39 protein-coding genes and 1 other RNA gene are annotated in these 42,760 nt (G+C 50.0%); 26 read left to right on the top strand and 14 right to left on the bottom strand.

Annotated elements, in window-relative coordinates:
• The 4 genes from rpiA to AC6R1O_RS04035 all read right to left on the bottom strand — a co-directional run.
• Window positions 1–446 (bottom strand): ribose-5-phosphate isomerase RpiA (gene rpiA / locus AC6R1O_RS04050; protein ID WP_500656520.1); only part of this gene is annotated, 446 nt, incomplete at its 3' end.
• A gap of 64 nt (window positions 447–510) precedes the next feature.
• Complete coding sequence (locus tag AC6R1O_RS04045) at window positions 511–1,098, bottom strand: 5-formyltetrahydrofolate cyclo-ligase (RefSeq protein ID WP_500633014.1); 588 nt, start codon at window positions 1,096–1,098, stop codon at window positions 511–513.
• A 49-nt stretch (window positions 1,099–1,147) separates the two neighbouring features.
• Window positions 1,148–1,329: non-coding RNA, 6S RNA (gene ssrS, locus AC6R1O_RS04040), on the bottom strand.
• A 7-nt stretch (window positions 1,330–1,336) separates the two neighbouring features.
• The gene (locus tag AC6R1O_RS04035) at window positions 1,337–1,642 is read right to left on the bottom strand and encodes a cell division protein ZapA (protein ID WP_334554159.1); all 306 of its coding nucleotides are present in this window, start codon (window positions 1,640–1,642) and stop codon (window positions 1,337–1,339) included.
• A gap of 237 nt (window positions 1,643–1,879) precedes the next feature.
• On the opposite strand from AC6R1O_RS04035, the gene AC6R1O_RS04030 reads away from it, so the two are divergent.
• Genes AC6R1O_RS04030 through AC6R1O_RS04020 form a run of 3 tightly spaced genes read left to right on the top strand, consistent with a single transcriptional unit; the run spans window position 1,880 to window position 4,919 of the window.
• Window positions 1,880–2,458, top strand: coding sequence for a YecA/YgfB family protein (locus tag AC6R1O_RS04030; protein ID WP_487901387.1), 579 nt, complete (start codon window positions 1,880–1,882; stop codon window positions 2,456–2,458).
• A 20-nt stretch (window positions 2,459–2,478) separates the two neighbouring features.
• A complete protein-coding gene (ubiH, locus tag AC6R1O_RS04025; protein WP_500656519.1) occupies window positions 2,479–3,657 on the top strand; it encodes a 2-octaprenyl-6-methoxyphenyl hydroxylase in 1,179 nt (392 codons plus the stop codon).
• 35 nt (window positions 3,658–3,692) lie between these two features.
• Window positions 3,693–4,919 carry an FAD-dependent 2-octaprenylphenol hydroxylase gene (locus AC6R1O_RS04020; protein ID WP_500656518.1) on the top strand — a complete coding sequence of 409 codons (1,227 nt, stop codon included), beginning with the start codon at window positions 3,693–3,695 and terminating at the stop codon, window positions 4,917–4,919.
• Between the two features lie 167 nt (window positions 4,920–5,086).
• Here AC6R1O_RS04020 and AC6R1O_RS04015 read toward each other — a convergent pair whose 3' ends face one another.
• From AC6R1O_RS04015 to ygfZ, 3 genes are all read right to left on the bottom strand, one after another.
• Entirely contained in the window at window positions 5,087–5,293 is a 207-nt protein-coding gene (locus tag AC6R1O_RS04015; RefSeq protein WP_334554167.1) for a DUF1107 domain-containing protein, read from the bottom strand.
• A gap of 598 nt (window positions 5,294–5,891) precedes the next feature.
• On the bottom strand, window positions 5,892–6,374 hold the full coding sequence (locus tag AC6R1O_RS04010; RefSeq protein ID WP_500656517.1) for an aminoacyl-tRNA deacylase: 483 nt from the start codon (window positions 6,372–6,374) through the stop codon (window positions 5,892–5,894).
• Complete coding sequence (ygfZ, locus tag AC6R1O_RS04005) at window positions 6,361–7,326, bottom strand: tRNA-modifying protein YgfZ (protein ID WP_500631816.1); 966 nt, start codon at window positions 7,324–7,326, stop codon at window positions 6,361–6,363. Before ygfZ ends, AC6R1O_RS04010 begins: the two co-directional genes overlap by 14 nt.
• A 180-nt stretch (window positions 7,327–7,506) precedes the next feature.
• Here ygfZ and AC6R1O_RS04000 point away from each other — a divergent pair, with 180 nt between their 5' ends.
• Both AC6R1O_RS04000 and AC6R1O_RS03995 read left to right on the top strand, forming a co-directional pair.
• Window positions 7,507–7,767: an FAD assembly factor SdhE gene (locus tag AC6R1O_RS04000; protein WP_334554172.1), complete on the top strand. Its 261-nt coding sequence runs from the start codon at window positions 7,507–7,509 to the stop codon at window positions 7,765–7,767.
• Window positions 7,736–8,185 (top strand): protein YgfX, encoded by a 450-nt coding sequence (locus AC6R1O_RS03995; protein WP_500656516.1) that lies wholly within the window; start codon window positions 7,736–7,738, stop codon window positions 8,183–8,185. The genes AC6R1O_RS04000 and AC6R1O_RS03995 overlap by 32 nt, the downstream gene beginning before the upstream one ends.
• Window positions 8,186–8,187: 2 nt before the next feature.
• On the opposite strand, the gene nadB is transcribed toward AC6R1O_RS03995, so the two are convergent.
• Window positions 8,188–9,816: an L-aspartate oxidase gene (gene nadB / locus AC6R1O_RS03990; RefSeq protein WP_334554174.1), complete on the bottom strand. Its 1,629-nt coding sequence runs from the start codon at window positions 9,814–9,816 to the stop codon at window positions 8,188–8,190.
• Between the two features lie 361 nt (window positions 9,817–10,177).
• Here nadB and rpoE point away from each other — a divergent pair, with 361 nt between their 5' ends.
• The 11 genes from rpoE (at window position 10,178) to acpS (ending at window position 19,457) form a co-directional block, all read left to right on the top strand.
• Window positions 10,178–10,759 (top strand): RNA polymerase sigma factor RpoE, encoded by a 582-nt coding sequence (gene rpoE, locus AC6R1O_RS03985; protein ID WP_334554176.1) that lies wholly within the window; start codon window positions 10,178–10,180, stop codon window positions 10,757–10,759.
• Between the two features lie 52 nt (window positions 10,760–10,811).
• Window positions 10,812–11,441, top strand: a complete 630-nt coding sequence (locus AC6R1O_RS03980) for an RseA family anti-sigma factor (RefSeq protein ID WP_487901381.1) — start codon at window positions 10,812–10,814, stop codon at window positions 11,439–11,441.
• The gene (gene rseB / locus AC6R1O_RS03975; RefSeq protein WP_487901380.1) at window positions 11,438–12,400 is read left to right on the top strand and encodes a sigma-E factor regulatory protein RseB; all 963 of its coding nucleotides are present in this window, start codon (window positions 11,438–11,440) and stop codon (window positions 12,398–12,400) included. The genes AC6R1O_RS03980 and rseB overlap by 4 nt, the downstream gene beginning before the upstream one ends.
• Complete coding sequence (locus AC6R1O_RS03970; protein WP_500656515.1) at window positions 12,397–12,867, top strand: SoxR reducing system RseC family protein; 471 nt, start codon at window positions 12,397–12,399, stop codon at window positions 12,865–12,867. The genes rseB and AC6R1O_RS03970 overlap by 4 nt, the downstream gene beginning before the upstream one ends.
• A gap of 167 nt (window positions 12,868–13,034) precedes the next feature.
• A complete protein-coding gene (gene lepA / locus AC6R1O_RS03965) occupies window positions 13,035–14,828 on the top strand; it encodes a translation elongation factor 4 (RefSeq protein ID WP_500656514.1) in 1,794 nt (597 codons plus the stop codon).
• Between the two features lie 123 nt (window positions 14,829–14,951).
• A complete protein-coding gene (gene lepB / locus AC6R1O_RS03960; RefSeq protein ID WP_500656513.1) occupies window positions 14,952–15,848 on the top strand; it encodes a signal peptidase I in 897 nt (298 codons plus the stop codon).
• A 30-nt stretch (window positions 15,849–15,878) separates the two neighbouring features.
• Complete coding sequence (gene rnc / locus AC6R1O_RS03955; RefSeq protein ID WP_334554189.1) at window positions 15,879–16,556, top strand: ribonuclease III; 678 nt, start codon at window positions 15,879–15,881, stop codon at window positions 16,554–16,556.
• Window positions 16,549–17,523, top strand: a complete 975-nt coding sequence (gene era, locus AC6R1O_RS03950; protein WP_500656512.1) for a GTPase Era — start codon at window positions 16,549–16,551, stop codon at window positions 17,521–17,523. Before rnc ends, era begins: the two co-directional genes overlap by 8 nt.
• A 91-nt stretch (window positions 17,524–17,614) precedes the next feature.
• Window positions 17,615–18,337, top strand: coding sequence for a DNA repair protein RecO (gene recO / locus AC6R1O_RS03945; protein ID WP_487901376.1), 723 nt, complete (start codon window positions 17,615–17,617; stop codon window positions 18,335–18,337).
• A complete protein-coding gene (gene pdxJ / locus AC6R1O_RS03940; RefSeq protein ID WP_500656511.1) occupies window positions 18,337–19,068 on the top strand; it encodes a pyridoxine 5'-phosphate synthase in 732 nt (243 codons plus the stop codon). Before recO ends, pdxJ begins: the two co-directional genes overlap by 1 nt.
• Window positions 19,069–19,073: 5 nt before the next feature.
• Entirely contained in the window at window positions 19,074–19,457 is a 384-nt protein-coding gene (gene acpS, locus AC6R1O_RS03935) for a holo-ACP synthase (protein WP_500626462.1), read from the top strand.
• Between the two features lie 14 nt (window positions 19,458–19,471).
• On the opposite strand, the gene barA is transcribed toward acpS, so the two are convergent.
• A complete protein-coding gene (gene barA / locus AC6R1O_RS03930; protein WP_500656510.1) occupies window positions 19,472–22,264 on the bottom strand; it encodes a two-component sensor histidine kinase BarA in 2,793 nt (930 codons plus the stop codon).
• 175 nt (window positions 22,265–22,439) lie between these two features.
• On the opposite strand from barA, the gene rlmD reads away from it, so the two are divergent.
• The 6 genes from rlmD to AC6R1O_RS03900 all read left to right on the top strand — a co-directional run bounded on the left by rlmD (window position 22,440) and on the right by AC6R1O_RS03900 (window position 31,901).
• The gene (gene rlmD, locus AC6R1O_RS03925) at window positions 22,440–23,759 is read left to right on the top strand and encodes a 23S rRNA (uracil(1939)-C(5))-methyltransferase RlmD (protein WP_500656509.1); all 1,320 of its coding nucleotides are present in this window, start codon (window positions 22,440–22,442) and stop codon (window positions 23,757–23,759) included.
• A gap of 50 nt (window positions 23,760–23,809) precedes the next feature.
• Window positions 23,810–26,029, top strand: coding sequence for a GTP diphosphokinase (gene relA / locus AC6R1O_RS03920; RefSeq protein WP_500628645.1), 2,220 nt, complete (start codon window positions 23,810–23,812; stop codon window positions 26,027–26,029).
• 101 nt (window positions 26,030–26,130) lie between these two features.
• Window positions 26,131–26,940: a nucleoside triphosphate pyrophosphohydrolase gene (gene mazG, locus AC6R1O_RS03915; protein WP_500656508.1), complete on the top strand. Its 810-nt coding sequence runs from the start codon at window positions 26,131–26,133 to the stop codon at window positions 26,938–26,940.
• A gap of 172 nt (window positions 26,941–27,112) precedes the next feature.
• Window positions 27,113–28,753 (top strand): CTP synthase, encoded by a 1,641-nt coding sequence (gene pyrG / locus AC6R1O_RS03910; RefSeq protein WP_334554207.1) that lies wholly within the window; start codon window positions 27,113–27,115, stop codon window positions 28,751–28,753.
• An 82-nt stretch (window positions 28,754–28,835) separates the two neighbouring features.
• Window positions 28,836–30,137, top strand: coding sequence for a phosphopyruvate hydratase (eno, locus tag AC6R1O_RS03905; RefSeq protein ID WP_500633446.1), 1,302 nt, complete (start codon window positions 28,836–28,838; stop codon window positions 30,135–30,137).
• 390 nt (window positions 30,138–30,527) lie between these two features.
• Complete coding sequence (locus AC6R1O_RS03900; protein WP_500631808.1) at window positions 30,528–31,901, top strand: L-cystine transporter; 1,374 nt, start codon at window positions 30,528–30,530, stop codon at window positions 31,899–31,901.
• A gap of 82 nt (window positions 31,902–31,983) precedes the next feature.
• Here the strand turns inward: AC6R1O_RS03900 and AC6R1O_RS03895 are convergent, their stop codons facing one another.
• Complete coding sequence (locus tag AC6R1O_RS03895; protein WP_500633447.1) at window positions 31,984–33,231, bottom strand: multifunctional CCA addition/repair protein; 1,248 nt, start codon at window positions 33,229–33,231, stop codon at window positions 31,984–31,986.
• 116 nt (window positions 33,232–33,347) lie between these two features.
• On the opposite strand from AC6R1O_RS03895, the gene AC6R1O_RS03890 reads away from it, so the two are divergent.
• Window positions 33,348–35,003, top strand: a complete 1,656-nt coding sequence (locus AC6R1O_RS03890; protein ID WP_500633448.1) for an ExeA family protein — start codon at window positions 33,348–33,350, stop codon at window positions 35,001–35,003.
• On the top strand, window positions 35,003–35,770 hold the full coding sequence (locus AC6R1O_RS03885; protein ID WP_500633449.1) for a general secretion pathway protein GspB: 768 nt from the start codon (window positions 35,003–35,005) through the stop codon (window positions 35,768–35,770). Before AC6R1O_RS03890 ends, AC6R1O_RS03885 begins: the two co-directional genes overlap by 1 nt.
• 84 nt (window positions 35,771–35,854) lie before the next feature.
• Here AC6R1O_RS03885 and AC6R1O_RS03880 read toward each other — a convergent pair whose 3' ends face one another.
• The 3 genes from AC6R1O_RS03880 to AC6R1O_RS03870 all read right to left on the bottom strand — a co-directional run bounded on the left by AC6R1O_RS03880 (window position 35,855) and on the right by AC6R1O_RS03870 (window position 38,725).
• Window positions 35,855–36,466 carry a TIGR04211 family SH3 domain-containing protein gene (locus tag AC6R1O_RS03880; protein ID WP_334554218.1) on the bottom strand — a complete coding sequence of 204 codons (612 nt, stop codon included), beginning with the start codon at window positions 36,464–36,466 and terminating at the stop codon, window positions 35,855–35,857.
• A 191-nt stretch (window positions 36,467–36,657) separates the two neighbouring features.
• Window positions 36,658–37,917 carry an inorganic phosphate transporter gene (locus AC6R1O_RS03875; protein ID WP_500626469.1) on the bottom strand — a complete coding sequence of 420 codons (1,260 nt, stop codon included), beginning with the start codon at window positions 37,915–37,917 and terminating at the stop codon, window positions 36,658–36,660.
• A gap of 127 nt (window positions 37,918–38,044) precedes the next feature.
• Window positions 38,045–38,725: a TIGR00153 family protein gene (locus AC6R1O_RS03870; protein ID WP_334554222.1), complete on the bottom strand. Its 681-nt coding sequence runs from the start codon at window positions 38,723–38,725 to the stop codon at window positions 38,045–38,047.
• Between the two features lie 207 nt (window positions 38,726–38,932).
• On the opposite strand from AC6R1O_RS03870, the gene AC6R1O_RS03865 reads away from it, so the two are divergent.
• Window positions 38,933–40,450, top strand: coding sequence for a CYTH and CHAD domain-containing protein (locus AC6R1O_RS03865; protein WP_500631804.1), 1,518 nt, complete (start codon window positions 38,933–38,935; stop codon window positions 40,448–40,450).
• Window positions 40,451–40,478: 28 nt separating this feature from the next.
• Here AC6R1O_RS03865 and AC6R1O_RS03860 read toward each other — a convergent pair whose 3' ends face one another.
• Window positions 40,479–41,261: a potassium channel family protein gene (locus tag AC6R1O_RS03860; protein WP_500631803.1), complete on the bottom strand. Its 783-nt coding sequence runs from the start codon at window positions 41,259–41,261 to the stop codon at window positions 40,479–40,481.
• Between the two features lie 122 nt (window positions 41,262–41,383).
• On the opposite strand from AC6R1O_RS03860, the gene AC6R1O_RS03855 reads away from it, so the two are divergent.
• Window positions 41,384–42,640, top strand: a complete 1,257-nt coding sequence (locus AC6R1O_RS03855) for a methyl-accepting chemotaxis protein (protein ID WP_487901363.1) — start codon at window positions 41,384–41,386, stop codon at window positions 42,638–42,640.
• Window positions 42,641–42,760: the final 120 nt, after the last annotated feature.

Below are 42,760 nucleotides of genomic sequence, written 5' to 3'. Positions count from 1 at the left end.
TTAACCAGCTCACGTGCAACGTAAGCGCGAGCCATAGGGATGACTTCAACAGGCAATGGGAATTGACCAAGAACGTCAACGGCTTTGGTGTTGTCGACAATACAGATGAACTTGTCGGAAATCGCCGCGACGATCTTTTCACGAGTCAGTGCCGCGCCGCCACCTTTGATCATTTCACGTGCTGGGTTGATCTCATCCGCGCCATCGACGTAAACATCCAGTTTGGTCACGTCATTGCAATCAAACACTTCGATACCGAGTCCTTTGAGTTTCTCGGTGGAAGCTTCAGAGCTGGATACGGCACCTTTGATGTCGTCTTTCATTGTGCCCAATGCATCGATGAAGTGATTCACAGTGGAGCCTGTACCCACACCGACAATGCTGCCTTTTTCGACATATTGTAGTGCAGCCCAGCCGGCTTCTTTTTTCATTTCATCTTGAGTCATGCCCATCTCCTAAATGCGGTGTAAATATCGGTGAATTGCGCGCGATTATAGCCGCAAATGGCGTCTATTCCCAATCCCATATCCGGCTTGGGGTCACTATTTTTGGAAGTGGCACGTCCCATTGCTCAGCAGGTAGGACATCAACGTGTTGGCAATCATGGGCTAAGCCAATTGGCTTTGCGCCTTGCGAGCAGGCAAACCATTTGGCTAAGGTACGATCGTAGTAGCCGCCGCCCATGCCAAGGCGTTGGCCACTGGAGTCAAACCCGACCAAAGGTGTGCAGATTAAATCCAGTTTTTCTACCGGGATGACTTGAGTTTGGTCAAGCTTGGGCTCTGGAATGTAGAAGCGGTTTTCCACTAACGGCGTGTTGGCGTGATAGTGCAAAAACAGCAGGTGGCCTTTGGAAAAAGGATGCAGCACAGGGAGATAGGTTTTTTTACCTTGTTGCCATAGCCATTCGATTAACGGCATGGTGTCAATTTCGCCGTCCGTTGAGAGATAAAGTGCGATGTGCTCGGCAGAGGTGAGCTCTGGAAGTGATGAAAACTGATGCACGAGATCAAGCGCGGCGAGGTGCTGCACATCACTGGCAAGTTGCTGTCGTTTTTGGCGGATGGTTTGACGAAATTGTTGTCGAGACTCAGACATGCTGCGTTACCCCTATCAAAGGGTAAATCCAACGCATGTTGCGCAAGGAGGATACCCCAGAGTGCCGTTGGAGATGTTGACCCTTGAACCAGCTGGTTCAAGGCGGATCAGCAATGATAACCGTAGGCTTCTCGGTGCATGCCGAGCTTGCTCAATAGCTATCAAGTACCGACCCTTGGGTATTGCTTATCGGCTCAGGGACTAATCCCCTCACGCACACTCCAGGGTAAATTCTTGATTATTGCTGTCCTGGCTTTACTTTATTCAATGCATCGTCAATCGATGCGGTGAGCAATTCCATGCGCTCACACATGTGATTCTGTTGCTCTTCCACAGTATCACGGGTTTCGAGTTCATGACAGAAGTTCAGCGCGACGAAGGTCAGCAATTGCACTTCATTGGTCATTTTAGTTTTTGCGGTCATCTCTTTTAGGCTTTCATCAAGGCGCTTTGCAGCTCGACGTAGTGAGTCTTCTTGTCCCGCAGGGCAATTCACTCTCGTCAGCTTTCCTAAAATTTCGACATCTACCGCTTGATTACTCATATCAATTCAAATATTCCGATTAAGATGACAATCCAGCGCCCTACGCAATGTCACCGAGGAGGAAACTATAGGAAAAGCCTAGATAAGATTCAAGCTTTTCACGACCGACTCGGGTGTAAAAAGACACGAAATGGACAATTTGCGTAAAAGCTATTCACTATTGTCGATTCGCGCGTTTTCGCCAGGTGTGGTAAGTGTTAGGATTAGCCCCATTCCTGTAAAATTTGGGTCATTTCTATGAGCAATAAATCCCTACCAGATTACCTCTCTCTCGCTAGCGAACTGCAAAGTGCCGGATTAGCTGTAAACCCTTCTGAGCTACACGGCTTATTGACGGGCATGCTCAGCGGTGGCTTGAGTCTGACTGATAAAAGCTGGCAGCCGATGCTGTTTGACTACACCAACGAAGGCATGGGATGGCCAACCAGTGCGTTAGCACACGCGCAAAAGACGTTGGATGTGACGGTTGCAGATATGACCAGCGCCAGCTTAGAGATGGCCTTGCTATTGCCCGATGAGGAGGCCAGTGCTTCGTTGTTTGATGTGGCTGATGGTGTGGCCGATTGGGTAAACCATTTTATTTCTGGGCTTGGCTTGGTCGGCACCAATTTGAAAAAAGCGTCTCAAGAGTGCAAAGAAGCCCTAGCGGATCTTGAGGAGATCTCGAAATTGGGTATCGACGAAGATGATGATCTGCAAGAGCAGGCCGATCTACTTCTGCAAGTGATCGAGCACATCAAAGCGTGCGTACTGACGATTCATGCCGAGTTCGGTCAAAAACCGAGTACGCCCGAGCGCGCACCTACGATCCATTAATTCGTCAGTAAGGAATCAGGATGAAGCAGTATGATGTGGTGATATCAGGGGGAGCCATGGCGGGAATGACGCTGGCTCTCGCGCTGGATACTCTGTGTCATGGTGAGTTGTCGATTGCGGTTGTGGAGTCTTTCGAGTCCGATCACAGTCGACACCCTGGCTTTGATTCGCGTTCGATCGCGCTCTCTTATGGCAGTGCGAAGCAGTTGAAGCAGTGGGGGCTGTGGGCAGCCATCGCGCCAGTGGCAACGAGCATCAATCATATCCATGTCTCTGATCGCGGCCATGCAGGCATGACGTCGATCAGAAGAGAAGAGATCGGTGATCAAGCGTTGGGCTACGTTGTCGAATTGGCCGATGTTGGGCGTATTTATCACCAACTGGTCAGTGAGCGCCCCGCGATTACGCTCTACTGCCCAGACTCCGTGCTACAACTTGAGAGAAGTGCTCAGCACGTTGAGATCGCCCTCTCTAGTGGCGAGCATATTCGAAGTCGATTGCTGGTTGCGGCAGACGGTGCGTTATCACCGAGCTGCGATCAAGTGGGGCTGACCCTCGATGAGCATGACTTTGAGCAAGTGGCGATCATTGCCAATATTCGTGCTCAGCAGCCTCATCATGGACAGGCATTTGAGCGCTTTACTGAAAGCGGCCCTTTGGCGCTGTTACCTATGTCTCAAGAGCGGTTGTCTTTGGTGTGGTGCGTCAAACCTGATCGCGCTAGCGAGTTGCTTTCCCTCTCTGACAGCGTGTTTTTAGCTCAGCTACAAACGGCGTTTGGTTGGCGACTTGGCCAGTTGCAACAGGCTGGCCAACGCGCCAGCTATCCACTGATTTTGCGTACTCGTCGACAAACGATCGCCCATCGTATCGCGGTGGTGGGCAACGCAGCGCAAACCTTGCACCCTATCGCAGGGCAAGGGTTTAACCTAGGTATCCGAGATGTGGCGACGCTGGCTGAGCTGATTGCGGGCGCACCCAACGATCCTGGGCACTATGATCTTTTGTCCAAATATCGCCAGCGTCGAGAAACGGATCGTGAGCAGACCATTGCGTTGACCGCCGGTCTGGTTCATACCTTCTCGAACGATTACTTAGCCATGCGAATTGGTCGAAACGTCGGACTGGCGGCAATGGAGTGGGCGCCGCCAGTGAAAAAGCCACTTTTACAACGCACATTGGGTTTGGTGGCACGTTAACCGGCCATCACATCGTAGAAAAGAAAGGACAGTTCATGCAAAGTGTTGATATTGCTATCGTTGGTGGCGGAATGGTTGGTCTAGCGTTGGCCGCAGCGCTCAAAGAGACCGATTTGCGGATTGCCGTGATTGAAAGTCAGCAACCCGAGCCTGAGCTAGGAGCATTGCCGGACGTGCGCGTCTCTGCGCTCAGTCGTTCCAGTGAACTTCTATTGCGCAATATTGGCGCTTGGGATGGCATTATTTCAAGACGTGCAGCGCCTTATCAAGCGATGGAAGTGTGGGAGCAAGACAGCTTTGCACGTATCGAGTTTGATGCCACGCAGCTCGCCCAGCCCGATCTCGGCCATATTGTTGAAAACCGAGTCATACAGCTCGCGTTGCTTGAGAAAGTGAGGCAGCAAGCCAATGTATCAATGTTTATGCCGGCCAAGTGTCAAACCCTTGCGGTCGGTGAAAGCGAAGCGTGGTTGACGTTGGATGATGGTCAAGCATTGACGGCCAAGCTGGTGGTTGGCGCAGATGGCGCGAACTCTTGGGTTCGACAGCAGCAAGATATTCCATTGACCCATTGGGATTATGGCCATAGTGCGGTGGTGGCGAGTGTCGTCACAGAAGATGAGCATCAAAGAGTCGCTCGGCAGATTTTTACTGCGCAAGGGCCGCTTGCGTTTCTTCCGCTTAATGATAGTAAGATGAGCTCGATTGTCTGGTCCACCGATCCGAACCGAGCTCAGCGCTTAGTCGAGATGAGTGACACCGAGTTCAACAAGCAGTTGATGGTTGAGTTTGACGGGCGGCTAGGGCTATGTGAAGTGCAAGGTGAACGCTTCGCCTTTCCTCTTAAAATGCGTTACGCACGAGACTTTGTTGCTGAGCGTATCGCCTTAGTGGGCGATGCCGCGCACACCATTCACCCATTAGCCGGTCAAGGCGTGAACTTGGGCTTGCTGGATGCGGCTAGCCTAGCGCAAGAGATCGTCGAGATTTGGCAATGCGGTGAAGATATTGGCCGCAAGCGCAATTTGCGTGCTTATGAACGCTGGCGTAAAGCGGAAGCGGCGAAAATGATTGCCGCCATGCAAGGATTTAAAGATCTGTTTGCCGGCGATAACCCTGCGAAGAAACTGGTGCGAGGGATTGGTATGTCTTTGTTGGGGCAACTACCGGGCGCAAAAGATGAAGTGATGAAGCGCGCCCTTGGGCTTAAAGGCAATCTCCCTGAGTTGGCCAAACGGGCTCGAACACTCCAACCCGATTAAGCTCACTCCGCGCGTTTATCAAGCGCCTATAGGCGGGATACTCTTATCCACAAAAACCTTAGTCGTAAACCATAGCCGCGAAAAGAATAAAGGGTTGGCCACTAGCCAACCCTTTTACTTTACCTCTTTGAGTGTTCCACCCGCGCTCATTGGCGGTATGGTAACGCTCAAGCGTACGCGCAACGGAGCTTCATAATTTCTTGATTCACTTCCTTCACCGCTTTGAAGTGTTTGCTTTCTGCTTTTGCGGGTAGGATGAGCTTGCCATTATCAAACTCAAAACCTCCGACTCCGTAGATGTAGATTCTTCCCTTAAATAGCCGACTCACGTGTTTAGCAATCATACTTGGTGTATAGCGCTTAAACAGTCTCATACGTTGTTCCTTTTCTTTAGCAAGCACTGCGAATCATACTAAATTCCCCAATTAGAATGTGTGATTGTTATGGGGGAATATGCAGTTAAAGTCTTTCTATTTGGATATTTGTGTTGCTGTAGGCAAATTTACGGATAAATATCCAAATTGGTGTGATTGTTACCTCATTTATGTTCTGTCGATTCTGTTCGGTTTGGGGTTTCTCAACGCCGGCAATTAAGCCAGAGCAATATGACAGAAATAAGAATAGCCCAAACTAATAGGAAGGTGTTAGAAAATTGTTAATTGCCAGAAAAAATGCCCGCACAAGGCGGGCGAATAGTCACAGATGCATTACACAAAAAGTGGATGTCCTGAAACAATCAGTGGATTCACTTTTTTGTTGGAGAAGGATTACACTACGCGCTTTACACTAGGTGAATAAAATCGCAGTGCCAAGCAATACATCTTAATTCGCTCGATTCTTAAACCAACGCGAGCAGGATACTGTATTTTATTTCTGGTGACTATATATGCTTTAAAAATGAATAAAAATTTTTAATTAGTGATTGCTAATTGCGATCTTTATCACACAATTTCTGAAAGTGAGAGCTGTGTATCATGTATGAATGATAGCTGATACCAAGGGTTGGCAAAGCTTAAGCAGGTCGTCGCACTGAAGAGCGATACCCGCAAAGGGAGAACCACTACTAATGGTGACAATGGGTTCATTAAGAATGTGAGCATCGAACAGGATCGGCATTTCTTGAGCGAGTAGTAAAGGCACAACAGCTCCGATAGGGTAGCCGGTGATAGTGGGGACTTCGTCTATCGGAACGCAAGTCATGCGGCGCCAATTGAGCTGCGCTCTCACTTTTTTCGGGTCAACGCGGCAGTGCCCAGGGGCACACGCCAAGGCGTAGCGATCGCTCATATCACGCAGCAAAATAGACTTAACCATTTGGGCTGGGCGCACGCCACGTTGCCGTGCTGCCTCTTCAATTGTGATCGCTTCGCTCTCGTGAGGCAGCAAGCGATAGGGCACCTGCTGCTGCTCTAGAAATTGCGTGACTTGAGTACGGATACGCTTACGCCTCGTCAAGTGAGTATGGCAACGGTGCAAACGTCAGACGAGAGTGCTCAAGGTGCTTGAAACGAAAGGGCGTATCTGCATCTAGATTATTTGGCAGCACCGCTAACGCGAGGCACACGCCATCGGTGTATTGGTAGCTCGCCAATACATGGCCCGCACTGCGCCAGTTGTCACCGACCGCACGCTCAAGTTCCGCGTTTTCTTCCAGCACTGCATCGCACTGGCCTTTTAAAATAAACAGGGCTCGCTTGTTGATGCCACGGTATTTCGCTCGTGCTACGGTTTCTTGTCCGGTGTAGCAGCCTTTTGTGAAACTAATCCCGCCGAGCGCTTGAAGGTTCAGCGCTTGAGGAATGTGCTCATTTTGCTGTGTTTGAGTAAGGCTAGGGCTGGCTGACTGAATGTCGTACAGGCGCCACAGTGACTCATCGCTCTTTTGCCCTTCAAAGGCATCGACGATTTGAAATACCGTCTCTTCATTGGTGATCACAACCCAGCGCTGCTGACCGATACGTACCGCGCTGCCTTCGCGTAGCGAACGCACATCACCGCGCTCTTGAGTCAAAGTATCAATAAATGCATCGGCTGCACTGCCCATCACGCCGAGGAGTGTTAGCGGACTTTCACTGAATTCCACTTTGGAAAAAATGGCGTATTTTTTTAGCTCGGCGATCTCTTTCTCAACTAAAGCCTTAGGCTGAAACATCCCATAACCTTGTTGGTGATGAAAGAGATGAAACGCACTCCATACCTTACCTTTCGCATCGCAATGGGCGCCGAGGCGAACTTCATCTTGCGCCAGAGTCACGACGTCACAGGTCAACTGCCCTTGCAGGTAAGACTTACTGTCTTGGCCGGTTGCCTGAATCAGCGCCCAAGACTCCAGTGGGGCTATGGCAAGCGAAGGAAGAGCGTCTTGCGAAGAGAGTGGGAGTGGCGAAAATGTCGTGTTCCAGTCCATAGTTGACTACCTAATAAGTAATGAAGGTGACTTAATTGGGCTATCATAATGCCCCTCTGCGCCCTGAAACAACCTTTGTCTTCAACAGCAAGCGTTCGGACTGTGACTGAGTTAGTAGTTGCAAAGAGCTTTGCTTGTTACACTCGGCGAAAACAACCGACAAGGTGAGGAATAAATAGAATGTACACCGCGGAAGAGAAAGCGCGTATCAAATGGGGATGTCGCCGAGGAATGTTGGAGCTGGATGTGGTCATCATGCCGTTTTTCGAAGAGTGCTTTGATAGCCTGCAAGAAAACGAACAGCGCGATTTTGTGTCACTGCTGGAGTGTGATGATCCAGACTTGTTCACCTGGATAATGGGGCACGGTCGCAGTGAAAACCTAGGTCATGCAGCAATGGTGGACAAAATTGTCGCCCACAACCTCAGTAAGGTACGTTAACTCCCCTTCATCCATGAGCGTTTACGCTCATCCTTCTTTTATGGCCGCTCAAGTCAATGTCATTGTATCGATGTTGACTTGCAGCCTGCTCATCACAAGCGCCTTACCTTTAGTTGTGACGCCTATTGTGTTGTTGCCTCTGTTTCGATGGGCTAACTCAGACGGGATGCTCCAGGAGTCTCTAAAGGGGGCTATCACATTTGATGCTGATTTTTGCTATCACTACCAAGGTCGACAGTTTGGGATCAAAGCGGTCTCCACCGCTTTGTCTGCGTGGGCGCTGTGTTTGACGCGTAGTGACGGTAAGCGTGTGTTGTTGTGGCGAGACAGTCTGCCCGATGAGCACTATCGACATTTGCTGGTGGCGTTGCGTCAAACCAAGTTGCAACAAACAAAAAGGGAGCAGCGCGCTCCCTAGTGTTAATTTTTGATCGACTGACGTCTATCTGGCACGAGAATGGTCGGGCCGCTGTCTTTGGCCAGTTCAGGGTAGTCGAGGGTGTAATGCAAGCCGCGACTCTCTTTACGTTGCATGGCACAGCGCACCATTAACTCAGCCACTTGGAGTAGATTTCGCAATTCCAACAGGTTATTCGAGACTTTAAAGTTGCTGTAGTACTCATGTGTCTCTTGCTGAAGCAGTTGGATACGGCGCATGGCGCGCTCTAAGCGTTTGTCGGTACGGACAATGCCCATGTAATCCCACATGAACAGGCGCAGTTCATGCCAGTTATGTTGGATCACCACCTCTTCGTCTGAGCAGCTGACTTGGCTTTCATCCCAAGCCGGTAAGTTCGAGGCCAGTGTCGCCGATGGCAGTTTCTCAATGATGTCTTGTGAGGCAGACCATGCATACACCACACACTCGAGCAGAGAGTTCGAGGCCATGCGGTTGGCACCATGCAAGCCGGTGTAACTCACTTCACCGATCGCATAAAGCTGCGCCAAATCGGTTTGACCATTGAAGTCGACCATCACGCCACCACAAGTGTAGTGAGCAGCCGGAACGACAGGAATCGGCTCTTTGGTCATATCAATACCAAGATCGAGCAAACGCATGTTGATGGTTGGGAAATGCTTCTCGATAAAGTCTGCCGGTTTGTGGCTAATGTCGAGATACATGCAATCGGCACCTAGGCGTTTCATCTCGAAGTCGATAGCGCGAGCCACCACATCTCGAGGGGCCAGCTCTTCTCTCTCATCGAAATCGGGCATAAAGCGAGAACCATCGGGGCGGCGTAAGTACGCACCTTCACCACGCAGTGCTTCAGTGAGCAAGAAGTTTCGCGCCTCTGGATGATAGAGACAGGTTGGGTGGAATTGGTTGAACTCTAAGTTCGCCACTCGGCAGCCTGCACGCCACGCCATCGCGATACCGTCACCGGATGAGACGTCAGGGTTTGAGGTGTATTGGTAGACTTTGGAGGCGCCGCCGGTGGCTAATACCACAAACTTTGCACGCACGGTTTCGACGTGTTCTTGGTTACGGTTCCAAATATAGGCGCCGATGACTTTGTCCTTATCACCGCCTATTTTATCTTCTGTGATGAGGTCGAGCGCGTTATGGCGTTCGAGCACCGTGATGTTTGGGTGGTTGTGAGCGTTGTCTTGCAGCGACGTTTGCATCGCCATGCCCGTTGCATCGGCCGCGTGCAAAATACGTCGGTGGCTGTGGCCGCCTTCACGCGTGAGATGGTAGCGAGGCGATTCGCCATTGCCGTCATCATCTTCTTTGTCGAAGGGTACACCACCATCAATCAACCACTGCACGCATTTTTTTGCATTTTCGGCGATAAATTTGACGCTTTCCTCTTCGCACAATCCCGCACCAGCAATGAGGGTGTCTTGGACATGGGATTCAATACTGTCTGATTCGTCGAAAACGGCGGCAATGCCTCCTTGTGCATAGTAAGTCGCGCCTTCGCTACGCGGCCCTTTGCTCAATACAATGACCTTGCCATGCTCCGCCACTCTAAGCGCCAATGAAAGACCCGCAGCGCCGCTGCCCACCACTAACACATCACATTGATGTTCACGGTTTGTGTTCATAAAACTGTTACGTTCCCGAGTTAATTTGTACCCGACAAAATCCATCCGCCACGGTCAGCTGTCGCGTACGGGTAGCCATGAATTGCAATAAAAGCTTGCTCTGGCTTGCTATCATAGCACCGCCAGTGGTGCAATTCTTCGTAAATTACATTGCTTTTCCCCTTGGCACTGCGCACAATCAAATCGTCTTCGTGGCAAGGGCATCACTTCTCAAAAAATAGTGAAATTTGTTTTGAACTTTATTTTTATTACTAGGTCACAATAGTGCTCAAGTAAGCAGTGGTGTCAATACTACATTTTGCATAATTAATGCTCATATCTGAGAGGATAAGAGTCGATAACAATAGGAGTACCCGCTCGAATGAACGAGCAGCTGACCGATCAAGTATTAATTGAGCGAGTTCAGAATGGAGATAAGCAAGCGTTCAACCTGTTGGTGATTCGCTATCAAAACAAAGTCTGTAACCTTATCTCCCGCTACATCAATAACCCAGGGGATGTCCCGGATGTAGCACAAGAAGCATTTATTAAGGCGTATCGAGCCATCCCAAGTTTTCGAGGCGAGAGCGCGTTTTACACTTGGTTGTATCGAATAGCCGTTAATACTGCGAAAAACCATATTGTTGCCCAAGGTCGCAGACCACCCGCGCAAGATGTGGATACTGAAGAAGCTGAATATTACGAAAACGGTAGTGCGCTGAAAGAAATATCGAACCCTGAGAATTTAACGTTGTCCAATGAATTGAAACACGTTGTTTTCAGTGCGATTGAAGCACTGCCTGATGATTTAAAAACCGCGATGACGTTGCGTGAGCTCGATGGCTTGAGCTATGAAGAGATTGCTGCGGTTATGGATTGCCCAGTAGGAACCGTACGTTCGAGAATATTCCGTGCTCGAGAGGCGGTGGAGAAGAAAATCCAACCGCTAATGCAACGTCAATGATAGGTAAATGACAACCCTAATGCCTGATAGATAGGATTAATGGTGAATGATAATGGCTGACAAAGAGAAACTTTCAGCGCTCATGGATGGAGAGTTGGTGGACAAAGGTCTGATTGCAGAGCTCGAGCAAGATGCGTCCAGCCAACAAGCTTGGAAGCATTACCATCTCATTGGTGATGTCATGCGTGGCGATGCGCCGCAAAAGCCTGAATGGAATATCGCAGACAGCGTCGCTTTGGCTTTGGAGTCTGAGCCTGCGCATTCGACTCTGCAAGATACGTCAGTGCGAGAGATCAACGAGACTGCGGTAGAGTCGCAGCCGACGCCTGCTCAAGCCCGTCGTCAGTTGCCTGCATGGCTCAATCAGTTTGGCCAAGTCGCGGTCGCGGCTTGCGTATCGCTGGCCGTTATTTTAGGCGTTCAGCAATACGGTGGGTCTGACGCCGCTGCGCCAGAATCAGACCAGTTACCTGTTTTGCAAACCATTCCGTTTGCGGGCAGTGCAGAGCCGGTCAGCTTGACGCGTTCGTCGGTTGAGCCGCAATCCAGTACGGCGAGTCAAGTCGATGTGCAAGAGCAACGCCGTCGCATAAACGCTATGTTGCAAGATTATGAACTTCAGTTGCGTCTGAACAGTAAAACAGAGCAGATGAATGACCACCCAGAAATGGTAGTTGAATGAGAAAAATCCTGATCAGTGCGCTGGCACTGTTCAGTTTGAATACACCAATCGCCTTTGCAGCCGATGACGCTGCGAAGGCGTTGTTGGATCAAATGAACGATGCCAGCCAGCACCTCAATTACGAGCTTTCTTACATCCTGATCAAGAAAAACAGTATTGAGCCTTTGCTGTACCGTCACGCGCGAGCGGACGACCAACAACTTGCCCACCTTGTCTATCTCAGTGGGCCTATCCGTGAAGTGATTCGCCGTGGCAATGAAGTCAGCTACATTGAGCCTGGTGTCGAACCGTTTACGATTGAGTCGGGTGAAATTGTCGCCCCCACCATCCCTTTGCTTAATGCCGACGTTGACGAATTAAGCCAGTACTACGACTTCGTCCAAGTGGGCCGAGCTCGCGAGGCTGGTACGGCGTGCCAAGTGCTGCGTGTGGTACCCAAAGACGGATTGCGTTACTCCTACGTGCTGTGGGTCGATGAGAAAACGCATTTGCCTCTAAGAGCGGATCTGGTGGATCGTGATGGCGAAGTGTTAGAGCAATATCGCACCATTTCCTATAGCGTCAACGACCATATCGGCACGATTTTAAGTGGTTTGAATGAGGTGAAATTGCCAGAGGTCCTCTCACTGCCCAAAGGCAGTTTAGACAATCCTAATTGGCATGCAGACTGGATTCCAAACGGCTTTGAGCCCAAAGAGCTCAACCGTTATCGTATGGCGAACACTGAGCGCATGGTGGAGAGTCAAATGTACAGCGACGGTCTGTTCAGTTTCTCGATTTATGTCTCCGACAGTGACAACTTGTCACTAAAAGGGCAACTTGTTCGTCAAGGTCGAAGAACGTTGCACAGCTTTGTTAGTGGTTCAGCGGAAATCTCTGTGATTGGCGATATTCCTCCTGCGACGGCAAAACGCATCGCTCAGTCCGTCACGATTGATGCTTCAAGGCACAACCAATGATGACGGCATTGGCGACCGTCTCCTCGGTCAAGGCGCACCATGGCGGATTTCACGTGGAGCTGAGCTGTGAGCAGCAGACCAGTTGCAGCAGTTGCTCGTCGCAAAAAAACTGCGGCACGGGGATTGTGTCGAAAGCGGTTGGCAATAAATCACTCTACTGGCACTTAGAGACCAAACAAGCGGTACGTGAAGGGCAGGTGGTGGAAATTGGCCTGCCTGAGAAACGCGTGTTGCAGTCGGCCGCGCTGGTCTATCTGTTGCCATTGTTTGGTTTGATCCTGGGGGCTTGGCTTGGCTCCGCTCTCATCGCGCCTTGGTTTGACCTTGGCGAGGGCGTCGTCATTTTGTGCTCCGCACTGGCAACGGCAGCGGGTATCCTCTTTGCCAAGACGTTCGCCTCTCATCTTGAGCGACAGTCGTCGCAACAAGTCACTTTGATACGGATTCTGGGTGAGCCAATTAGCTAGTGCGTAGCGCTTAGAAATTGGGTAGAATCTGCCAACTTGTTTGAAATGCCGTCATATGACGGCTTTCTCATACCAATCTGGATAACTCTCTGAACTGAACTGCTCAGCAGAGGGTTATTTCGATTGGTATTTCGTCCCTATTTGAAAGAGTTTAGTCACACCAAATCATGAAGCACATTCGTAACTTTTCGATCATTGCCCATATCGACCACGGTAAGTCGACCCTATCAGACCGTTTAATCCAAGTTTGTGGTGGTTTAAGCGACCGTGAAATGGCCGCTCAGGTTCTCGACTCAATGGATCTGGAGCGTGAGCGTGGTATCACCATCAAATCGCAGAGTGTGACACTGAACTACACCGCTAAAGACGGTGAAACTTATCAGCTCAACTTTATCGACACTCCAGGGCACGTTGACTTTGCCTACGAGGTGTCGCGTTCTTTGGCGGCTTGTGAAGGTGCGCTGTTGGTGGTGGATGCCGGTCAAGGCGTTGAAGCACAAACCCTAGCGAACTGCTACACCGCGATCGAAATGGATCTGGAAGTCGTGCCTATTCTGAACAAGATTGACTTGCCTGCCGCTGATCCTGAGCGCGTTGCCGAAGAGATCGAAGAGATCGTCGGGATTGATGCTATGGAGGCTACTCGCTGCTCAGCGAAGACGGGTCTAGGTGTCGAAGATGTGCTGGAAAACATCGTTGCTGCGATTCCAGCGCCAGAAGGCGATCCCGATGCACCTCTGCAAGCGTTGATCATCGACTCTTGGTTTGACAACTACTTAGGTGTCGTCTCTTTGGTGCGCATCAAGAACGGTCAATTGAAAAAGAACGACAAGATCAAAGTGATGAGCACAGGTCAAACATGGGGGGTGGATCGTTTAGGTATTTTCACGCCAAAACAAATCGATACCGACATTCTTCGCACTGGCGAAGTCGGTTGGGTTGTGTGTGGTATCAAAGACATCTTGGGCGCGCCTGTTGGTGATACGCTGACGTTGGCGAAAAACGGCAGTGAAAAACCACTACCGGGCTTTAAGAAAGTCAAACCTCAGGTGTATGCGGGTCTCTTCCCTGTCTCCTCAGACGATTACGAAAACTTCCGTGACGCGCTAGGTAAACTGAGTTTGAACGATGCCTCTTTGTTCTACGAGCCAGAAAACTCGGCGGCACTGGGCTTTGGCTTCCGTTGTGGTTTCCTTGGCATGCTGCACATGGAGATCATTCAAGAGCGTCTAGAGCGTGAATACGATCTTGATCTTATCACCACTGCGCCAACCGTAGTGTACGAAGTGGAAAAGACCGACGACACGCTGATCTATGTGGATAGCCCAGCAAAACTGCCGGCGATCAACGATATCGAAGAGATTCGTGAGCCAATTGCACGTTGTAATATTTTGGTGCCTTCTGATTACTTAGGTAACGTGATTACCTTGTGTGTTGAAAAGCGCGGCGTTCAAGTGGATATGGTGTACCACGGCAACCAAGTGGCGGTGACTTACGATATCCCGATGGCAGAGGTGGTGCTTGATTTCTTCGACCGCTTGAAGTCTACCTCACGTGGTTACGCTTCTCTGGATTACAACTTCCAACGCTTTGAAGCGTCTAACATGGTACGCGTGGATGTACTGCTCAACGGTGATAAAGTCGACGCGCTGGCGCTAATCACGCACAAAGAACAATCGCAAACTCGCGGCCGTCAGCTGGTGGAAAAAATGAAAGAGTTCATTCCACGTCAGATGTTTGATATTGCGATTCAAGCGGCGATCGGTAACCACATCATCGCTCGTTCTACGGTGAAGCAGTTGCGTAAAAACGTTATCGCTAAATGTTACGGTGGTGACGTGAGTCGTAAGAAGAAACTACTGAAGAAGCAAAAAGAGGGTAAGAAGCGTATGAAGCAGATCGGTAACGTCGAGCTGCCACAAGAAGCGTTCCTTGCTATTTTGCACGTAGGCAAAGATTAAGTTTGCCCATCGGTAAAGATTGAGCGCGATAGTGGGTCGGCGATGTTGACTGGCTTTAGCGCCAACGTTTTGAGTGAAAGGGGTTACCCTTTCACTTTCGTATTTTTGAGATAAGGGAAGTCAATGGCGAACACATTTTCACTCATCCTAGTCATCGTCACTTTGGTGACTGGTATTGTTTGGCTACTGGAGAAGCTGGTTTTTGCTAAGCAGCGTCAACGCCAAGTGATGGATATCGAAGCACAAACCACAGGTTTGGATGACGCGACGTTAGCCAAAGTGAAAAAGCAGCCTTGGTGGATCGAGAACAGTGTCTCCATCTTCCCCGTGATTGCGATTGTGTTGGTGCTGCGCTCGTTCATTTATGAGCCGTTTCAGATTCCATCAGGCTCCATGATGCCAACGCTATTAGTCGGCGACTTTATCCTGGTTGAGAAATACGCTTATGGACTCAAAGATCCCGTTTGGCGTACGCAACTGGTGGAAACAGGCAAACCGGAGCGCGGTGATACGGTCGTCTTTAAGTATCCACCACAACCGAGCATCGATTACATCAAACGCGTGGTCGGCCTTCCGGGTGATACCGTGCGTTACAGCAGCAAAAAAGAGATCTGCATTCAGCCACAAGGTGAGAGCACTTGCCGCCAAGTGGGATTATCGAATGTGGTAGAGAGTCCGTTTATTCAAGACGGCGTACCACTTATCCAACTGAATGAAGAGTTGGGTGAAGTGGAGCATCAAATTTTGGTTAACCCACTTCGCCGTGATCGCGTGTCGGCGTATCAGCCACGCAGTGGTGTGAACGAGTGGGTTGTACCGCAAGGGCACTATTTTGTCATGGGTGATAACCGTGACAACAGTGCTGACAGCCGCTACTGGGGCTTTGTTCCAGAGGCCAACCTCGTTGGCAAGGCCGTTGCAATTTGGATCAGTTTTGAGTTTGATCGTGATACAGACAGTGTCTTGCCGACTTGGATTCCAACTGGTGTGCGTTTTAACCGCATTGGTGGCATTAACTAGCTTGTTTAAAGCACAAACTATCGAGAGAGCATGAATTCTCCAATCACTAATCTAGAAAACAGACTCGGCTATCCGTTCAACGATGCCGAGTTACTCCAACTTGCGCTGACACACCGCAGCGCAAATGGAAAACACAATGAGCGTCTTGAGTTTCTGGGCGATTCAATTTTAAGTTTTGTCATTGCTGACGATCTTTATCACCGCTTCCCTAAAGTGAACGAAGGGGACATGAGCCGTATGCGTGCGACCTTAGTGCGTGGCAATACGCTAGCGGAATTGGGTCGAGAATTCGAACTCGGAGATCACTTAAAATTAGGTCCAGGTGAGTTAAAAAGTGGCGGTTTCCGTCGTGATTCCATTCTTGCCGATGCCGTAGAGGCGATCATTGGGGCGATATACTTGGATAGCGATATTGAAGTGGTCCGTAGGATTATACTCAGCTGGTACCAGAGTCGTTTGGATGCCATTAAGCCGGGGGTATCGCAAAAAGATCCCAAGACGCGTTTGCAAGAATTTCTGCAAGGGCGAAGAAAACCGCTTCCTGTCTATACAGTGACTACTATTAAAGGTGAAGCACACAACCAGCAATTTACGGTTTCGTGTGAAGTGGCAGGCATCGGAGATCCTGTCATTGGCAAAGGCACCAGCCGCCGCAAGGCAGAACAAGCGGCTGCGGAATTAGCGCTAGAGCAACTTAACAATGACTGACTCAACCGACAACAACGAATTTGATATCGATGCGTTCTTTTCATCAAGTGGTGAAACCGCGTCGCCAGAGAGCCAACACTGTGGTTTTATTGCCATTGTTGGCCGACCGAATGTTGGCAAATCGACACTGCTGAATCGCATTCTAGGTCAAAAAATTTCGATAACTTCACGTAAACCTCAGACCACGCGCCACCGTATCATGGGTGTGGATACAGAAGGGGATTACCAAGCGATTTATGTCGATACCCCAGGGCTACACATTGAAGAGAAACGCGCCATCAACCGTTTGATGAACCGCGCGGCCAACTCTTCATTGAGTGATGTCAATCTGGTGTTTTTCCTCGTTGATGGTACCCACTGGACCAAAGACGATGAGATGGTGCTCACCAAGTTGCAGAAGTCGAACTTCCCTGTTGTGCTTTGTGTCAACAAAGTCGACAACGTTCAAGATCGCAACGAAGTGATGCTGTACATGATGGATCTGTCGAAGAAGATGGAATTCGTCGATGTGGTACCGATTTCGGCCAAACACGGTAAAAACATTGATGTGCTGCGCAAGCATGTCCGTGAACACTTACCTAAAGCGGCCCATCACTTCCCTGAAGAGTATGTGACTGACCGCTCTCAGCGCTTTATGGCGTCTGAAATTGTGCGTGAAAAGTTGATGCGCTTTACTGGCGAAGAGTTGCCTTATTCGGTGACGGTGGAAATCGAGCGTTTCGATTACAATCCAGACACCGACGGTTTCCACATCAACGCACTGATCTTGGTGGAGCGCAGTGGCCAGAAAAAAATGGTCATCGGCAAAGGCGGCGAGAAAATCAAGACGATTGGTCGCGAAGCGCGCCTTGATATGGAAGAACTGTTTGGCCGTAAGGTCTACTTAGAAACGTGGGTCAAAGTGAAATCGGGTTGGGCGGATGACGAGCGTGCACTACGCTCTCTCGGTTACATCGACGATCTTTAATCGTTGGCTCTCTTAGCGCCTCGCTAAGAGAGCATTCTCCTCACTGGGTTGACGAAGGATCGCAACCTCGTGTCTGTTGTGGTCAAAGGCTATGTCATCAGAAGGTTTACAACGCTGCTTTGTACTTCATCGCCGACCCTATAGTGAATCGAGCCTGATTCTTGACGTCTTCAGTGAAGAGTATGGCCGCATCACCTTGATGGCAAAAGGCGCGCGCAGCAAACGTTCTAACCTCAAAGGGGCGCTGCAACCCTTCACACCACTGCTATTGAAATGGTCAGGCAAAGGTTCAATGAAAACACTGCGCCAAGCCGAGCCGATCAGTTTAGGTCTCCCTCTCTTTGGTATTCATCTCTATTCCGCTATGTACGTCAATGAGTTGATCGGCCGAGTGTTGATGGCCGAAGTGGCGATGCCCGCCCTGTTTCATGACTACCTGCATGCGTTGACGGAGTTGGCGCAAAGCGAGAATCCAGAGCCTGCCTTGCGCCGCTTTGAGTTGGCGCTGCTGTCGGCGATGGGGTATGGCGTGGATTTTTTACACTGTGCGGGCAGTGGCGAGCCAGTCTCACCGGAGATGACCTATCGCTATCGCGAGCAGAAGGGATTCATTGCCTCAGTGCGAAACGACAACCTGACGTTTTTAGGCAATGAACTGATCGCGATCAGCGAGCGTCGCTTCACCACAAAAGAACAACTCAAAGCGGCAAAACGCTTTACACGACTGGCCTTAAAGCCGTATCTTGGCGGCAAACCTTTAAAAAGCAGGGAACTTTTCATCGCAAGGGTTCCCAGAGCACGGAGTATGGAATAATGAGCTCAATCTACCTTGGCGTGAACATCGATCACATCGCAACTCTACGTAACGCACGCGGGACAAAATACCCAGACCCTGTCCATGCCGCAGAAGTGGCTGAGCGCGCCGGTGCAGATGGGATCACCATCCACCTACGCGAAGATCGCCGTCACATCAACGATCGTGATGTTCGTATCTTACGTGAAACGATTCAAACGCGAATGAATCTGGAAATGGCCGTTACCGATGAAATGGTCGAGATTGCGCTGCAAACCCAGCCAGAGTATGTCTGCTTGGTGCCAGAGAAACGCGAAGAGCTGACCACAGAAGGTGGTCTGGATGTGGTGGGGCAACTTGAGAAAATCAAAGCGGCGACCCAAAAACTCACCGATGCCGGCATTAAAGTCTCTCTGTTCATTGATGCCGATCGCCAGCAAATCGACGCCGCAAAAGCGTGTGGTGCACCCTACATTGAACTGCACACCGGCCACTATGCAGATGCAACCAATGATGCAGACCAACAAGACGAACTGAAAAAGATCGCCGCAGGCGCCAGCTACGCCGCCGATCTCGGCATTACCGTGAATGCCGGGCATGGTCTCACCTATCACAACGTGGCTCCGATTGCGGCCATTCGAGAAATGTACGAGTTGAACATCGGTCACTCTATTATCGGCCGCGCGGCCTTTGACGGTTTGGCAAAAGCCGTGGCTGACATGAAGGCCATTATGGTCGAAGCTAGAAAGTAGTCACTATGGCGATCGTAGGATTAGGCACAGACATTGCGGAAATCGAGCGAGTGGAAAAAGCCCTCGCTCGCAGTGGTGATGCGTTTGCCCAGCGAATCTTAACGCCGCCTGAGCTCGATACGTTTCATGCCATTAAACAGAAGGCGCGTTTTCTCGCCAAACGCTTCGCTGCGAAAGAAGCCGCGTCAAAAGCATTGGGAACGGGAATCGCGCTCGGCGTGACCTTTCAAGACTTTACCATCAGCAATGACGAACTCGGTGCGCCTGTCCTAACGCTGGCCAATAAAGCTTTAGCATTGGCGAATCAAAAGCAGGTGGCGCATGTCCACCTGTCGATCTCTGATGAGCGCCACTATGCGATGGCGACGGTGATTTACGAATCGGCCTGATGTCAGGCCGAGACCTAATTAAGTGCTAGGTAGTGGGCCGACGCCTCGGTCACTTTTTCCATCTCATCTTGCAACTCAAACAGCTCCGGCTCCACCTCTTCAATACTCGCGTCTGAGCGCAGCGCTTTCTCTAGTGTCGCGCAAATCGACTTAAGACGTGGTACACCGCAATATGAACTGCTGCCATGCAGTTTGTGGACATGATGAATCAGATTCTCTCGACCTTCTTCATCCCCATCCCCCGTGAGCGCCTGTTCGACAACCGAATTGACCTCGGGAATGTAGTCGACCAGCATTTGCAACATCTCTTTGGCAAGCGAGGCTTTGTTGGCGGATTGCTTCAGCGCGGCGGGCCAGTCAATGACGATTTGGCTATCACTCGTGGACGGTGTGCTCTGCACATCCGGTGTTGTGTGGACTGAAAGATCGAGCTTTTCCAACTCTTGCACAGTGGCATTGGGGTTCCAGTGCATCAACACCTGCTGCAATACATGCTCTTCTATTGGTTTGGTGAGGTAGTCATCCATGCCGGCTTTGAGTAGGCGGTCGCGCTCGCCTAGCATGGCATGAGCGGTGACAGCGATCACCGGAGTCTGCTCATTGAGCGGCAGTTTTTTAATCGCTTTGGAGGCGGTAACCCCATCCATTTTCGGCATTTGAATGTCCATAAGGATCATATCAAAATGCTGATGTTCCGCCTGCGCGACGGCGTCTTCGCCATTGCTACAGGTGATCACTCGCTCAACGCGCTCTTTGAGTAGGGCGGTGATGAGTTTCAAGTTCGCGGGATTATCATCCACCGCCATCACCGTCAGTGGCAATTTATCGGTGCTGACAGGCGTATTGGGCTCCAGTATAGGCAGCGCCTCTTGGTTCGCGGCTAACGTCTGTAGAAGCTTACGGCGTGACAATGGTTTGGTGATGCAGTGAACTTGATACTTTTGAATCAAGTGATCAGACAAAGCAAGGGCGGTACTTGGCATGCCGAGGACAACGTGCGGCGCGTAGGCCATGGCGCGTTCCACCAAGCTTTCCACTTCGCTAACGGTGTTATCTTGGCTCGGAGCCAGATTGAGCAGTACGTAATCATAGCTGGCGGCTTCTTCAGGCATCGACGAGCGGTAAGTGACTGACAACCCTTCGCGAGTCAACATGTTTTGTACGATCGAGGCCGCTTGCATATTAGGTTCGATTAGCAGCAACTGGCGCTGCGCTAGGGTTTGCGCTTCGATGAGATCGCTCACCGGCATATCGGTGACATGCAATCTCAGGGTAAACCAGAAGGTAGAGCCTTGGTGCAAGCGACTGGTTAGGCTGATTTCACCGCCCATTTGACTGACGAGTTTCTGCGTTATGACCAGCCCAAGCCCGGTGCCACCATAGCGGCGCGAGATGCTAGCGTCTGCTTGACTAAAGGCTTGGAAAAGCTGCGCTTGTTGACGCTCTGAGATACCGATACCCGTGTCGCGCACCATAAATTGTAACTCAACCACGTCATCGCGCTGTGAGCGAAGTTCGACGCTGATATCGATGTTGCCACGCTCAGTAAACTTGATGGAGTTGCCCACCAGGTTGGTCAACACTTGTTGGATGCGCAGCGGATCGCCAGCGAGACCCGCCGGAATTTTCGGATCCACTTTGAGCGTCAACTCTAGCCCTTTCTCATGGGCGCTGGTGGCTTGCAGGCTGACCACCTCTTCGAGTGACTCTTGGAACTCAAAAGGAATATTCTCCAGCGCCAGCTTACCCGCTTCAAGTTTCGAGAAATCAAGGATGTCATTGATGATGTTGAGCAAGTTGTTGGCGGAACGCTCGATGGTCTGCAAGTAATCGGTTTGGCTGTTGGTGAGTTTGGTTTTCAACATCTGGCGAGTAAAACCGATCACACCATTTAGCGGCGTTCTTAGCTCGTGTGACATGTTTGCCAGAAACTCGGATTTCACTCGCGCCGCTTCTTGCGCGCGTTTTTTCGCAATATCGAGCTCGACGTTTTGGATCTCAAGTTGTTCAAGGGTTTCGCGTAGATCGGAAGTGGCTTGGTCGATGCTGTGCTGCATTTCCACGTGGTATTCCGACAGCGAGACCGCCATTGCGTTGATGCCGTTTTTCAACGAGTCGAGCTCGCCGTGCATTTTGCCTTCGATACGTACATCCAAATGCCCGCGACGAATGCGATCCACCATGTTTTTCATGTGAGAGATCGGACGGGTCACGTCGTACATCAAGCGGTAGGCGAAGACGGCGGATAGGCCGAGTCCGACGAGCAACACTAACGCAGCGGCAAAAATTTCTTGATACTGCTGCAAGCGCAGCGACGAGAGATCGAGCTCAATCGATACATAGCCGAGTGCTGGTGTGGTGCTTTGCCCTTCGAGTGTCGCGGTTAAGCCCGCCTCAGAGATAACGGGCGCGCGAAGAATTAAGGTGTTGTCGCGCAAATCAGAGGTGAGTAGCAGCGGGATGGGCTCTTGTTTTGGAAAGGTCAGCGACTCGAAGTTAGGGTGAAAGTTCGAGGTCACGAACAGATCGTGCTTGTAATCAAACACGGCAATACTGCGGACAAATTTCGAGTTCTTACGATGCGCAAAGCTGATGATACGCCTGACGGCTTCGCGGCTGTTGTTGCGGAGCCCATCTTCACTGGCAATCGCCAAAGGCTCAACGATATTTAAACCTGAATTGATGACCTGAGTTTCCAAATCGTGATAGCGATTAAAGGAAAAGAAGGCGGTCAGTAGAAGACCGATGATCAATGTGGGGGCGAGAGTAAGAGAAATAACGCGGGCGCGTAAGCCATATCTGGTCATTATTGTCTAAACATCGTGGTGTGGATATGGGAAAATAACTTCCATAAATAGAAGCCGCCGAAGGTTTAAGCATAATCAACTCGGTCGGCTCACACAATGATTCTGCTGTAAAAGCGGGAATCGACACTGTAATTAGAGCAAATACAGTCTGTTGACTGCGAAATAGGCACGGCACATGGCGCGTTTCTTCCAACCTAAAAAGAAAACTCAACTCAATACTAAGCATCAATCTGTTCTGGTCGAGAAACTCGATCACCACGGTGCGGGCATGGCATACCAAAATAAAAAGCCGATTTTTATTGAAGGCGCTTTGCCTAAAGAAGAGGTATTGATTCAACTGACGGAAAGTAAAGCCAAGTACGCGCGTGCCAAATTGATCAAAGTTCTCACGCCTAGTTCAGAGCGTATTGCGCCATTTTGCCCGCATTACGACATGTGTGGCGGTTGTAACATGCAGCACGTCTCTAGCGCCGATCAACAAGCGCATAAATCGCGCACCTTGGCGCAGTTGATGCGCAAATTCAGCGGACAGGATGCAGCGCTCTCAGCCCTGATTTCTGGCGATGAGCAAGGCTATCGCCGCCGCGCGCGCATCAGTATCAAGTGGGATAAAAAGCAGCGTCAGTTACAGTTCGGTTTTCGTAAAAAACAGAGCCAAGAGATCATCACACTGACCGATTGCCCAGTATTGGCGCCAGAGCTGAGCGCGTTAATGGCGCCGCTGTATGCCTTGTTGTCGGAGTTCAGTCAGCCAGAGCACCTTGGCCATGTAGAGTTGGTGAAGGGAGACAACGTCAATATTCTGGTTGTAAGACATCTCAAGCCGCTGGCCGAGAGTGAAGAGGCGGCGTTGATCGCCTTTGCGACCACTCACCACATCACGCTTTACCTGATGCCGGAAAGTCATCAGTTGAAGTTGGTGAAGGGCGAGGCTGGGGTCTACCAAGAAGCAGGCGTGACTATTGCGTTTGAACCAAATAACTTTATTCAGGTCAATCAGAAGGTCAACGCGCAAATGGTCCAACAGGCGATGGCGTGGCTAACGTTGTGCGACAGCGATCGTGTGTTGGATCTGTTTTGCGGTCTAGGCAACTTTAGCTTGCCAATCGCTAAGCATGTAGCGCATGTGGTTGGTGTTGAAGGTGTGGAGGCGATGGTTGAGAAAGCGGCGAACAATGCGGCGCTCAATCAACTCTCCAATGTCGAGTTTTTCCAAGCGAATTTGGAGCTACCCATCGCAAATAACGCCTGGGCGGGCGAAAAGTTCGATAAAGTGTTGCTCGACCCAGCACGAGCGGGCGCGAGCGGCATCGTAGAACAACTTTCTGCTTTGGGTGCGACTCGTGTCGTTTATGTTTCTTGCAATCCTGCTACCCTAGCAAGGGATTCGCAAAGCCTTCTCGAGCAGGGCTACCAATTAGAAAAACTCGCGATGTTGGATATGTTCCCCCATACCAGCCATTTAGAATCAATGGCGTTATTTGTTAAGGATTAGACCCGCCCGTTGGGCGAGGTTAAAAAAATAAAAAAACTAGGACGATAGAGATGGTTGCGGTAAGAAGCGCACACTTAAATCAAGACGAACAGTTTGAGCTAGAAAAATGGATTGCGAGCCTGAATCAGGACGCAAAAATTGCCCAGCGCTTAAAAGAAGTGTACCGCCAGTGTGAAAAGGTACTTGAGGGTAATGAACAAGGCCCACTGCTGTTATGGCGTGGCCGTGAAATGATCGAAATTTTAATCACGCTGTCGATGGACAAAGCCACCTTAGTGGCGGCGCTGCTGTTTCCGCTCGTCTCGGCTGGTGCCTACGCGCGTGATGCCTTTGAAGAAGACTTTGGCAAAGAAACCATCAAACTGATTGATGGCGTAGAAGAGATGGCGGCACTTGGCCAGCTCAACATCACCATGGAAGGCAGCGCTGCATCGGCGCAGGTGGACAATGTCCGCCGAATGCTACTGGCGATGGTTGATGACTTTCGCTGCGTAATCATTAAGTTAGCTGAGCGAATCTGCAACCTCATTGAAGTAAAGAAAGCGCCCGATGAAGTGCGCCGCGCTGCAGCGAAAGAGTGTGCGAATATCTACGCACCACTGGCCAACCGTTTGGGTATCGGTCAGTTGAAGTGGGAAATTGAAGACTACGCCTTTCGTTACCAGCAACCGGAAACCTACAAACAGATTGCTAAACAGCTCTCTGAGCGACGCATTGTCCGTGAGCAGTACATCAAAGATTTTGTCGATGATCTCTCCGATGAAATGAAAGAGGCGGGCATCAACGCGGAAGTGAGCGGGCGTCCCAAGCACATCTATAGCATCTGGCGCAAAATGCAGAAGAAAAATTTGGCGTTCGATGAGCTGTTTGACGTGCGCGCAGTGCGCATCATCGCCGATAAACTGCAAGACTGTTACGCCGCACTGGGGATGGTGCACACCAAATACAAACACCTGCCCAGTGAGTTTGATGACTATGTCGCAAACCCAAAACCGAATGGCTACCAATCCATTCACACCGTAATTCTCGGCCCAGAAGGCAAGACCATCGAGATTCAGATCCGCACCAAGCAGATGCACGAAGATTCTGAACTTGGCGTGGCCGCGCACTGGAAATACAAAGAGGGCGGCGCTGGTCGCAGTGGGTACGATGAGAAAATTACCTGGCTACGCAAACTGCTTGATTGGCAAGAGGAGATGTCCGACTCGGGTGAGATGTTGGATGAAGTGCGCAGCCAAGTGTTTGATGACCGCGTCTATGCCTTTACTCCGCGTGGCGATGTCGTCGACTTACCGATGGGCGCGACTCCGCTCGATTTTGCTTACCACATTCACTCAGAAGTGGGGCATCGCTGTATTGGTGCCAAAGTAGCGGGCCGTATCGTACCTTTTACCCATAAATTGTCGATGGGCGATCAAGTGGAGATCATTACCGCTAAAGAGCCCAACCCATCGCGCGACTGGTTAAACCCGTCGATGGGGTTTGTGACCTCAGGGCGAGCACGCGCGAAGATCAATGCTTGGTTCCGCAAGCAGTCTCGTGAGAAAAACCTCGAGGCGGGGCGCGAGATTCTCGAGGTGGAACTGGCGAAAATTGGTGCGACGTTAAAAGACGCCGAGCGTTACTCGCTGAAGCGCTTCAACGTTAACTCGACCGATGAACTGTTTGTTGGGGTGGGCAGTGGTGATTTGCGGATTAACCAGATCATTAATCATATCAATGCGTTGGTGAACAAGCCCACCGCTGAAGAAGAAGACAAGCAAGCACTAGAAAAGCTCCAAGAAGCAGAGCACAAAGCGCCGGCTCAGAGCCGCCCTAAGAAGGATGCGGTTGTGGTCGAAGGGGTCGACAACTTGATGACTCACCTCGCTCGATGCTGTCAGCCAATCCCGGGCGATGAAATCTGCGGTTATATAACCCAGGGCCGTGGCATTTCAGTACATCGCGCCGATTGTGAGCAGCTTGATGAGTTAAGGCACCATGCACCAGAACGTATTATTGATACCGTTTGGGGCAGCGGTTTTGTGGGCTCCTACATTCTCACCGTCCGTGTTGAGGCGATGGAGCGCGGTGGGCTGTTAAAAGACATCACTACGCTGTTTGCTAATGAGAAAATCAAAGTGACCAGCATGAAGAATCGCGTCGACTACCGTAAACAGTTATCGATCATGGATTTTGATCTTGAAGTGAACAACATCGAGGTGTTATCACGGGTGATCAAACGTGTGGAACAGATCCGAGACGTGATGAGCGTTAAACGTTTGGGCTAACCGGAATCCGTAGCAATTATTGACAATGCGCGTTAAGCGCGACCAACAGTTCGAAGGTGAGTGGTTATGCTGCTCACCTTTTCATTTTGTGAGGGAGAGGCATGAGTCATCCAATTGAACAATTAGAGCAAATCATGGCCAAGCTGCGTGATCCAGAACACGGCTGCCCATGGGATTTAAAGCAGTCTTTCGACACCATAGTGCCGCACACCATTGAAGAAACCTATGAAGTGGTGGATGCGATTCACAACCGCGATTGGACCAATCTAAAAGAAGAGCTTGGCGATCTGTTGTTCCAGGTGATTTTCTACAGTCAACTGGCTAAAGAGCAGCAATTGTTTGATTTTTCTGAGGTGGTCGACACAGTGAATGAAAAACTCACGCGCCGTCACCCGCATGTCTTTGGTCAAGCGGAGTTTGCCAGCGACGAGGAAATTAACGCCAATTGGGAGGCGGAAAAAGCCAAAGAGAAAGCGCAACTAGGCAAAAATGAACAAAGTATCCTAGACTCAATACCAGCTTCTCTACCGGCGCTTTCTCGTGCTACAAAAATTCAGAAAAAGTGCGCCAAAGTGGGTTTTGATTGGGACACTTTAGGACCAGTGGTGGATAAAGTACGCGAGGAGGTCGATGAAGTCGTCGCGGAAGCGGTCCAAGTCTCGGTGCAAGATGACAAGGTCGAGATGGAGCTCGGTGATTTGCTGTTTGCGGTGGTGAATCTTGCTCGTCACCTCGGTTATGACCCAGAATCGGCATTGAGTAAGGCGAATCTTAAGTTTGTGCGTCGCTTTAAAGGCGTAGAATCACGCGTTGCGGCGCAGAATAAGACGCTAGAACAGTTACCCTTAGAGGCGCTTGATGCTCTGTGGGATGAAGTAAAAGCGGCGGAAAAAAATACTCGCTCAGAGTAATCACGCGAATTCGTCTGAGTACAGTCAGCCGTCGTGTGAATTTGATTTGAAGCAAAAAAGAAAAAATCACAGTGTGATAGATTTCACGTTGTGGCGGTTAGGGTCTTCTGGTATATTTTCGTCCCGTCCAGAAGAATTCCATTTCCCTCATTCAACCAATTTCAGGTTAAACATGACGACAAATTACATTTTTGTTACTGGCGGGGTTGTATCCTCTCTAGGTAAAGGTATTGCAGCTGCATCTCTAGCCGCTATTCTAGAAGCTCGTGGTCTTAAAGTGACCATGATGAAGCTTGACCCTTACATCAACGTTGACCCGGGCACCATGAGCCCAACTCAGCACGGTGAAGTGTTCGTCACGGAAGATGGCGCAGAGACCGACCTAGACCTTGGTCACTATGAGCGTTTCATTCGCACCAAGATGACTAAGCGCAATAACTTTACTGCCGGTCGTGTTTACGCAGACGTGCTTCGCAAAGAGCGTCGTGGTGACTACCTAGGTGCCACCATTCAAGTTATCCCTCACATCACTAACGCCATCAAAGACCGTGTTATTGCCGGTTCTGAAGGGCACGATGTGGCTATCGTTGAAGTTGGTGGTACGGTCGGTGACATCGAGTCATTGCCGTTTATGGAAGCGATTCGTCAGCTTGCTGTTGAACTCGGCCGTGAACGTGCGATGTTCATGCACTTGACGCTAGTCCCTTACCTTGCTGCGGCGGGTGAAGTGAAAACCAAGCCGACTCAGCACTCAGTGAAAGAGCTGCTCTCTATCGGTATCCAACCTGATATTCTGGTTTGTCGTAGCGATCGCATGATCCCAGCGAACGAGCGTAAGAAAATTGCCCTTTTCTGTAACGTTCCTGAGAAAGCGGTGATTTCGATGAAGGATGTGGATTCGATCTACAAGATCCCTCAACTGATCAAATCGCAAGGTCTTGATGATCTTGTGTGTGCACGTTTTGGTATCGACGCTCCAGAAGCAGACCTGTCTGAATGGGAGCAGGTTATCTATGAAGAAGCGAACCCAACGGGCGAAGTGACCATCGGTATGATCGGTAAATACATCGAACTGCCGGACGCGTACAAATCAGTCAACGAAGCGCTTAAGCATGCTGGCTTGAAAAACCGCTTGAACGTCACCATTAAATACGTAGATTCACAAGATGTTGAGACTAAAGGCGTTGAAGTGCTTGCCGGTCTTGACGCTATTCTAGTACCGGGCGGTTTTGGTGACCGTGGTATCGAAGGTAAGATTCGCGCAGCGCAATACGCGCGTGAAAACAATGTCCCTTACCTTGGTATCTGTCTTGGTATGCAAGTCGCGCTGATTGAATACGCTCGTAACGTTGCGGGTATGGAAGGCGCGCATTCAACAGAATTTAATAAAGAGACGAAATACCCTGTGGTAGGCTTGATCACTGAGTGGGTCGACGGTGAAGGTAAAGTTGAAGAACGTACCGAAACGTCGGATCTTGGTGGTACTATGCGTCTTGGCTCTCAGCTATGTCACTTAGAGAAAGGAACTAAGGCTCGCGAGCTTTATGGTAGCGCGACGATTCATGAACGTCACCGTCACCGTTACGAAGTGAACAACGTCCTTCGACCACAAATTGAAAAAGCGGGCTTGAAGGTCTCTGGTCTTTCTGCAGACAAGAAGCTGGTGGAAATGATTGAAAACCCTGCGCACCCATGGTTCGTTGCGGCTCAGTTCCACCCAGAATTCACATCGACGCCTCGTGATGGTCACCCATTATTCGCAGGTTTCGTGAAAGCCGCTGGTCAGCACTCACGCGGCGAGTTTGAGAAGTAAGTAAAAAGGATACGGGCGGCGGCGAAGGTTGTGCTGCTGCCTTTTAAATTTGACATTTATATTTGAACGAGAGGAAACATTAATGTCTAAGATCGTTAAAGTTCTAGGTCGTGAAATCATCGACTCACGTGGTAACCCAACTGTAGAAGCTGAAGTACACCTAGAAGGCGGTTTCGTAGGTATGGCTGCTGCTCCATCTGGCGCATCTACTGGTTCTCGCGAAGCTCTTGAGCTACGTGACGGTGACAAAGCACGTTTCCTAGGTAAAGGTGTTCTCAAAGCTGTTGAAGCAGTAAACGGCGAAATCGCAACTGCTCTAACAGGTAAAGACGCGAAAGACCAAGCGGCTATCGACGCAATCATGATCGAGCTAGACGGCACTGAGAACAAATCTAAGTTCGGTGCAAACGCAATCCTAGCAGTTTCTCTAGCGAACGCTAAAGCTGCTGCAGCAGCGAAAGGCATGCCTCTATACGAGCACATCGCTGAGCTAAACGGTACGGCTGGTCAGTTCTCTATGCCTCTACCAATGATGAACATCATCAACGGTGGTGAGCACGCAGACAACAACGTTGACATTCAAGAGTTCATGATCCAACCAGTTGGCGCTAAGACTCTTAAAGAAGGTCTACGTATCGGTGCTGAAGTATTCCACAACCTAGCTAAAGTTCTTAAGTCTAAAGGCTACAGCACTGCAGTGGGTGACGAAGGTGGTTTCGCTCCAAACCTTAAGTCTAACGCTGAAGCTCTAGAAGTTATCGCAGAAGCGGTTGCAGCGGCAGGTTACGAACTAGGTAAAGACGTGACTCTAGCTATGGACTGTGCTGCATCTGAGTTCTTCGACAAAGAAGCTGGCATCTACAACATGAAAGGCGAAGGTAAGACTTTCTCTTCTGAAGAGTTCAACCACTACCTAGCTGAGCTAGCAAGCAAGTTCCCAATCGTTTCTATCGAAGATGGTCTAGACGAGTCTGACTGGACTGGCTTCAAGCACCAAACTGAACTACTAGGTGACAAGCTTCAACTAGTAGGTGACGATCTATTCGTTACTAACACTAAGATCCTTGCTGAAGGTATCGAGAAAGGCGTAGCTAACTCTATCCTTATCAAGTTCAACCAAATCGGTTCTCTAACTGAGACTCTAGCTGCAATCAAGATGGCTAAAGACGCAGGTTACACAGCTGTAATTTCTCACCGCAGCGGCGAAACTGAAGATGCAACTATCGCTGACCTAGCGGTAGGTACTGCTGCAGGCCAAATCAAGACAGGTTCTATGAGCCGTTCTGACCGTGTTGCTAAGTACAACCAGCTAATCCGTATCGAGGAAGCGCTAGGTGAGCGTGCACCTTTCAACGGTCTTAAAGAAGTAAAAGGCCAAGCTTAATTCTTTATTGAATAAGGTGTAGCTTTAACGCTTTTTAGAAACGCTCCACTTCGGTGGAGCGTTTTTTTTTGGAAACGCTCGGTGAGCGTGCACCTCCATATTTCAAGGAAGCGGTCTTAAAGAAGTAAAAGGTCAAGCTTAATTCTTTATTGAATAAGGCTTAGCTTTAACGCTTTTTGGAAACGCTCCACTTCGGTGGGGCGTTTTTGTTTTTCTATCCACATTATCAATGATGTTTACGACTTATTTACATTGCTGTTCATTATGCACTCAGTTCTATAACTAAAGTGTCTAGATAATGGAAATTGAGTATTTTCTATTTTGCCAACAAACCGTTACCGTATTTGTCTTACATTATTCAAATAACAACGTTGGTTAAAAGGAAACATCATGAGTGTCGCAGTGATTGCAAATTTAGTGGTATTTGCAGCGCTTCTTTTCTTCTTGAATCTTCAGCAAAGAAAAGGCGCAACACTATCAAGACAAGTGCTGATTGGATTGGTGCTAGGTAGTGGATTTGGTTTAGCGTTACAGCTGATTTACGGTGAAGGTAGCCTAGCGATTGGTGCGAGCCTAGACTGGATCAATGTGGTTGGCCGCGGTTATGTTGGTTTGCTGCAAATGGTCATCATGCCTTTGGTACTGGTCTCAATGTTTGCGGCGGTAGTGAAGCTTGAGAACTCGGCCTCCCTTGGCAAAATTAGTGGCTTAACCATTGGCGTGCTGCTGTTTACCACCGCGATTTCTGCTTTGATTGGTATTGCAGTGACGCAAGGCTTTGGTCTTTCTGCGGAAGGCTTAACAGAAGGTTCGCGTGAAGCGGCGCGTCTGTCTGCCTTAGAAGGTCGAATGGATCGTGTCAGTGACCTGACGATTCCCCAGATGCTAGTCAGCTTTATTCCAACCAACCCCTTTGCTGATCTGACGGGTGCGCGTTCGACCTCGATTATCGCCGTGGTGATCTTCGGTATCCTTTCTGGCGTTGCCGCGCGTAAGGTGATGTTGGAAAAAACCGAACTGGCGGCGCCGATTCGTACCTTTGTTGAAGCTGTGCAATCCATTGTCATGCGCCTAGTGAAAATGATCATGGCTCTGACGCCTTACGGTATTGCCGCTTTGATGGCCAAAGTGGTCGCGACCTCAAGTGCGAGTGATATTCTTAATCTGCTGGGCTTTATCATCGCCTCTTACTTTGCGATTGCGTTGATGTTCCTTGTGCATGGTGTGTTGGTCTCTTTTGTTGGCGTGAGCCCGAAAGAGTACTTCACTAAGATCTGGCCAGTATTGACCTTTGCTTTCACGTCACGCAGCTCGGCAGCGACCATTCCATTGAACGTTGAAGCGCAAATCAGCAAATTAAAAGTGCCGCCTGCGATTGCCAACTTATCCGCCTCATTTGGTGCCACTATTGGTCAAAATGGTTGTGCGGGTATCTATCCGGCGATGTTGGCTGTGATGGTCGCGCCGACGGTTGGTATCAACCCAATGGACATCAACTTTATCCTGTCGTTGGTGGCGATCATTACTATTAGCTCATTCGGTATTGCTGGTGTAGGTGGCGGCGCGACCTTTGCTGCACTGATTGTGTTGCCTGCGATGGGGCTGCCGGTAACAATTGCTGCACTATTGATCTCGATTGAGCCGTTGATTGATATGGCACGTACAGCGCTCAATGTCTCAGGCGCGATGACAGCCGGTACGATTACCAGTCGCTTGTTAAAACAGAAAGCGGATGAGCGGGAACTCAATGAGCAAAGCGCATAACCGTTACTCTGTGTAGAGTGGAAAGCCTAAGCCTTGTTGCTTAGGCTTTTTTCGTTTCGGTGACGATTTTTCTTTTAAGCATCTACTCTTCGTTTTGGTCACTAGAGAGACGCTTCGCTTTGCTTTGGGCAATCGCTTCGACGCGGCGTTGATTGAGCGCTTGGCGAATCTCTGCACCTTGATAACCAGCGGCAATGATGTCTTTGACTTCAACGCTCAGCGCCGCTTGGTAGGCTTGTTCGAACCATAGTTTTTGTGGATAGGGTGCGGTCTCAAAGCCTTTTCTTCCCTGGCTATCTGCCATGCAGCAGAGCAGGATATCGTCTAATCGTTCAGGCTTTCGCCAGACGTCAAAGGTATCGAGCACTTTGAGTAGCGTTGCCGGCTTGAGCTCAGCGGCGCGATGAATATTGGAGTGGTATTGGCAGACGAGCAACGCCAAATCGCGGTATTCATTAGGGATCTTAACTCGTTCACATAGGCCTCTAATCAATTTGAGCCCGGTATGACAGTGCAGTTTGTGACTTGGCCACTCGTTTTTCGGCGTGACACCTTTGCCGAGATCGTGTACTTGAGCGGCAAAACGCACGCTTGCAGAAGGCGACAAGCGCGCCGCACGTTCAGCGACCATTAGCGTGTGGATACCAGTATCGATTTCTGGGTGCCATTGCTCTGGTTGCGGTACGCCAAATAGGGCGTCAAGTTCGGGCAGAACGACTGCGAGCGCGCCGCATTCGCGCAGTACGGAAAGAAAAATGTGCGGGTTCTCTGTGGTGAGCGACTTTTGCCACTCCAGCCAGATTCGCTCAGGGGTAAGTTGAGACAGTTCTCCCGACTCGGCAATGGAGCGCATCAAGCCCAGCGTTTCTTGAGCGACCTCAAAGCCTAAATGATGGAGTTTTGCTGCGAATCGAGCGACTCTTAACACGCGCAGCGGGTCTTCCACAAACGCCTCTGAGACATGACGAAGTTGGCGCAGCTCGATGTCGTTTAGGCCACCGTAGGGATCAATCAGCTGTCCCTCACTGTCTTGCGCGATGGCGTTAATGGTCAAATCGCGGCGGCGTAAATCCTCTTCGAGCGTCACATCCGGTGCGAAGTAGCAATCAAAGCCAGTGTAGCCCGCACCGGTTTTCCGCTCTGTGCGTGCAAGCGCGTACTCTTGCTTCGTCTTAGGGTGAAGAAAGACAGGGAACTCTTTACCTACGGGGGTGTAGCCTTGCGCGATAAGATCATCGGGTGTGGCCCCAACGATCACCCAATCCTGATCGTAAACGTCAATATTGAGCAGGTGATCGCGTACCGCGCCACCGACAAGGTATCGTTTCATGGCCACTCCTTCTCATTTTAAAACATAGCCGTTGGCTAATTGGGTGTGCAATGGTACTTTTCTTATCAACAAATGCCCAGCAACAAATAGTCGCCACCCACTCAGAGACGAGATGCATGTACAAACACCACTTTGCTTTTCATGAGTTCCCTTTCTCGATTGTGCCTAGCTCTCGTTTTCTCTATCTCAGCCAGCGTCACAAAGAAGCGATCTTTCGCCTCACCTCTGGTTTAGGGGAAGGGGGCGGTTTTGCCATGTTAACCGGAGAAGTGGGGACGGGCAAAACCACAGTGGCCAAGGCGATGTTGAATGACTTGGATGTGATCGTCGATCAAGGACGCCTGCAAGCTGGTTTTATACTCAACCCAACCTTTTCCGAATCAGAGTTGCTAGAAGCCATCTGTGATGAGTTCTCCATTGCCTATTCTCATGACGCCTCACTGAAGCAATTGAGTCAGGCCATCCACCAGTTTTTAATTGAGAGTTACGCGCAAGGTCGACAAACCTTGTTGGTGATTGATGAAGCTCAGCACCTCAGTTCGCAAGTGCTTGAGCAGCTGCGCCTATTGACCAACCTTGAAACCGAGCAGCACAAGCTATTGAAAGTGTTATTAATTGGTCAGCCTGAGTTACAGCAAAAATTGCAAATGCCGATCTTGCGTCAGTTGGCGCAAAGGATCACGGGCCGCTACCATTTGCTCCCTCTAGACGGTGCCGAAACCGCGAACTATGTTCGTCATCGGCTGACACTCGCCGGCGGCGATCCTGATCTTTTCTCTTCGCGCTCGCTCAAGTGGATCGCCACCCAAACGCAAGGGATCCCAAGGTTGATCAACTTGGTGTGTGACGCGGCGCTGCGTCATGCCTACTCGAGCGGTGAGCTAAAGCCTAGCCATGACAGTGTGCAGCGTGCCTGTGATGAGGTGATGAGCTTCCAGCCTTCGTTTCAAGTCACTCGCCCTCGCCATTCGGTAAGAGCCTCAGGTGCACCCTATTGGTTTGCGGCTGCAATAGGTATCGCGTTAAGTGTTGTGGGTTATCAAAGTGCGCCGCTTTGGGCTGATGATCTGATTACGCAGCAAGTCGCCCGCAGTCACCCTATCCAGCACCGTGAACCGATGATCAACCATGTGCTGCCAGATACGCTGAAAACGGCACTCGACTCCGCTATCAATCTTGAGCAAGGTTTAGCGAACTTGTATCGCGTCTGGGGCTATCAGGCATCCGTGTTGGATAAGCTCTGTTTGGAGAATGAGCAAAGCGTGTTTCAATGCCAACTGACTCAAGGGGATTTAGCCACTTTGGTGCAAGCCAATCGCCCAGTGCTGCTCACGTTGGGGGAGGCAGACTCCCCACGTTATGTGGTGTTGTATCAACTCGATTCAGATCACGCAACGCTGTTGCTTGACGGGCAGTTGTACACCTTGCCCAGCGCCGAACTTGAGAGGCGTTGGAATGGCGAGTATCGACATATTTGGCGGCGCTATTGGGGAGGCACGCTCAAGCCTGGCATGGAAGGGAAGGCCATTGCCGCGCTCGACGCTCATCTCTCCTCAATCCTTGCTCAGCCTTCAACACAAAGTGCACGCTTTGATGAGGCGCTAGAGCAAAAAGTGAGATTGTTCCAACGTTGGCAGGGGCTCACGGTTGATGGGATTGCTGGCTCGAAAACGCTGCGTAAAATTGAGCAGATGAGTCTACATGAGGCTCCGCGGTTGGATACCCGGATGGTCATGGCTAATCACAGCGTGGATGCGCAGGAGAACCGCTGATGTCACAAATGATGAAAGCTTTGAAGGCGTCCCAGCATCGCTATCAAGCGGCATCTGCACCTGGCGATGTCAACAACTCGCCGATAGACAGCGTTGCAACGCGCCCAAGTATGATGGTCATGAGCTTGCTGATATTGCTGCCTGCCTCGCTAGGAGTAGGGTTGGGTGTTGAGCGTCACTACCGTCAAGTGGAAGCCGACTGGCTCCTCAAGCAAACGGCGTCGCCTAGTGTCATTGAGCGCCCTGTCGAGTTCAGTGTTACCCCTTGGCAAGACGAGCAGGCGTTGGCCATGACGTACGAACTCACCCTTTATGATGTACAAGCAGTGCCGAGCTACTCTCGTAGCCATGAGGCCGAGGGTCGTCAACCAATGGATACACAGCTGGTATATCGCCAATCTAAAGTACAGGCTTCGCCTCAACCTTTCATTGATGACTTAGATCTCTCTCAGCTATCGCCCGAGTTAGCCCTTCGCGTGCAAAGTGCCCTCAAACCGTCGTCAACACCCACTCCGACGTCGAATGTCAGTCAACTCGCGCAGCAAGGTCTCAAGTGGACGGGGCAGTTACCCGCGCTCAATTTCCAAACTCATGTCTATTCAAGCAAGCAAGATAAACGCTGGGTTAAGGTCAATGGTATCGAGTATCAAGAGGGAGACTGGATCGCAACCGGGGTTCAACTGGTGTCAATTGAACCGCAGCACTGTATGGTGAGTTTCTCGGGTGAGAGGATTGAAATCCCAGCCTTGTATGATTGGCAAGGGTAGCCCTAGGGCTAGTGTAAAAAACAGAGGGAAAAGAAAAGGTCGCATTGGCGACCTTTTCGTTATCTTGGTTAGGGGGGTAGGGGATTACGCCCAGCCCGATGGTGAACGCTTTCTGCGCGGGATAATGTGCGGCAGAATCAAACCCAACAGCAAGCCAATGCCAGCCACGCCACCGCCGTACATAAAGTACTTGAGCAGCAAGTCGTCTTTTTGGGTGTCAAGCTGTGCTCTTAGCTTGCGTACCTCTTCTTGAGAAGCCGTCAGTTGCTGACTCATCTCACTGTATCCGCTTTCTAGGTCGGCGATTTGGCGGTTGCGTGTTTCAAGAGAATCGACCAAGCCCGCTTTTTCTTGATCAGAGTTTGCGCGCGCGTTGGCAAGCTTCTCTTTCACTTCTGCCAGCTCTTTTTCTACGCGAGGTAAGCGCAGTGTCACGCTCTCTTGTGAGGTCACGAAACGGCTTTCGACCCATCCTCGGCGTCCTTTCGAGTCTTGGATGTGACTGTAACCGGAATCTTTATTGGACTCGATAAAGGTCACTTTTTCGCCCGCATCGACACTGCCAATAATACGAAATTGATTACTTGGTCCTGAGTGCATGTAAGTAAACAATTGATCAGAGATGTAGCGGTCTTGAGCAAACGCGGCAGGGGCCGCCACAATCGATGCCAAAAGCAGGTAAACCCATTTTTTCACGGTAAATCCTTTAACAGTTTTTTGTGTCTAATTTTTACTAGGGCAAATAGTAAGAATTTTCTAGGGGCTTCGCAACAAAGAAGGGAGGCTGAGCCTCCCTTTCTGCGGTATTGAGTCAATAATGACAGTGTATTAACAGAAGTAAGAATCCACTAACACAGTACTGACAGATGACTTAGCTGACAGATGACTTAGACAAACATTGCTTGAATCGCGTAGTAGAACACCACGGCCAGTAGTGCACCGGCTGGGAGTGTCACAATCCAAGACGCAACGATGTTACGTACCACGCCTAGGTTCAATGCTGCGATGCCGCGAGCAAAGCCGACACCCAGTACCGCGCCGACCAGTGTTTGAGTGGTCGAGATAGGCAGACCAGTACCCGATGCCAATACCACAGTACATGCCGTAGCGAGCTGCGCAGCGAAGCCGCGGCTTGGCGTCAGTTCGGTAATGCCGGTACCGACCGTTGCCATCACTTTGTGACCCAATGTCGCAAGACCAACCACAATACCAAAGCCACCTAGCGGAAGAATCCACCAAGCAATGGTGCTCTTGCCAGTGATTTCACCCATGTGCTCGACCGTAGAGACGACCGCAGACAGTGGACCAATCGCGTTGGCGACGTCGTTCGAACCGTGTGCAAACGCCATCGCACACGCAGTAATGACCATCAGGACACTGAAGATGCCTTCAACGCCGGCAAATCCGTGGTCATCTTCGCGGCTCGCAAATTTCTTCTGGATATAGAGGTAACCACCAATCATGACCAGCCCTGAGAAGCCAGCTGACCACATCCACGCTTCGCTGTTCGATAGGTGAAGACCGACGTGCTTTAGGCCTTTCTTAATGGTCACAAGCGCAATCACCATGGTGGTGATGAACATGTAGACAGGCACAAAACGTTTGGCGTTGATCAGCGGTTTTTCAGTATCGAAAATCAGGCGCTGAGCACTGACGAAAATAACGTAAGCAAAGAAACCAGAGATGACAGGGGTAACGATCCAACTGCCGACAATGCCTTTCACACTGCCCCAGTCCACTGCTTCTGTGCCAACAGAGACACAAGCAAAACCGATGATGGCGCCGATAATAGAGTGAGTTGTCGATACTGGCCAACCCATATAAGAGGCGAGCAGCAACCATGTACCCGCTGCTAATAACGCAGACATCATGCCGTAGACAAGAACGTCAGGTTGATTGGCAAACAGAGAAGTTTCGATTACGCCTTTGCGGATCGTATCTGTCACTTCACCGCCGGCTAAATAGGCACCGGCAAATTCAAAGATCATCGCGATAATGATCGCTTGTTTTACGGTGAGTGCTTTTGAACCTACCGAGGTACCCATGGCGTTCGCGACGTCATTCGCGCCGATACCAATCGCCATTAAAAAGCCGAAGGCTGCTGCAATAATAATCAGGACAGTGCCGTAATTCGCAAGGATATCCATCGTAATACCTAGTTGTTGATAACAAGCGGAGCAAATTGGACACGACAAAACCCCACAGCGAATTCAGTGTAGCTCGCTTACTGGGGTGTGCTTATAAAATGCTCTTCGTTATTTGGTTAACTTATGTTTATGAGCGAGACAGCATGAGTTCAAGACGCGCACCAACACGCTGAGCTTGATCTGCAATACCACCGACCCATTCAAGAATCTTGTAAAGGAACATCACATCAATCGGATTCAAATCGCTTTCGATCGCCATCAGTTGTTGGCGAAGTTGGATTTGCATCGCGTCTGTGTCGTCCTCAATCACATCCAGTTGATGGATCATTTCAGCCACGAGAGTCACTTCGCGACCTTTAAATCCAGTTTCCAATAACTCATCGAGCTCATTGATGACTTCTTGCGCTTGGTTTGCGGCGTCGAGACAACGCTTCACGTAAGCAATGAAGTTTTCTTGAAGAGGCTCAGGAATAGTCAGTTGTCGGCCGTAGACACGACCAGCAATATCTTTGGCTAGGTTGGCCAGTTTGTCTTGTTGAGTCAGCAGCTCTAGCATGTCGCTGCGGTCGACTGGCAAAAACAAACCACGAGGAAGTTTGAGACGGATCTCGCGCTTTAGTACGTCGGCTTCTTTCTCTAGGTGAGAAATTTGTGCACGGATTTCTGCGGCTTTCTCCCAGTCACCCTTTGAACTGACTTCAAAGAAGTTCACTAGGTGCGAGCAACATTCGTTCACACACACAACGTGGCGCTGCAAAGGTTTGATAGGGGACTTTGCAAATAACCCCATAATTGTATTTACTGGCATGGTCATTCAACCCAATTAATATAACCTAGAAAAAACAGACACCAATAAGAATGGTGAAATGTTGAGCGATGGCTATAAAGGCGCGCATGTTAACCCATTAAAGTGTGCATTTAAACTGTTTTAGATCATCAATGGGGCGATATTTCTCTCTTGCCGAGTAAGAAAATAGGCAATATCCTTTGGCTATCTGCGTTAAAAGGTAACACTATGGAAACCGAGATAGAACTGAAGTTTTTTGTTTCACCTGAATTTTCAGAGACGTTAAGAGAAAAAATAGCGTTAACAAAAGTACTTCAGCACAGTTGTCGTGAGTTAGGGAATACTTACTTTGACACCCCGGACAACTGGCTACGTCAACATGATATTGGATTAAGAATTCGTCGTTATGATGATGTGTTCGTGCAAACGGTCAAAACCGCAGGACGTGTGGTCGCCGGGCTTCATCAAAGACCGGAATACAATGCAGAACATAATAGCAACGATCCCGTCCTTACCTTACATCCGCAAGACATCTGGCCCGATGGCCGCGCGATTGAGGAACTGCAATCTCAAATCGCTCCTCTCTTCTCGACCAACTTTACCCGTGAGCAATGGCTGGTTGGCATGCCAGATGGCAGCCAAATTGAAGTGGCGTTTGATCTAGGGTGTGTCGAATCAGGGGATTTAACCGCGCCGATTTGCGAAGTGGAACTGGAGCTGAAATCAGGCCAGACCGATGCCCTCTTTACCTTAGCGCGCAGCTTGTCAGAGCAAGGAGGGATGCGCTTAGGCAACTTAAGCAAAGCGGCCAAAGGTTATCGCTTAGCATCTGGCTACCAAGGTGACGAAGTGAAACCGCTAAGTTTGGTTGAGACACAGCAAAAAGACAGCGTAGAGACCTGTTTTGTCCAGTCGCTTGAGCATGCGTTGTCGCACTGGCACTACCATGAGCAGATTTACTCTGAGCGCGAGTCGATTGATGCGCTGCATGAAATCAAAAACGCCATCAGTTTTATTCGCCAAGTATTGACCGTCTATCGCGATGTGGTGCCACGTCGTGCCAGCGCCCTGGTTCGACAAGAGCTCAAATGGCTTGAACAAAGCTTAGAGTGGCTTAAGCAGTACGATTACCTTGAAGAGCTGCTGGAAGATAAAGGGCACGCGTTACGTAAACTAGAGGCACGTAAGTTCCTTGTCGCAGAGCTGAAAGAGATTCAGCAGCAGTTGCCTGACAGAGAAGAGATGTTGGCTCTGATTCATTCCGCCCGCTACGCCGGTTTGCTGCTGGATTTAAGCCGTTGGATTTTGACTCGCGGCTGGCAGCCGTTTTTAGATGAGAAAGCCCGTGAAGAGATGGCTGAGGGTGTAGAGCGCTTTGCTGTCGCCCAGCTCGATAAAACCTGGTCACAGTTGCTTGAGGTGTTCTCGCCTGAGCAAGATCTCAACGCGCCGGCGTATGTGGAGCAGCAGTACCATCTGATGCGCAATCTATACACAGGGGTGAGTTTTGCTAGCTTGTTCAATGTCGATGAGCGCAACAGCTTCCGCTTGCCTTGGAGTGACTTGCTGCATGGCATCGATGATTTGCTGACCCTTGAAACGCTGGATCAACTTAGCAACAAATTAGAGGGTGAGCAGCGCGAGCAACTGTTGCGTTGGCTAACTCGCCAAGAAAACTCCATTTTGCATGCGATGGAGCAGACGCGAATCATCTGCTTAGAGGCCCAGCCTTATTGGCGCCACTAGTCTCGCATCATCACCATCACAGGGGAGCTTAAGGCTCCCTTTTTGTTGTCTGGGGAGTAGCTTTTTGCGTTTTATTCTCCAATGTATCGAGCCGTTTAATGATGGCTCGTTGATTGGCGAGAATCTCTTTGAGTAGTTGTTCTTTGTGCTCAGATCGTTTGGCTTGCAACTTGGACGGCGAGGTGATCAACGAAGTGATAAGCCCTGAGATCATACCGAACAAGCCTACTCCACAGATGATCAGGGCCGACGCTAAGATCTTACCGCCATGGGTGACGGGAAAGTGATCGCCATAGCCAACGGTAGAGATGGTGACCAATGCCCACCACAGGGCATCCCCACCGGATTGAATATTGGCGTGATCTGATCCCCCTTCAATCAACAGCATCATACTTGAACCAACCGTAAGTAAAACGATCAACAGCAATAAGATCGACGCTAAGGTCATTTCATGACGATTACTTAAGATCTGACGCAAGATGTGCTTACTGGCGCGGATCACCAAGATCACGCGCATGATGTGAAACAGACGTGCGTAGCGCAGGGGTTCAATCATCGGGATGCTGGCGACAAAATCGATCCAATGGCGTTTCATGTATTTCACGCGATCTGTTGCACGGATCAAATCTATGCTCAACTGCAGGATAAATATGCTACAGATTGCGAAGTCCAAGCCGATAAGGACTTGTCGAGTTTCTTGACTGACTGGAAAGAACAATAAGCCTGAAATCACAAATAGTGCGACGAAAGACAAAATTAGTGACAGTAAGCTCATTGGTTTCGTATCGTCTTTGGTATCATCTCTTTTCATACGAGGCTCGAAATAAATAATATGAGTGCGACCGTTCCCTCGCGGTAGGCAGCGATAAGCATTAAGTGTCTGATAAGTACTCAATCACACCGTATCATAGTTGACTTAGCGGAGAACGAACAATGACCAAAATGGCATTTAAGCCATGGGAGCGAGCGATAACGAACGTCCGTTTGATCCCCAAAATGGTGCTACTGATGGTATTCAGTACCGTCCTTATCGTGGCTAAACAGTTGTGGGATGCCAGTACTTTCCACGACTCCTTGCTCGCCGCCACTCAAAATGCCCAAGTGGCGCAAGCGCATTATCAAGCCTACTTAGTACAAGTGGCTTGGCAAACTGTAATTTTGATTGGCGTCTTTGTCGTTATTTTGCTCTTTGCTGCTCGTATTATGCTGCGCCAAACTCAGTATTTGAATGATTCAATCAAACAAATGGCGAATCGCGATCTCTCCAATCCGATTGAAATGGACTGCAAAGATGAATATGGCGATGTGGCGCGTGAGCTAGAAAAAACACGCCGTCAGTTGCAAGAGGTGATCAAACTGCAAGTAGAGGCCTCGCAAGAGCTCTCAACGATGACTGAAGTGATGACTCTTAGCATGTCTGAGACGAAAGAGTCGGCGCAAGAAGAGTTTAATGAAATTGACCAATTAGCCACGGCGATGAGTGAAATGACCTCAACGGTGCAAACCGTAGCTGATCATGCACAGAATGCTTCTGCACTGACGGAAAGTGCGACAGGGCAAGCGCAAAGCGGTCAACACTTTGTGAAAGGTACGGTCGATAAAATCAGTGCGTTGTCGAAAGACATCGCTGCCTCAGCGCAGGCCGTTAACGAGGTCGAAGAGAGCGTTGAAGCCATCGGCAGTGTTGTCGGCACCATTCAAGGAATTTCAGAGCAAACCAACCTTTTGGCATTGAACGCGGCGATTGAAGCGGCGCGTGCCGGCGAAGCCGGGCGCGGTTTTGCTGTGGTTGCGGATGAAGTCCGTAATCTGGCGCAGCGCACACAGCAAGCGACGGTCGAGATCCAAGATATGATTTCTCAGTTGCAAAGCAGCGCATCCTCGGCGGTTGAGTTGATGGAAAAGAGTGTTGTTGAAGCGGCAGAAGGGGTGGAATTGGTCACCAATGCTGGCGGTGAGCTGGATGGTATCGTATCGCAAGTTAACCAAATCAATGATATGAACTTCCAAATTGCGACGGCAGCGGGCCAACAAAGCAGCGTGGCGGAAGAGATGAACCAGAACCTGACCAATGTTCGTGAGCTGGTGGAAGCCTCTGTGGTGGTGGTAACGGAACTGCTTGAGACGTCAGAAATGATGCAGCGCAACGCTGAAGAGTTGGATGAAAAAATTACCTCTTTCCGTGTCTGACGAATAAATCGCGCAACGACCAATAAAATTGATTGAACCAACGCCCATCGCCTACGCATGGGCGTTTTTTATTGACGCAAGTCTGGTATAACTAACGTCTTCGGTTTTTTATGCATTCGA

The sequence above is a fragment of the Vibrio sp. R11-SG3-ISO3-SZ genome, from assembly GCF_059834345.1.
The sequence above is the reverse complement of the archived record's forward strand: the minus strand, read 5'-3'. Positions and strand labels throughout refer to the sequence as shown.

Bases quoted from the DNA above. Each gene is read 5' to 3' on its own strand.
- pdxJ (WP_500656511.1), top strand. From the start codon at position 18,337: ATGAGCTCAATCTACCTTGGCGTGAACATCGATCACATCGCAACTCTA.
- AC6R1O_RS03860 (WP_500631803.1), bottom strand. From the start codon at position 41,261: ATGAAAAGAGATGATACCAAAGACGATACGAAACCAATGAGCTTACTG.
- ubiH (WP_500656519.1), top strand. From the start codon at position 2,479: ATGAAGCAGTATGATGTGGTGATATCAGGGGGAGCCATGGCGGGAATG.
- barA (WP_500656510.1), bottom strand. From the start codon at position 22,264: ATGACCAGATATGGCTTACGCGCCCGCGTTATTTCTCTTACTCTCGCC.
- ygfZ (WP_500631816.1), bottom strand. From the start codon at position 7,326: ATGGACTGGAACACGACATTTTCGCCACTCCCACTCTCTTCGCAAGAC.
- AC6R1O_RS03875 (WP_500626469.1), bottom strand. From the start codon at position 37,917: ATGGATATCCTTGCGAATTACGGCACTGTCCTGATTATTATTGCAGCA.
- lepA (WP_500656514.1), top strand. From the start codon at position 13,035: ATGAAGCACATTCGTAACTTTTCGATCATTGCCCATATCGACCACGGT.
- rseB (WP_487901380.1), top strand. From the start codon at position 11,438: ATGAGAAAAATCCTGATCAGTGCGCTGGCACTGTTCAGTTTGAATACA.
- AC6R1O_RS03900 (WP_500631808.1), top strand. From the start codon at position 30,528: ATGAGTGTCGCAGTGATTGCAAATTTAGTGGTATTTGCAGCGCTTCTT.
- nadB (WP_334554174.1), bottom strand. From the start codon at position 9,816: ATGAACACAAACCGTGAACATCAATGTGATGTGTTAGTGGTGGGCAGC.
- lepB (WP_500656513.1), top strand. From the start codon at position 14,952: ATGGCGAACACATTTTCACTCATCCTAGTCATCGTCACTTTGGTGACT.
- AC6R1O_RS03895 (WP_500633447.1), bottom strand. From the start codon at position 33,231: ATGAAACGATACCTTGTCGGTGGCGCGGTACGCGATCACCTGCTCAAT.
- eno (WP_500633446.1), top strand. From the start codon at position 28,836: ATGTCTAAGATCGTTAAAGTTCTAGGTCGTGAAATCATCGACTCACGT.
- AC6R1O_RS03870 (WP_334554222.1), bottom strand. From the start codon at position 38,725: ATGCCAGTAAATACAATTATGGGGTTATTTGCAAAGTCCCCTATCAAA.
- recO (WP_487901376.1), top strand. From the start codon at position 17,615: ATGTCATCAGAAGGTTTACAACGCTGCTTTGTACTTCATCGCCGACCC.
- pyrG (WP_334554207.1), top strand. From the start codon at position 27,113: ATGACGACAAATTACATTTTTGTTACTGGCGGGGTTGTATCCTCTCTA.
- acpS (WP_500626462.1), top strand. From the start codon at position 19,074: ATGGCGATCGTAGGATTAGGCACAGACATTGCGGAAATCGAGCGAGTG.
- rnc (WP_334554189.1), top strand. From the start codon at position 15,879: ATGAATTCTCCAATCACTAATCTAGAAAACAGACTCGGCTATCCGTTC.
- AC6R1O_RS04020 (WP_500656518.1), top strand. From the start codon at position 3,693: ATGCAAAGTGTTGATATTGCTATCGTTGGTGGCGGAATGGTTGGTCTA.
- AC6R1O_RS03865 (WP_500631804.1), top strand. From the start codon at position 38,933: ATGGAAACCGAGATAGAACTGAAGTTTTTTGTTTCACCTGAATTTTCA.
- rlmD (WP_500656509.1), top strand. From the start codon at position 22,440: ATGGCGCGTTTCTTCCAACCTAAAAAGAAAACTCAACTCAATACTAAG.
- AC6R1O_RS04015 (WP_334554167.1), bottom strand. From the start codon at position 5,293: ATGAGACTGTTTAAGCGCTATACACCAAGTATGATTGCTAAACACGTG.
- relA (WP_500628645.1), top strand. From the start codon at position 23,810: ATGGTTGCGGTAAGAAGCGCACACTTAAATCAAGACGAACAGTTTGAG.
- rpoE (WP_334554176.1), top strand. From the start codon at position 10,178: ATGAACGAGCAGCTGACCGATCAAGTATTAATTGAGCGAGTTCAGAAT.
- era (WP_500656512.1), top strand. From the start codon at position 16,549: ATGACTGACTCAACCGACAACAACGAATTTGATATCGATGCGTTCTTT.
- AC6R1O_RS04000 (WP_334554172.1), top strand. From the start codon at position 7,507: ATGTACACCGCGGAAGAGAAAGCGCGTATCAAATGGGGATGTCGCCGA.
- AC6R1O_RS03855 (WP_487901363.1), top strand. From the start codon at position 41,384: ATGACCAAAATGGCATTTAAGCCATGGGAGCGAGCGATAACGAACGTC.
- mazG (WP_500656508.1), top strand. From the start codon at position 26,131: ATGAGTCATCCAATTGAACAATTAGAGCAAATCATGGCCAAGCTGCGT.
- AC6R1O_RS03890 (WP_500633448.1), top strand. From the start codon at position 33,348: ATGTACAAACACCACTTTGCTTTTCATGAGTTCCCTTTCTCGATTGTG.
- AC6R1O_RS03885 (WP_500633449.1), top strand. From the start codon at position 35,003: ATGTCACAAATGATGAAAGCTTTGAAGGCGTCCCAGCATCGCTATCAA.
- AC6R1O_RS03980 (WP_487901381.1), top strand. From the start codon at position 10,812: ATGGCTGACAAAGAGAAACTTTCAGCGCTCATGGATGGAGAGTTGGTG.
- AC6R1O_RS03970 (WP_500656515.1), top strand. From the start codon at position 12,397: ATGATGACGGCATTGGCGACCGTCTCCTCGGTCAAGGCGCACCATGGC.
- AC6R1O_RS04035 (WP_334554159.1), bottom strand. From the start codon at position 1,642: ATGAGTAATCAAGCGGTAGATGTCGAAATTTTAGGAAAGCTGACGAGA.
- AC6R1O_RS04045 (WP_500633014.1), bottom strand. From the start codon at position 1,098: ATGTCTGAGTCTCGACAACAATTTCGTCAAACCATCCGCCAAAAACGA.
- AC6R1O_RS04030 (WP_487901387.1), top strand. From the start codon at position 1,880: ATGAGCAATAAATCCCTACCAGATTACCTCTCTCTCGCTAGCGAACTG.